Here is a 56,215-nt window from a genome sequence, read left to right as displayed (position 1 = left end):
CCCGTGGAACGAGCGGACCGAGGACTCCTACGACATCGCGGGGGCCCGCGAGATCCTGGACGCCGACCACGCCGGCCTCGACGACGTCAAGGAGCGGATCGTCGAGTACCTGGCCGTACGCAAGCGCAGGTCCGACCGGGGCCTGGGCGTCGTCGGCGGCCGCCGCTCCGGGGCCGTGCTGGCGCTGACCGGCCCTCCCGGGGTCGGCAAGACCTCGCTGGGCGAGTCCGTCGCGCGGGCGATGGGACGCCGGTTCGTCCGGGTCGCCCTGGGCGGCGTCCGGGACGAGGCGGAGATCCGTGGTCACCGGCGTACCTACGTGGGGGCCCTGCCCGGCCGGATCGTGCGGGCCATCCGCGAGGCCGGCTCGATGAACCCGGTGGTGCTGCTGGACGAGATCGACAAGGTCGGCGCGGACTACCGCGGCGACCCGACCGCGGCACTGCTGGAGGTGCTGGACCCGGCGCAGAACCACACCTTCCGGGACCACTACCTGGAGGTCGAGCTGGACCTGTCCGACGTGCTCTTCCTGGCCACCGCCAACGTCGTCGAGGCCATCCCCGGCCCGCTGCTGGACCGGATGGAGCTCGTCCAGCTGGACGGCTACACCGAGGACGAGAAGGTCACGATCGCCCGCGACCACCTGCTGCCCCGGCAGCTCGAGAAGGCGGGCCTGGAGCCGGCGGAGACCACGTTCTCCGACGACGCGCTGCGGCTGCTGGCGGGCGAGTACACCCGGGAGGCGGGCGTCCGGTCCCTGGAGCGGTCGATCGCCCGGGTGCTGCGCAAGGTCACCGCGAACGTGGCCCTGGAGCAGGACACCCTGCCGATCGCAATCGGCAAGGACGACCTGACCGGTTACCTGGGCAGGCCGCGGTTCACGCCGGAGATCTCGCTGAAGGAGTCCGAGCGGCGTACGGCGGTGCCGGGTGTCGCGACCGGGCTCGCGGTGACCGGGGCCGGGGGTGACGTGCTCTACGTCGAGGCCTCGCTGGCCGACCCGGAGACCGGCGACACCGGGGTGACGCTCACCGGGCAGCTCGGGGACGTCATGAAGGAGTCGGCCCGGATCGCGCTGTCGTACCTGCGGTCGCGCGGCGCCGAGCTGGAGCTGCCGGTCGGTGATCTGGCCAGCCGCGGCGTGCACATCCACGTGCCGGCGGGCGCCGTGCCCAAGGACGGCCCGTCCGCGGGCGTCACCATGATCACGGCGCTGGCGTCGCTGCTGTCGGGCCGGCCGGTCCGCGACGACGTCGCCATGACCGGGGAGGTCTCCCTCACCGGGCGGGTCCTGCCCATCGGCGGGGTCAAGCAGAAGCTGCTGGCCGCGCACCGGGCGGGCATCACGACCGTCCTCATCCCGAAGCGGAACGAGCCCGATCTGGACGACGTCCCGGCCGGGGTCCTCGGGGAGCTGACGGTGTTCGCGGTCAGCGATGTCCGTGAGGTCCTGGAGCTGGCGCTCGAGGCCGCCACGAACGAGGCCACGATCGCGGCCTGATCCCCGGAGCACGCTCACGTGAAGGGCCCCGGCGGCAACGTGACCGCCGGGGCCCTTCCGCGCGGTGACACCTGCCCGGGCACGGCCGAATAGTTCGTTGACCTTGGTTTACCCCGCCGTGACCTGCGGGTACTGAAGGTCATTGGGGGGTAACGTCCTGTGCCGGGTTGTGAACCTGCACGGGTACGGCCGAGGGCATTCGCGGCGCACCACATCGCCTCGTCGGCGTGTGGATCGCCCGCGGAACACCTCGGGTCCTCGGCCGTACCCCCACGCGCCACCCGCGCCCGGTCAGAGCCTCAGGCGCCAGGTCTGCCCGACGAGATCGTGGCCGAAGCTGTGATGCCGCTCCTCCTCGACCAGCTCGAACCCAGCCCGCTGGTAGATCCGCCGGGCGGCCGCCAGCACGTCGTTGGTCCACAGCACCATGTCCGTGTAGCCGGCCTCCCGGGCGAACCGGAGGCATTCGTCGACCAGGCGCCCGCCGACCCCCCTGCCACGCGCCTCTGGCTCCACGAGCAGCAGCCGCAGCCGGGCGGTCGTGTCGTCCTCGCGCATGCAGAACACGCCGCCCACGGGCTCCCCGTCGGCCTCGGCGATCCAGGCGCACTCCCGCTCGGGGTCGCGGTTCTCGAGATAGCCCGCGACGATCCGCGCCACCAGCGTCTCGTAGCTCCCGTCCCATCCGTACTCCCGGGCGTACAGCAGCGCGTTGCGCTGGATCACCCAGCCGTGGTCCCCGGGCCGTAGGGGGCGCAGCACACACGACTCCTCGTCCTTGCGGGAATCCGCGCCGGGCGCGCCGTCCAGGACCGCCTGGATCGTGTCCATGGCCGCGACGAGCCTGCGCCGCTGCTCCCCGGAACGGCCGGCCAGCAGGGCGCGGACCTCCTCGTCGGAGCGTTCGTCGAGCATCGCGTACGCGGCGCGGCCCTGCCCGGTGAGCCCGATGATCTGGCGCCGAGCGTCGGCCGCCGAGCGTTCCCGGGTGATCAGGCCGTCGGCCTCGAAGCGGCTCAGCATGCGGCTCAGGTAGCCGGCGTCCAGGCCGAGCGACCGGCGCAGCGCCAGCACCTCGGTGGTGTCCCGCTGGGCCAGTTCGAAGATCACTCGTGCTTCCGTCAGCGAGTACGGGGTCTGCACCAGTCCCTCGTGCAGGACACCGATCACGTTGGTGTAGAAGCGGTTGAAAGACCGGACCGTCGCGACGGAGTCGTTCATTGCTCACCTCGGCAGATTGTTTGACTGAGTCAAACATAATCCGCGCACGCCACGGCGGTCCACCGATTCGGCGGCATCGTTCAGATTGCGTCGTTCAAGCACCCTTCGCGAAGGATTGCATGATCACGAAGGGCGGCGTCGTTCGGGCGGGACCGGTCAGGTGAGAGCGGTCGGGCGGGACCGGGTGGGTCGGGCGAGGCCGGTCAGGCGGCGTGCTCGGGGGCGACGAGGGCCTTGGCGTCCCGGACGATGCGGCGTTCGACCACGAAGGTCATGAACGGCACGATGCCGGCGAGCACCATCGCCACCATCCGGCTCAGCGGCCAGCCCGTACGGCGCCACAGGTCGTAGGCCGTCACCAGGTAGACCATGTAGAGGGCGCCGTGCACGGGGGCGACGATCCCGGCCATGCCGGGGCTGTCGATGGGGGTGTACTTCAGGATCATGCCGACGACGAGCAGCACGAGAGCCACCCCGACCACGTTGGCCAGCACGCGGTAACGGTTCATGGCCGCTTCCACAGATACACCCCTTCGATCTGACGGTTTGATCGGCGAACGGTCGAGCAGGTTGAGGACCACTTTCGTGATCATGCAATCAATCGTCGAACGATTGCATGATCGCGGAGTGAGCGGGTCGTTAGCGGGTCAGGAACGGCCGCCTTCGGCGTGGAGCCGGGCGAGGTAGCGGTTGTAGGCCGCCAGATCGGGGTCGTCGCGCTCGTCCCGCTCGATGACCTCGGCGGCGGTGACGATCCCGGCCTCGTCGGCCTCCTTCGCCCGCTCGGCGGCCTCCTTCTTCTCCGGGTGCAGCTCGTCGTACATCATCTTGATCCACATGACGACCACGAAGATCGCGAAGAGCGGCCATTCGAAGGTGTAGCCCCAGCTCCGCCCGTTGCCCTCCAGGGCACGATGGAACTGCCACCAGCCGAACCACAGGAACGCGCCGAACAGCGTCGCCGCCACCGCATGGAGCCCCAGCCAGCCGGGGGTCAAGAACCGTCGCACGTCAACGAGCGTACCCCCGGCCCGGCGAACCCGGCGCCCGCCCCCGCGTCAGCGCGTTGCCGTGTGCACCCCGAGCATGCCGGTCACCGTGGCCGACCACGGATAACACTCCGCCCTGCGGCGGGCGCCGGCCCGGCGCCGGTCCTCCGGCCAGCCGAGCACCTCGGTGATCCCGTCCGCGAAGCCGGCGGCGGTGGCGGGGACGGCGACCCCGGCGCCGGGCACCAGCAGTTCGCCGGCGGCCCCACGGTCGGCGGCCACCACCGGGGTGCCGCAGGCCAGGGCCTCCAGCACCGCGAGCCCGAACGACTCGACCGGGCAGGTGGCCAGGGCCACGTCGGCCCTGCCCAGCAGCCGGGCGACGTCGACCCGGGCGCGTACGTGCCCGTGGAACTCGGCCCGCAGTCCCGCGCGGGCCGCCGCCCGCCGCAGCGCCGGGCCGAGCGGCCCCTCGCCCACCATGTCCAGCCTGACCTCCGTCCCGCGGCGCCGCAGTTCGACGGCCGCCGCCAGCGCCAGCTCCGGCCGCTTCTCCGCCGACAGCCGGCCGAGGTTGATCAGCCGTACCTCCCCCGCCGCCCGGCCGGGACCGGCCTCCGGCGGCGGGCGGAAGGTGCCGAGGTCCACGCCCAGCGGGACCCGGTGCAGCGCGGGGGCGCCGACCCGGGCGAACTCGGCGGCGGCGAACGCCGACGTGACCACGATCGCGTCGAACGCGCCCGCCAGCCTGCGGTTCCAGCAGTCGGCGGCCTGCCGGAGGACGCGCTCCACGGGCGGCCGGGGCACGAGGCCGGGCAGCCGGGGCGCCAGGATGGCGTCGAGCCGCTCGTGGGAGAACAGCACGGAGCGCACCCCGCGGCCGCGGGCCCAGCGGGCCGCCACCGCGAGGGTCGCCTTGTCCGACACCTCGACGACGTCCGGCTCGAGCCGGTCGAGCACCCGCAGCACCGGCCGGGGATCGAGGACGAAACGGTAGCCGGGCGCGATCGACGGGCCGGGGACGGTCACGACCGGTCCCGCCTCGGTCTGCCGCCGGGTGTACGACCGGCCGGGGACGACGAGCACCCGTTCGTGCCCGGCGGCGAGGTAGCCCCGGCCGAGCGCGTCGACTGCGGTGCGCAGGCCACCGGACACGGGGCTGTAGAGGTTCGCCAGTTGCACGATCCTCACGCGCTGATCATCTCCGGACCGCGACCGACGACCAGGGTCTCGTAGGTCACCGGCCTGCCGCCGGCCGCCAGGGCCAGCTCGATGGCCGCGTGGGCGGCCTCGCGCAGCCCGGCGTGGTCCAGGTCGGCGGGGTGCAGGGCGATCCGGAACGGCCTGCGCAGCCGGGACAGCGAACGCGCCGCGGCGATCATGAGCTGGGCGCCGGCCCGTTCCCCCGCCCCACCGGGCCGGTGCGACAGCGCGGGCATGCGGTGCACGGCCCCGGCACCGAGGTCGTGCACCGCCAGCTGGCTGGTCCAGTAGCGGAAACCGAGCTCGGCCAGGGCCCGCCGGGCGCCCGGCGAGGCGAGCCAGCCGGGCGGCGTGAAGCCGCTCACCCCGATGTCCACGCCCGCCAGCACCTCCAGGCCGGCGCGCAGCAGCCCCCGGGCCTGTTCCTCGGTGAGCGACCAGAACTCCCCCGCCCCGCGGGCCAGCACCTGGTCGACCGTCCGCCGCCACCGCGGGCCGCCCGGCACCCCCCGGTGCCGGAACCCGTGCAGCGACGGCTCGTGACCGCGGCCCACCGCGGCGTGCAGGTACGCCACGAGGGCGGGATCGTCCGGCAGCGCGGGGCCGCCGCCGAACGCCGCGGGGACGATCAGCAGCGTCGCCGGCACCTTCCTGTCGTCCAGATCGGTGATCCAGGTGGCGGTCTGCTCCGCGGTCGCGGGGGCGACATCGTGCACCGACACCACGAAGGGAAAGCTCACGCGGCCCGCCTCGCCACGGCCCCGAAGGCCGCCTCCTCGTAGTGACCGATCAGCTCGTCGCAGATCGTCTGCCAGGTGCGCCCGCGTACCGACCGGCGGGCCGCGAGACCCATCCGGAGCCGCAGCGGCTGGTCGGACGCCAGGGTCGCCACCGCCGCACGCAGCGCGCCGCCGTCCCCGGGGGTGAACAGCAGCCCGTTGTCGCCCGGCCGGACAAGGTCCAGCGGGCCGCCGGCGGCCGGGGCCACCACCGGCACGCCCGCCGACAGCGCCTCCTGAACGGCCTGGCAGAACGTCTCGTTGGCCCCGGTGTGCACGAACACGTCGAGGGACGCCATGATCTGCGACAGCCGCGCTCCCGTCTGCAGGCCGGTGAAGACCGCGCCGGGCAGCAGGCGGCGCAGCCGCTGTTCCTCGGGCCCGTCCCCGACCACCACCAGCCGGGTCCCCGGCAGATCGGCCAGCCGCGCCAGCAGCCGGGGGCTCTTCTCGGCGGCCAGGCGGCCGACATAGCCGATCAGCACCTCCCCGCCGGGAGCCCACTCGGCGCGCAGCGCCGCCGAGCGGTGCCGGGGATCGAAGCGGTCCTGGTCGACGCCGCGGGCCCACAGCTCGAGCCGCGGCAGGCCCCATCTCTCCAGCTCCCGCAGGGTGGGCATGGACGGGACCAGGGTGCGCTCGGCCTGCTCGTGGACGTGCCGCAGCCAGGACCAGATGACGCGGTCGGTGCCGCGGAAGCCGTACCGGCGGGCGAATCCGGCGATGTCGGTCTGGAACACCGCCACGGCCGGAATCCCGAGCCGCCGGGCGGCGGCGCCGCCGGAGGAGCCCAGCACCAGCGGGGACGCCAGGTGAACCACGTCGGGTGCGAAGTCGCGCAGCGCGTCCTCCACCCTGCGGCCCGGCATGCCGACGACGAAGGAACGGTAGAAGGGAAGTGCGGCACCCGGCACCAGCCGTACCGGGAAACCGGCGTAGCTGTCCGGGCCTGGGGCGGGAGCGACGACGATGGCATCGTGCCCGCGGGCGGCGAGGTGGTCCAGGACACGGCAGACCGAGTTGGTGACCCCGTTGATCCGGGGCAGGAACGACTCGGCCACGATTGCGACCTTCACGGCCGAGAGCGTGACGGGGCGGCGCTACGCCCCAGCCGCCTCCCGGTTCCGCGCAAGGGAACATCAAGCGAACGAGTCGGTTACCGACGAGTCGGCGGCCCCGGGAGTGCTCACCCGCACGATCCGCCCCACGGGTGACGGCCGGGCGGCCGGGCGGCGGCGCCCGCGAACCATCACCCGACCCTGTGATCACCAGGTCGAACGGCCCTAGAATTCGGCAGCATCCCGGCGATTCCGGGGAGCAACCGATATCCCCCGTGAACTTCCGGGAACCGGACAGGAGCCCATGGCGGTCACCGACGACAGACCAGAGACCTCCGTGGCACCCGGCGTCCAGCGCCGGATCATCCGGGTGCTCACCGCCACGCAGGTGCTCGGCGGCATCGGGGTGGCCACCGGCGTGGCCGTCAGCACACTGGCCGCCGCGTCGCTGTCCGGTTCGGACGCGATCGGCGGGCTCGCCCAGACCAGTGCCGTGCTGGGCGCCGCGCTCCTGGCCGTGCCCACGGCCCGGGCCGCCGCGCGCGGCGGCCGGCGGACGGCACTGATCTTCGCCTACGGCTGCGGAGTGCTCGGCGCCGTGATCACTACGATCGCCCTCGCCCTCGGGACCTGGCCGCTCATGCTCTTCGGCCTGCTGCTCTTCGGGGGCGGGAGCACCGCCAACCTGGCCGCCCGCTACTCCGCGACCGACCTGTCGCGGCCGGGGCACTCCGCCCGGGATCTGTCGATCGTCGTCTGGGCCACCACCATCGGGTCGGTGGCCGGCCCCAACCTGGCCGCGCCGGCCGGCCGGGTGGGCACCTGGTTCGGGCTGCCCGACCAGGCCGGGCCGTACGCGCTCGCGGCGCTCGCCTTCGGGCTCGCGGCACTCGGCATCCTGGCCGGCCTGCGGCCCGACCCGTTGCGCCTGGCCCAGAAGCTCCGGCCCGCGGGCGGCCCCGCCCCGGACCGCTCCCTCGGCGCGGCCTGGCGTACGCTGCGCGCCTCCCGCGGCGGCCGGGTCGCGGTGACCGCCATCGTCGTGAGCCACACCGCGATGGTCGCGCTGATGTCGATGACCCCGGTGCACCTCAACCACGGGGGCGCCACCGTGACGGTGGTCGGCATCGTGATCAGCCTGCACATCGCCGGCATGTTCGCCCTCTCCCCGCTGGTCGGCTGGCTGGCCGACCAGCTCGGGCACCTTCCCGTGCTGCTGCTCGGGACGGTGCAGCTGATCGCGGCGGCGGCCCTGGCCGGGACCGCCTCCGCCCACGACGTCGGGCAGCTCTCCGCCGGGCTGATCCTGCTCGGCACCGGCTGGTCGTGCGGGCTGGTCGCCGGATCCGCCCTGCTCACCGACTCCATCGCGGCGGAAGGACGGCCGTCCGTGCAGGGACTGTCGGACCTGCTGATGAACGGCGGCGGGGCCCTCGGCGGCGTGCTCGCGGGCGCGATCGTGGCAGTCTGGTCGTATGCGGTGCTGGCCGCCCTGATCGCCGTCTTCGTCATCCCGATGACGGTCGTCATCTTTCTCGCGAGGAACACCCGATGAACCACACGCTCGCCCTCGGCGCCCTCGACACCCCGGTCGGACCCCTGCTGGCCGGCGTCACCGAGGTCGGCGTCGCCTGGATGAACTTCGGGGACTCCCCCGCCGAGCGCGCCCGGGCGGCCGGCACGCTCGGGCTGCCGGTCGCCGGGGACCCCGGGCGTACGGCCCCGGTGCTGGCCCAGCTGGCGGACTACTTCGCCGGCCGGCTGGAGGAGTTCACCCTGCCGGTCGACTGGCGGCTGACCTCCCGGGTGCAGGGCCAGGTGCTCGGCACCCTGCACGAGACCGTGCCGTTCGGGCGGACGGTGACCTATGGGGAGCTGGGCGAGCGCAGCGGTGCCGCCGTGCCCGCCCGGGCCATCGGCCAGATCATGGGCTCCAATCCCGTCCCGGTGATCGTCCCCTGCCACCGGGTGGTGGCCACGAACGGCCTCGGCGGCTACAGCGGCGGTGCCGGGCTGGAGATCAAACGGTGGCTGCTGACCCTCGAGGGCGCCCTCCCGCCCACCCTCGACTGGGACCCCGCCCAGGGACCGGTCACCTGACGGGACCCGGCCGCGGAGACCCGGCCCCCCTGCTCGGCCCGCCGTGCCGGACGCCATCCGGCGCCCGGCTCATGCGTCGTTCAACGCCTCGTTCAACGCCTCGTTCACAGGGTCTTCGCGTCGTAGGAGACCCCGGTGAGCTCTTCGGAGACCTCCCACAGCTTGCGGGCGAGCTCGGGACGGTCGGCCCGCGGGGTGGTGCGGACCCTGGTGGGCAGGCCGCGCTGCTGGAACAGGCCACGTGGCCCGTAGGTCTCCCCGCCCCGGACCCGCGGCGCGGTCGCCCCGTACAGCGTGGGCAGCGCGCCCGCCGCGGCGGGCTGGCCGAACAGGGCGTTGCCGACTCCGAACGCCCGCTCCCGGAACTTCGATTCCAGCTCGCGCGGCGCGGCCTGCTGGAGGTTGGTCCTGGCGTAGCCGGGGTGGGCGGCGACGCTGGTCAGGCCGCCGACGCGCCGGTCGAGCTCCTTGGCGAAGAGCAGGTTGGCGAGTTTGGCTTGGCAGTAGGCCGGCCAGCGGCGGTACCGCCACTCCCCCTGGAGATCGTCGAATCGGAGGTGACCGCCCCAGGCGGCCATGCTGGTCACCGTGACCACCCGTGGATCCCGGCCCCGCAGCAGGGCGGCGAGCAGCAGGCCGGTGAGCGCGAAATGCCCGAGATGGTTGGTGCCGAACTGCATCTCGAAACCCTCGGCGGTGGTGCGCCGGGGCAGCGCCATCACCCCAGCGTTGTTGACCAGGAGGTCCAGCGGGGCCTCCTGCTCCGCGGCGAACGCCCGGATCGACTCGAGGGCGGCGAGGTCCAGCGACCCCAGCGTGACGGAGGCGCCGGGCACTTCGGCCCGGATCCGGTCGAGGGCCGCGCCGCCGCGTTCGGCGCTGCGGCAGGCCAGCACCACCTCGGCGCCGTGCCGGGCCAGTTCGAGCGCGGTGTGATAGCCGATGCCGCTGTTGGCACCGGTGACGATCGCGCGCCGCCCGGTCAGATCGGGGATGTCCGCCGCCGTCCAGCCCATGGAACCACCTCTTGAGTCAGACCATTGACCTCTGGCCACTCGTGTCAGCCAGTTGTGTCAGACCAGTTGTGTCAGACCGCTCATGCCAGACCTTTTGTGGCAGAACTCTCGTTGCGCCAGAACTTTCCTGTCGGACTTTTCCGTGTGACCACTCGCCCGGGACCGCTGGGCGTCAGGGCCCGCGCGTCAGAGCACTCCGTCAGACCAGTTGTGTCAGACCCGGTTGCGCCGGAACCGTCGTGCCGGACAACTCGGGTGGGAACGGTTGGATCAGAGCGGTCGTGCCGGAGCCGAGGTTCCGGACCCGACACCCCGGACCGGACACTCCGGACCAGGCTTTCCGGACCCGACTTCTCCCTGCCCCGCACCCCGGACCCGGTGCCCCAGACCTGATACCCCGGACCAGGCGCTCTGGACCCCATGACCGGTCCCACGCCTCGGATCCGGCGCACCGGGTCGCCCGGGACCGGTCACCGGGACCGGTGGCGCCGGGCCGCTCCATCGCCGCGCGCGGGTGATACGGCCCGCCGAGGGATCCGGCGGGCCGGGCGGGGTCAGGCGGAGGCGGGCAGGGTCTTCTCGATGGCTCCGACGAGGTCGTCGGAGTCGGGCTCGGTGCGGGGGTCGAAGCGGGCCGCGACGGTGCCGTCCGGGGCGATCAGGAACTTCTCGAAGTTCCAGCGGATGTCCCCGGTATGACCGGACACGTCGGGCGTGCCGACCAGCCCCTGGTAGAGGGGGTGCCGTTGCGGACCGTTCACGTCGACCTTTTCGGTCATCGGGAAGGTCACGCCGTAGGTGGCCGAGCAGAACTGGGCGATCTCGTCCGCGGTGCCCGGCTCCTGGCCCATGAACTGGTTGCAGGGAACGCCGAGAACGGTGAAGCCGCGCCCGGCATAGCTCTCCTGCAGGCGTTCCAGCCCGGCGTACTGAGGAGTGAGGCCGCACTTGGAGGCGACGTTCACCACCAGCACGGCCTTGCCTCGATACTGCCCGAGATCAGCGGAACCACCCTGCAGACCTTCGATCTCCACGTCATAGATAGACATGTGACCGATCTTAACGACATGGTCTCCACTCGCGGCCTGGGCCGGTATGGGATGACCGTAACTCAGGTTTAGGTGTGCACCTATGCCCCTAGGTGGTTCACGAACTGCGCCAGCGACGTACCGGCGTCAGCCAGCGCGCTGAAAGCGTTGTTGACCACGCCGGCAGCGTTTGTCGGTTGACTGAGCAGGTAGAAGACTACGAAAGCGATGGCCACGTAGCGGAGGTTCTTCTTCATCAGTCGCCGTCCCCTTGTTACGCAGTGACACACTGACCCTATTCAGTTGTGCCCATCTGATTCTGCCCTTAAAGAGAGTTTCATGTGACCACCAGTCCAACATGTGAGAGTGACAACAGAATAGCCCCGCGCCGGGGTGCGGCACGGGGCTAACCGACGGTGACGAAGTGACCGCCGTATCGCGGGCTTACGGGATGGAACTCACGAATTGCCCCAGGTGGTTCGCCGCTCCGCCGAGACCACCCAAGGTGCCGTGGACGACGCCGGCCGCCTCGCTCGGCCGGCTGATCATGAACCACAGCACGAAAGCGATGGACCCCCACTTGGCATACTTCTTCATCAGGATGCCCCTGCACTCTCGGTAGACGGTTGACTACCGAGAGTCATTCCCTGTTCCATGTCCCGGCGGCGTAGGCGCCGCGTAAAGACCGCGCCAACTCGGCCGCCGGATCAGCGCGTGACGACGTTCGCGGGCACCTTCGTGTCGGATTTGAGTGCACCGAACAGCTGTGCCGCCTTGGTGCGGTCCCAGACCAGGTACGAGCCCGCGGCGGGAGAGGAACCGAATCCGCCCACCGGCACCGTGGTGGTCACGCCGTCGCCGGAGTTGACCCCCTTCATCGACCACATCAAACCCACCAGATCGGACAGGTCGTCCCCCTCGTCGACGGAGAAGTTGTCGGTCGCGTGCAGGGCCATCGGGATGCTGCTGAACGGGTTGAGCAGCACGCCGGGGCTGGTCGCCTTGCTGATCAGGGCGCCGAAGAACTGCCGCTGGCGGGCGACCCGGTCCAGGTCGGCCCCCGCGGAGGCCCGGGTGCGGACATAGCCGAGCGCCTCGCCGCCGTTGAGCGTCTGGCAGCCCTTCTTGAGGTTCAGGCCGGCCTTGCGGTCCTTCATCGGCTGCTTGATGCACATCCGCACCCCGCCGACCGCGTCCACGACGCCCACGAAGCCGCCGAAGCCGATCTCCGCGTAGTGGTCGATGTGCACGCCGGTCGCCTGCTCGACCGTGCGCACGAGCAGCTGCGGCCCGCCGAACGCGAAGGCGGCGTTGAGCTTGTTGGACCCGTGCCCCGGGATCGGGACGTAGGAGTCACGCGGCAGGCTCACCAGGGTCGTACCGCCGGCGCCGGTGTGCATCAGCATCATCGAGTCGGTGCGGCGGCCGGCGGCGCTGCCGGTCGCGTAGTCCCGGCGCTGCTGCTTGGACAGGCCGGCGCGGCTGTCGGAGCCGACGATCAGCCAGTTGGTGCCCGGCGTGTCGGCCGGCCGGCCGGCGTAGTCGACCAGCGCCTTCTCGCGGTTGAGCCGGGAGTCTAGGTAGAAGTAGCCGCCGACGATCAAGACAGCCAGCACCACCACCACGCCGAGCAGCACCCGGGGCCAGCGGCGCCGCCGGCGCCGGGCCGGCTGCTGCGCGGATCCGGGCTGCCCGCCGCCCTGCCAGGGCGCCGCCGCCGGTGCCCCGGCCATGCGGTCCCCGCGCTCTGATTTGACCCACTGCTCCGATCGGCCGTCGTTCATGCAGCAAACATAGACAACCCAGCCATGTCCGCGCGTCGCTCCCGTGCATGACGTCAAGCCTCACCTCGTAGCCACACTGTGTGAGATTTGCCCTAAAGCCCGTCCTCCTCGCGGTGCACACTGCTGGAGGGGGACACACGAACCGGAGGGTCCGCATGGGCATGCACGGGGGGCTGTTCAGCCGGTGGCGCCGCGGGCGCGCTCGCAACCGCACTCCGCAGGAGGTCGAAGGGCCGAAGCTCGCCGAGCACCGATGGACCGCCCGCACGGGTGAGCTCGCCGAGACCGGCGTGGTCACGGTGGCCCGCCGATTGCCCGCCCTGATCGGCCAGGCGCTGCGGCTGGCCTGGCAGGCCAGCCGGGCCGACACCGCCGTCACCCTCTCGCTCAACCTGCTGGCCGGGATCTTCACCGCCTTCGGCCTGCTCGCCACCACCGGGGTGCTGAACGCGCTGTTCGCCGCCGGCCCGACTCCGGACCGGGTCCGTGCATCGCTGCCGTCGCTCATCCTGGTCGGGGTGGCCACCGCCCTGCGAGCCGGTCTCCAGGCGGCCGCCGGATGGGCCCAGTCACGGCTCGAACCCCAGGTCGACCGGCTGGTCGAGATCCGGCTGTTCGAGCTCTGCACCGCGGTGGAGCTGACCGCGCTGGACGACTCCGACTTCCTCGACGGCATGCAACGGGCCGAGGGACGCGGCATGCAGGCCGCTCCCGGCATGGTCAGCTACACGATCGACGTGCTCACCGGCGCGGTCGGCATGGTGGCCGCCGCGGGCGCGCTGGGCGTGCTGCACCCCCTGCTGCTCCCGCTGCTGCTGGCCACCGCCCTCCCGGAGGGCTGGGCCTCGGTCCGGGCCGCCCGGCTGCGCTACATGACGATGCTCACCCTGGTCTCCACCAGGCGGCGCAAATGGATCCTGTCCGATCTGATGACCCAGCGCCGGCACGCCGCCGAGGTGCGGTCGTTCACGGTCCGCGACTTCCTGCTGGACCAGTACGTCCGGCTGGCCGCGCGCGTACGGGACGCCGAACTCGACGTCGCCCGCCGCCAGATGCTCGCCCGGCTCTCCGGGGACGTGCTCAAGGGCGTGGCGACGGCGATCGTCTACATCTCCCTCGGCCTCCTGCTGTGGCGCGGCCAGGTCCCCCTCGCCGTGGCGGGCACCGCCGTGCTGGCCATCCGGACCGGCCAGACCTCGCTGGCCAACCTCGTGTACGCCATCAACCGCTGCTACGAGGAGGGCCTGTACTTCAGCGACTATCTCGGCTTCTGCGCCGAGGCCGAACGCCGGCTGCCCAGGGGCGACGGCGCCACGCCGGTGGGCGACCGCACAGCACCGGTGGACGACGGCGCGCCGGGAGCCGAGCGGGTGGCCGTGCCCGAGCCGCGCACCGAACAGGCGCCCGGCGAGCCCGTCCCGGAGGGCTTCGAGCGGATCACCGTCGACGACGTCACCTTCACCTATCCGGGGGCCGAGACGCCGTCGCTGATCGGGGTGTCGGTGGAGATCCGGCGGGGCGAGGTCGTCGCCCTGGTGGGAGAGAACGGCTCCGGCAAGACCACGCTCGCCAAGATCCTCGCGGGCCTCTACGACCCCGAGGGCGGCGAGGTGCGCTGGGACGAGACCTCCCTGTGGCGGGTCGACCCCGACCAGCTCCGGCGGCGGATCGCGGTCATCGCCCAGGACCACACGCACTGGCCGATGACGGCCCGGCAGAACATCTCGATGGGCCGGCCCGGCAGCGACCACGCGATCGAGCAGGCCGCCGTCGCCGCCGGCGCCGACCAGGTCATCGACGACCTGGCGCACGGCTACGACACCCTGCTGGACCGCCGCTTCGACGGCGGCGCGGAGCTGTCCGGCGGGCAGTGGCAGCGCCTGGCGGTGGCCCGCGGCTTCTACCGGGACGCTCCCCTGCTCATCTGCGACGAGCCCACCGCCGCGCTGGACGCCCGTGCCGAGCACTCCCTCTTCGAGCGCATCCGGGCGCACGCGGACGGCCGTACGGTGCTGCTCATCACCCACCGGCTGGCCAGTGTCCGGCACGCCGACCGGATCTACGTCCTCGACCACGGCCGGGTGATCGAACAGGGCGACCACGGCACGCTGATGGAGCTGGACGGCCTGTACGCGGAGCTCTACACACTGCAGGCCTCGGCGTACGCCCACGTTCCGGACTGATCAGGCGGATGTTCCGGATCGGTCGGCCGGAGCGCCGAGCAGGGCAGGGCGTTGAGTAGGGTCGGGGGCATGGCCGATGTCGATGATCTGGACGCCCTCTCCGCCAAGGAGCTGCACGACCGCGCGATCAAGCTCGCCGTGCACCGGGGGGACGTGAAGTTCCTGTGGCGGCTGATGAGCGAGATCCCGGCGGCCCGCGCGGCGACCGGCGACCTCGAGCGCAGCAACGCCGACCTGCTGCACATCTCCTCGCTGCTCAGCGACTTCGCACTGGCCGGTGACGGCGAGGTCGCCGAAGCGCTGCGCCCGATCTACGCCGGTTACCTGACCGAGCACTCCCGGCATCCCACCGCCTGATCGGTGGCGGCGGCCGGTACGGCCCGCCGCCACCGCTTCAGCAACCCGTACGACCCTGTACGGCCCGCCCGTACGGCCCCGTCCGCCGGCCGTACGGCCGCGCACGGCCGGGCGCGCCGCGTCAGGCGCGGTACGGCCGGAGCCGGCTCACAGGTAATGGCCGAGGGCCTCGTCGGGGTCGGGCATGGGGCCGCCCGCGGGCAGGTCGGCCGGGCGCAGCATCCGGATCTCCTCGACCGGGACGGGGGTGTCCGCCGACATGATCCGCTGTGCCTGGAGGGCCACGGCCCGGTCCAGGACGTTGCGCATCAGCCGGGCGTTGCCGAACGACGGCCCGCGCGGCGTGGCGCGCAGCAGCGCCCTAACCGAGTCCAGCACCCCGTCGGCGACGGTGAACCCGGCCTCGGCGGCCATGATCTCGAAGATGGTGACGAGCTCGTCGTCGGTGTAGTCGGGAAAGCGCAGCAGGTGCGGGAACCGGGAGGCCAGACCTGGGTTGAACTCGCGGAACCGCTGCATCTCGCGCTCGTACCCGGCCACGATGACGACCAGGTCGGCTCGCTGCTCCTCCATCAGCTTGAGCAGCTCGGCCACGGCCTCGTGCCCGTAGTCGCGGGCCGAGTCGGGCGGGGTGAGCGCGTAGGCCTCGTCGATGAACAGCACTCCGCCGAGCGCCCGGTCCACCGCGGCCCGCACCTTGGGCGCGGTCTGGCCGACGTACTCCCCGACCAGGTCGGCCCGGCCCACCTCGACCAGGTGTCCCGACGACAGCAGGCCCAGCCGGGCGTAGACCGCGGCGATGAGCCGGGCCATGGTGGTCTTGGCCGTGCCGGGGTTGCCGGTGAAGACCATGTGCCGGGTGGGGGCGGCGATGGGGATCCCGGCGTCGCGCCGCAGCTGCTCGGCCTTGACCTCGTTGACCAGCAGCTTCACCTCGTGCTTGACGGCCTCCAGGCCGACCAGCCGGTCGATCTCGGCGATCGGGTCGCCGGGCAGCTCGACCCGGCCGGCGGAGGTGAGGGCGTCGGGGATGTCCTCGACCAGCAGCTCGGACAGCGACTCGTCCTCGTCGACGATCCCGTCCTCGAGCACCCGGCGGGCCTGCATGGAGACGGCCCGGTCGAGGAGATTGATCATGAGTCTGGCGTTGGCGAAGGCGTTGCCGCGCGGAACGGCGTGCACCAGGGCGCGCACCTTGGCGAGCACGCCGTCGGCCAGCGCGAACCCGCCGTCGGCGGCCTTGGCGGCGAAGATGCTCACCAGGTCGTCCTCGGCGAGGTCCGCGAAGCGCACCACCTTGGGGAAGAACGCGGCCAGCTCGACCTCGCCCTTGAGCAGCCCGTTGATCTCGGCGTCCGGCCCGGTCAGCACCACCATCAGGTCCTCCGGGTACTGCTGCAGGGCGCCGAGCAGGACGTCGATCGCCTCCCGGTCGCGCGGCGAGTCGGTGGCCTTCAGGGTGTGCGCGTCGTCGATCAGCAGCACCCCGCCCTGGGCTCGCTCCACGGCCCTGCGCACCCGGGGGCCGCTCTCGCTGGCGTACTCGCCGACGAGGTCGGCCCGGTCCACCTCGACCAGGTGTCCCGACGACAGCACCCCCAGGTCGGCGTAGATGCGGCCGAGGATGCCCGCCACCTTCGTCTTGCCGGTCCCGCGCCGGCCGGTGAAGACCAGGTGGCGCGGCCGGGAGGCGACGGCCATGCCCGCCTCACGGCGCAGCCGGGCCGCCTTGGCCTCCGCGATGAGCAGCGCCACCTCCCGCTTGACCCCTTCGATGCCCGCGCACGCCGCCAGCTCGGCCAGCGGGTCGGTGTCGCCGGCACCGCCCGGGACGAGCCGCTGCGGCAGGTCCGCGACGATCACCTCGGGCAGGTCGGGGGCGGCGCCGCGGGAGCGGGCGGCGATCAGGCACTGCGCGGCCAGGAAGTCGGCCAGCCGGGCGTTGCGCAGGTTGAGCAGCGGGGGCGTCCGGGCCAGCAGCACTCCGGCGGCCCGCGCGACGTCCTTGGCGACCACGCCGCCCCGTGCGGCGATCATGCGCTGGAACAGCTCGGTGTAGTCGTCCTCGCCGAACTCGCGGGTCCGGGTGACCTGGAAGCCCTGCACCAGCGCCGGGTTGGCCTCGAAGAGGCGTTCCTGGCCGCCGGGCCGGCAGAGCGCGACCACGTGCAGCCGCGCGTTGCGGGCCATCAGGCGGCGCAGTTCCTCGGTCAGGGCGGGCCCGCAGCGGTCGGTGCCGAACAGCTTGTCGAGGTCGTCCACGACCAGCAGCAGCTTGCCGTCGACGCACTCGCGCACCCGCGCCTGGAACCAGAGCACGGCATCACTGACATGCAGGTTGGGGAACACCTGATCGGAGATCCACAGCGAGTCCCGGACCGTGCCCCGGTCCATGAGCGCCTGTTCGAGCAGCGCCACCGCGGTGCCCTTGCCGGTGCCCTCCGGTCCGGAGATGAGCAGCCGTACGGGCCGGTCCTGGGTGCCGAGGGCGGTACGGACCGCCGCGGCCAGCTCGGGCTGCCCGATCAGGGCGTCCGCCGGGCCCGGCGGCACCGCCGGATCGCGCCCCGCGGCCTGCTCCCCCGCCCCGGCGGTGCCGGCGCCGGACTCCGTGCCGGCGTCGGCACCGGTCTCGGCATCGGCCGAGGGGCGGGGCGAGCCGAACCGGGCCACCAGCGGGTTGACCACCGTGCGGCGCTGGAACAGCCTGCGCAGGTCGAGCTGGAACGCCCGGATCGGTATGCGGTGCTTCGGCGTGCTCAGGATGTCGGGCAGTCCCTGCACCGCTCCGGTGACGCGGAGCGCCATGTCCAGCCAGGCGCGGCAGGCGTCCGCCTCACCGGCGACCAGCCCGCGCGCCAGCCAGCCGCGGACGTCGTTCTGCCAGGTCTCGACCGCGTACGACGCGCGCAGCGCCCGCACCCGCTCCTGTACGGTCTCGTACCGCGCCAGCCCGAGGGTCACGGCCAGCTCGGCGGGGAGCACGGGCAGCTCGGCCTGCAGCATCAGCCGGGCCAGTGCCACGTCGATCGGGTCGCCGTCACCGGTGGCGGCGACCAGGCGCTCGTGCGCGGCGGTGAAGCCCGCGCACGCCCATTCCAGGTAGCCCAGCGCGCCGCTCAGCTCCGGCAGCACCTCCAGGGCCGGCTCGCCCGCGCCCGCCGCCCACAGCGTCTCCAGCTCGCCTACGGGCGCGGTCAGGTCCTGCTCGTGCAGCTCCGGATCGGCGGCCCGCAGCTCGTGCATCCCGAGCAGGGCCCGGCGCCGCTCCTCCAGCGGCTCAAGGCCCTCGAAGACCTCCAGGCACTCACGCGCCAGCTCCAGCATCACGGCCCGGCGCTCGCGATCGTCGCCCGCCGCCTCCGGCAGCCACATCCCCGGGGGCCGCAACCGGCCGCTCTGGGTGAAGAACGCCAGCGGGTCGCGCACCGCCGGCTCCGGCTTGGCCAGGAGGTCGGCGAGCAGCTCGTAGTCGACGTCCCCCCGCGAGCCCGCCCGGATGGACCCCGCGCCCAGCAGGAAGGTCAGCAGCGACCACATCTCCGCGCCCAGCACCGAGGTCGAGTCCGCGTAGAACGGGTTGGCCGCCCGGGTGAGCACGGCCGCCCTCGGGTCGCGGTCGAACGCCATCGCCCGTTCCCGCATCGCCTCGTACAGCCCGTCCGGAACCCGCCACGGGCCACGCGAGTAGACGTCCAGCACGGGTTCTTCGGTCAGCAGCATCTCGAGATGCTCCGGCAGCCGCGGCGCGCTCACCTGACAGCCCTTCGGGTCGGGGGGTTTCCTACGGGGAGATTCCATTGTCCGGCAAAACTCTAGGGGGCGCGGAGTGACGGGGCACCTCGCGTCCGGTGACGGCGGCTCCGGGCCGGCCCCCGCACGCCGTCGCATGCCCCGGCCTGCCCTGGCATACCGCCTTTCAAGCGATCTTTCAGACGCCCTTTCGCGCGATTTAGGGCAGAGAGCAACCGGTTTGTGGTCGTCCAGCGGTTGGCAGAAGTGGCTTCCTGCCGGATAGTTGATCCTTGAAAAGTCAATCGCCTGGGTCGTACGCCCAGACGTGGATCTTCATCGACCCGGAGGAGGAATCCCCGGTGCAGTACCTTCACGTATCCACCCGCTCGCAGCACGGCCACACGGTCGTCGACCTGCGTGGCGACCTTGATATCGCCAGCGTGGACGACCTGCGCGGGCAGCTTCGCTCGGTCCGCCAGACCCACGGGGACCACCTGATCCTCGATCTCACCGACCTGGATTTCATGGACTCCCAGGGCCTGTCCGTCCTCATCGGCTGCCACAAGGCCGTCTCGGCGGCGGGCGGAAGTCTCGCCCTCGTCGCCCCCAGGCCCATCGTGAAACGCACCCTGGAGATCACCGGCCTGAACCGCCGCTTCGCGATCTTCAACACCGTGGCGGAGGCCTCCGGCCAGCCCGCCGGCGCCTGACCCCGTCTCCCACCGGCCCGGCTCCGGCCGTCCGGGGCGTTCTCCGCCGTGCGCGGCGAGCGCCCGGGACGGCCGGAGCCGTTCTCCCGTGGTTCTCCCAGAATCGTTCTGTCCGGAGCCGCTCTCCTCGGAGCCGCGCTGTCCGGAGACGCGCTGCCCGGCCCGAGACCGCGTCCCAGGGCAGCGGCATGCTCAGGGCAGCGGCAGCAGGTCCGGCCTCTTGGGATGGCGGCCGTCGCCGGAGGACCGGCCCCGCACCCTGCGCTGGACCCACGGCAGCAGGTAGGTCCGGGCCCAGTGCAGATCCTCCCGGCGCAGCGTCAGCCAGTCGATCCGCTCGGCGGGCGGCCAGGGCTCGCGCCAGTCGTCGGTGACGGGCACGTCCAGCACCTGGCAGACCCGCAGCGCCAGCCGCCGGTGGCCCTCGGGCGAGAGGTGCAGGCGGTCCGCGCTCCAGGCCCGCGGGTCGTGCAGCGCGCCCTTGGGCCACAGGTCGACGACCCGGCAGCCGCGCCGGTCGGCGATGGCCCGCAGGTGCATGTTGTAGGTCGCCGCCTGGCCGCGGAACCGCTTGCCCCGGCCCAGGCCGCGCGGGTCGAAGCCGGTGAAGATCACCACCTCGGAGCCGGTGGCCCGCAGCCTGCGCACCGCGTCGTCGAACAGCACCGCCAGCGCGTCCGGGTCAGCGCCCGGACGGATCATGTCGTTGCCGCCACCGCAGATGGTGATCAGGTCGGGCCGCAGCTCGACGGCGCGCGGCACCTGGTCTGCCACGATCTGGTGCAGCAGCTTGCCGCGCACCGCCAGGTTCGCGTACCGCAGTCCCGGCCGGTTCGCCGCGAGATGCTCGGCCACCCGGTCGGCCCACCCGCGGTACTCACCGCGGGGGTCTCCCTCGGCGTACGGGTCGTCCATCCCCTCCGAGAAGCTGTCCCCGATCGCCACGTACGTGTTGATGTCATCCACTGAAACCCCAGAAACGGACTCGTGTTCAGTCACGTCTCACAATCATGCATTCTGCATGCATCCCTACGCGACCGTAGGGTATGCCGCTATGCCCGGCAGAGGCCGGCCGGGGCGGGAATCAGCGCATCGCCCCCAGATGAGCGCGCATCGCGTACTCCACGAGTGTGATGAGCGTCGCCTTGGTGGACTCCCGGGCACGGGCGTCGCACATGACGATCGGCACCTGCGGGCGGATGGCGAGCGCCTCCCGGATCTCCTCGGCGGCGTACCTGAACTCCCCGTGGAAGCCGTTGATCCCGACGACGAAGGGGATCCTGGACTCCTCGAAGTAGTCGACGGCGGCGAAGGAGTCCTCCAGCCGCCGGGTGTCGACCAGCACGACCGCGCCGATGGCCCCGCGGATCAGGTCGTCCCACATGAACCAGAAGCGGTGCTGTCCCGGCGTGCCGAACAGATAGAGGATCAGGTCGCTGTCGAGCGTGAGCCGGCCGAAGTCCATCGCGACCGTGGTCGTCGTCTTGTCCGGCACCGCCGTCAGGTCGTCGATGCCCGCGCTGGCCGCCGTCATGACCGCTTCGGTCGTGAGCGGCATGATCTCCGAGACCGACCCGACGAAGGTCGTCTTGCCGACGCCGAAGCCACCTCCGACGATGATCTTTACAGAGGTGAGCGCCGGACCCGGAGTGGTCGCGGGCGGTCCCCCCGACTGGGGGCTCGAAGCAAACTCAGAGCTTGCGAAGTCCACTGAGAACCCTTTCCAGCAGTCCTATGTCGGGCTGCCCGTCCACCGGGTTGGTCTGATGTAGGCGCAACAACCCCTCGTGCGCCATGTCGGCGATGAGGACTCGGGTGACGCCGAGCGGCAGCCGCAGCAGCGAGGAGATCTCCGCCACCGAGCGCCACTCCCTGCTCATGCCGATGATCGCCTTGTATTCGGGGGTGAGCGTCGACAGATCACGCGGGGGGTACGGAACGGCCGAGCACATCGCCTCGATCGCGATCTCGTTCCGGGGCCGGGTCCGCCCCCCGGTCATCGTGTACGGGCGTACCAGGAAGTTCCGTTCTCCTGACTCCGGTACGGCCTGACCGGAAGACGGGTCACGACGCGGCGCGCCATCGTGCTCCACCAGCGATGCCTCCCTCTACAATCCGCCCGTCGCTCAACGCGGCGGACCGGCGCCCAGTTCGGTCCGCAGGGCAGGGGTGAGTACTCGGCCGACGCGCTCCACCAGGAGGGTCATCTCGTAGGCCACCAGCCCGAGATCACACTCCGGCGAGGCCAGCACGGCGAAGACCGAGCCGCCCCGGACCGCCATCACCAGCAACAACCCGCGTTCCATCTCGACGACGGTCTGGCTGACCCCGCCCGCGTCGAAGATCTGTGCCGCTCCGTGCGTCAGGCTGGTGAGTCCTGAGGCGATGGCCGACAGCTGATCGGCACGGTCGGGCGGGAAGCCGTGGGAAAACGCCAGTGGGAGCCCGTCGGAGGACACCACTACCGCGTGCGCGACGTTGATGACCCGTTCGACGAAGTTCGTCACCAGCCAATTGAGATCCTGCCGGCTCGGCTCGCTCACACCGTGTCTCCTGTCTCTTCTCGTGGCTGGCCGCCATCTGCCTGAGTCTGAGCCCGCCCTCGGTTCACTCCTCGCTGCAACCCGGAGAACCTCGCGCGTACCGTCTCGGCCGAGGCCGGCGGTGCGGCCTGCGGGGGCGGACTCTGCGGGATGGATCCGGGCACCCGGTTCTTGCCCGGCACCCGCTTGGGCAGGCCGGAGGAGGTGTGTCCGCCGGCGACCGGCTGGCGGACCGCCTCGGCGGCCTGCCTGCCCTCGTCACCGGGCGACATCCACGACCCCTGAGCCGGGGTCTCCGGGATCTCACTGGGCTTGCGCCGCTGGAACCACTCCGACTCCATCGCCTCGAAGATCGGCGACCGCTCGGCGCGCCGGGACGCGGCCGCGGGGTCGGGAGGTCCCCAGCCCACCCCGGGCTCGGCGGCCTGAGCCGCCTCCCACGGAGGTGCCGCACCCGAGGGTGCCGGTCTCGACGGTGCCGGCCGCGAGGGTGCCTGCGGCGGCTGCGCCTGCTGAGACTGTGCCTGCTGAGGCTGGGCCTGTGGGGGCTGTGCCTGCGGAGGCTGCGAGGCCGGGCGGTTGGGAGGCGGCGTCTTCGGCTCGGAGGAGACGATGGGCTGCGGGCGGTGCGCCGGCGGCACAAAGGGTCCCCGGGGCGGGGTCTCCTGTGCGAACACCTGGCGCGTCGGGTGGTGCGGTGCCGGATCGGCCATCTCGCGGGGCGGGATCGCCCGCATCGGCCGCGCCATGTGGACGGGTCCCGCCGGCTGCGGCACCGCGGCGACGGGCGCCGCGATGGGCCGTGCCGCGGGTACGGATCGCCCGGGCGACACCGGCGTGGCCTCGTCGAACCTGCGCGGGGAGATCGACTGCGTGTCGCCGACCGCGATGGCCTGGGCCGGCAGCAGGGCGAAGGCGGTGAGCCCGCCCGAGAGCGCGGCGCGCAGCTCGACCCGGATGCCGTGCCGGGCGGCCAGCCGGCCGACCACGAACAGTCCCATGCGGCGGGCCGCCGAGACGTCGATGACGGGCGGGTTGGCCAGCCGCCAGTTGGCCGCCTGGAGCTCCTCGGAGGACATGCCCACCCCGTTGTCGGTGATCTGGAGCATAGCGCCGCCGCCGCTCAGCAGATGACCGGAGATGGTGACCTTGGTGTGCTCCGGCGAGAACACCGTCGCGTTCTCGACCAGCTCCGCGACGAGGTGCACCAGGTCGTTGACCACCGGGCCGCCGACCGCCACCTCGCCCTGGATCCGCAGGCCGACCCGCTCGTACTGCTCGACCTCCGACAGGGAGGCGCGCACCACGTCGATCAGCGGTACGGGCTGATTCCACCGGCGCACCTGGTCCTGGCCGCCGAGAACGAGCAGGTTCTCACAGTTGCGGCGCATGCGGGTGGCGAGGTGGTCGAGCCGGAAGAGGCTCGCCAGCCGGTCGTCGTCACGCTCACCCTGCTCCAGCTCGTCGATCAGGCGGAGCTGGCGTTCGATCAGCGACTGGCTGCGGCGGGAGAGGTTGACGAACATCGCGTTGATGTTGCCGCGCAGCACCGCCTCGTTGGCGGCCAGCCGTACGGCCTCGCGGTGCACCTCGTCGAAGGCCCGCGCCACTTCACCGATCTCGTCGGTGGAGGCGACGTCGATGGGATCGATCTCGATGCCGTCGGAGGCCACGTCGGGATCGCGCAGCCGGTCCACCAGACCGGGCAGCCGGTTGCTCGCCACGTCGAGCGCGCCGGTCCGCAGCCGGCGCAGCGGCCGCACCAGCGAGCGCGCCACGACCAGGGTCACCAGGAGGACAAGGAAGATGACCAGGAAGAGGAGCACACCGCCGATCAACGCGGCCTGGCGGGCGTCGGACTTCAGCGTGTCGCTCCGCGAGATGATCGCGTCGCTCAGCTGCCTCTCGGCGGTGCGCATCTTGTTGACCGTCGCGGCCGTGGAGGTCGACCACTGCACCGCGTCGTCGGCGGTCAGCGGGGCGACGGACAGCGTCTTGGATTCGCTCGCGAGACTGACGATCCGCTGCCGCAGGGTCTCCCCGAGGTCGATGTCGGAACCGCTCACCGTGTCCTCGAAGAACTGGCGCTGACTCGGGGTCGCCGCCGTCTGGAACGCGAGGATCTCGGTGTCCCGCTGAGCACGGGCCGCCTGGACCGCCTGGAGCTCGGTGGGTTCGAACCGGCCCGCGATCAGTACCGCGTGCAGGAATGCGCCCTCTCGCGAGGCCCGGTCCTTGGCCAGCGCCAGCGCCGCCTCGGCACGTGTCGTCGCCGACAGCACCGGGTCGAGGATGCCGTCGGCGACATCGTCGTTGAGGTCCAGCAGGGCCTGGATGAGCTCGGAGTACTTCTCGATACCGGCCTGCGGCGACAGCCAGGTCTGGGTCGTGACCGAGCGGAGGGCCTTCAGCCCGTCCAGCCGGTTCACGATGTCACGCACCTTGAGCCGCACGGCGGCCGAATAAGAGGAGTCGATCCCGGCCGCCGCGGCCCGGACCGTGGCGACGGCGTCGTTGACGGTCGCCTGCTGCTCCCTCATCTGCGCACCGACCCGCGAGGAGCGCCCGCGGGGATCGGGGTTGGTCGCGGCGTAGGCCGCGGACCGGTCCCGCTCGGTCTCCAGCTCGTGCACGAGGCCGTTCGTCTTTCCCGCCAGCTCGGCAAGCTGTTCGACACGCTGATAAACGGTCGCATCACTCACTGCCGAAGAAACGCGCAATGCCGCCAGCGACGCCGCCACCAGCGTGGGAACCGCGATGAGCGCGACAAGACGGGCCGCCACTCGCCAATTACGCAGGCCGAATCGCCGCCGTCGTGAATTGCGCGGAACGTCGTCGGAAGTGAGCGTCGGCGATGATTGGACCGGCTGCAGGTCACTCTCCATGGCTGTTCTCACTGCCCTCCGTTAACCCTCCACCAATGACCACAGACAGTGACCAAAGCGCTTCAACGTGCTCATATACCCCTTGTCCCAGGCGTCGGTATTGGAGCACACCACACACTAATGAGCCAACCCAATCAGGGAGATCCACCCTTTATTGCCTAGACATCCAGGTTTCAGGGGCTTTTGGGCGTTTTGTCCTGATTTTTCAAACATGCTGATTACGCTACGCTCCTCACTTCGCTGCCACTCAGGGACTTCCCTTCCCCTATATCCCAAGGAGTGTCCATGAGGTTTCCCCGCCTCCATCGAGCCTCGATCGCGGGCCTCGCGGCCCTCACCGCCATAGCGCTCACCGCAACGGCTTGCGGTGACGACGGCGGTTCCAAGAAATCGTCCTCGGGTCTGGAAAAGACCGAACTCAACGTCGGCATGCTCCCCGTGGCCGACGCCGCCCAGCTCAAGATCGCCATCGACCGCGGGCTGTTCAAGGCCCAGGGCCTCACCGTCAAGCCGCAGATCCTGCAGGGTGGGGCCGAGTCGGTCCCCAAGCTGAAGAGCGGGAACCTCGACTTCTCGTTCGGCGCCTACGTGCCCTTCTTCATGGCGCAGGCGGCCGGGGCCATCAATCTCCGCATCGTGGCCGACGCGTTCCAGTCCGCACCCGGAACCCACGTCATCCTGGTGGCCAAGGACTCCCCGATCCACTCCATCAAGGACCTGGCCGGTAAGAAGGTCGCAGTCAACGTCAAGCACAACCTCAGCTCGCTGATGGTGCAGGCCACCCTCCAGCCGAGCGGGATCAAGCTCGACGACGACAAGAACTTCGTCCCGGTGCCGTTCCCCCAGATGGAGGCGGCGCTGAAGAACCACAGCGTCGACGCCGTACAGGCCGTGGAGCCGTTCAACACCCAGCTGCAGAAGTCGATCGGGGCCCGCCTGATCACTGACCTGAGTCAGGGCCCGACGGTCAACTTCCCGGTCGCCGGCTTCGCCACGACGGACGAGTTCGCCAAGAAGAACCCGAAGACGGTCGCCGCCTTCCAGCGGGCCATCGCCGCGGCTCAGGCGCTGATCGCCGACCGTAAGGTCCTGGAGCAGGTCGTCCCGACCTACACCAAGATCGATGCCGCCACGGCGGCGACGCTGCACTACGGCGCCTACCCGACGTCGCTGAGCACCACCCGGCTCCAGCGGGTCGCCGACATCATGCAGCAGTACCAGTACCTCACCAAGCCCTTCGACGTGAAGCCGCTGGTGAGCACTGGATGAGATCCACCCGTGCCGTTCGCGGCGCGATCGGGATCATCGGGGCGGTCGCCGTCGCCGAGCTGGCCTCCCGGGTCGGCTTCGGTGACGCGACCGCCCTGCCCCCTGTCTCGACCGTGCTGATGCGTACCGGCGGCCTCCTCGGCGACACCGAATTCCTCGGCGACGTCGCCGCCACCCTCACCGCGTGGGCCGGCGGCATCCTGCTGGCGATCGCGCTGGCGGTCCCCGCCGGCCTGGGCCTCGGTTCGATCCCCTGGCTCGGAAACGCCAGCCGGGCGGTCGTGGAGTTCCTGCGGCCCATCCCGTCGGTGGCGCTGATCCCGCTCGCATTGATCATTTTCGCCTCGACCACGAACGCCAAGATCGCTCTGGTCACCTACGCGGCCGTCTGGCCCATTCTCGTCAACACGCTGTACGCCCTGCGCGACGTGGACCCCGTCGCCAAGGAGGCACTGCGCAGCTTCGGGTTCGGCTCGCTGTCGGTGCTGTGGCGGGTCACGCTGCCGAGCGCGGCCCCCTTCGTCGCCACCGGCGTCCGCGTCGCCACCTCGGTGGGTCTCATCGTCGTGATCAGCGCCGAGCTGTTCTCCGGCGGTGAGAGCGGGCTGGGCGCCTATCTCCTGAGCACCCAGAGCTCCGGTGGCCACACCGACCTGCTGCTCGCCGGAGCGGTCTGGGCCGGGCTGCTGGGCCTGGCCGTCAACGCGTTCCTGGTCTGGGCCGAGCGCCGGGCGTTCCGCTGGCACACCGCACGGACGGAGTCCCGGACATGACCCTGCGGCCCGTGTGGCGCTCCCTCACCCGGATCTCGGCACGCGGCTGGCTGGCCGTACTGCTCATCGTGGTCTGGGAGTTCGCCGCGCACGACGCCTCCGAGAGCTACTACCCGCCACCATCGAAGATCCTCTCGGCGATGCGGGACCTGTGGTTCTCCGGCCCGGCCTCCCACCTGTTCCTCAGTTCCAAGGCGTTCGACGACTTCGTCCCCAGCCTCAGCCACCTGTTCACCGGCTGGCTGCTCGCCTCCGTCGTGGGCATCGTGCTGGGCGTCGCGCTGGGGCGATCCCGTACCGCCTCCGACTACGTGGACCCGCTGCTGCAGCTCGGCCGCGCGATGCCCCCGCCCACGCTGATCCCCTTCTTCATCATCGTGTTCCATCTGGGCGCGACGATGCAGGTGGCCACGATCGTGTTCGGCGTGGTGTGGCCGGTCCTGCTGAACACCATCGACGGTGCCCGCTCGGTCGACCAGCTTCAGCTGGACACGGCGGAGGTCTTCGGCATCACAGGATGGCAACGGTTGTGGAGGGTGATCCTGCCCGCCGCGGCGCCCAAGATATTCGCCGGACTGCGGGTCAGCCTGTCGTTCGCCGTCATCCTCATGGTCGTCTCGGAACTGATCGGTGGCACCACCGGGATCGGCGCCGAGCTCCTCAGCGCCCAGCGCACCTTCGCGCTGCCGGAGATGTGGGCGGGCATCGTGCTGCTCGGCATCCTGGGCTACCTCCTCAACGAGGCCTTCCTGCTCGTCGAGGGCCGGCTGCTGGCGTGGCACGCCGGCGCCCGCAGGCTCGAGACCTGACGCGCGATGGCCCGACTTCTGGAAGGACGTGCTGTTGCCTGACGTTCTCATCGCCGGCGCCGGCATCGGCGGCCTGACCGCGGCCCTGAGCCTGCACCAGGCGGGACTGAGCGCCGTGGTGGTGGACTCCGCCGAGCGGCTCCGCCCGATCGGGGTGGGCATCAACCTCCTCCCGCACGCCGTACGGGAGCTGACCGAGCTGGGGCTCGGCGAGGAACTCGAGGCGATCGGGATCCCCACCTCGACGTTCGCGCACTTCGACCGGTTCGGCAACCGCATCTGGAGCGAACCGCGAGGGCTCGCGCTGGGATACCGGTGGCCGCAGTACTCGGTGCACCGCGGCGAGCTGCAGATGCTGCTGCTCGACACCGTGCGCGCCCGGCTCGGTGAGGACGCCGTACGGGCGGGGCTGGCCGTCGAGGACTTCACCGACCCGAGCGGCGACCCCGTCGGCGCGCGGTCCGTACCGGGGCCGGGCACCGGCGAGGTGCGGGTACGGCTGCGGCGGCGGGACGACGGGCAGACCGTCGTCATCACCGCCGGGGCCCTGGTGGGCGCCGACGGCATCAACTCGGCGGTACGGGCCCGGCTGCATCCCGGCGAGGGCCCTCCGCTGTGGAACGGTGTGCGCATGTGGCGGGGGGTCGCCGAGACCGCACCGTTCCTGGACGGCCGGACCCAGGTGGTCGCGGGCAGCAACGTCCTGGCCAAGTTCGTCGCCTACCCGATCTCCCAGCGGCTCGACGCCCAGGGCTGGGCACTGGTGAACTGGGTGGCCGAGGTGCGGGTGTCGGACGACGCCCGCACCGAGACCGCCGACTGGAACCGGCACGGCCGCCTCGACGAGGTGCTTCCGCACTTCGCCGACTGGCGGTTCGGCTGGCTGGACGTGCCCGCCCTGATCACCGAGACCGCCGAGATCCTGGAATACCCGATGGTCGACCGGGACCCGCTGCCGTGGTGGGGCCGCGGCCGGGTCAACCTGCTGGGCGACGCCGCGCATCCGATGTACCCGATCGGGTCCAACGGCGGCTCCCAGGCGATCATCGACGCCCGGGTCCTTGCGTACGAGCTCGCCAGGGCCGGCGACCTCGGCGAGGGCCTGGCGAGATACGAGGCCGCCCGCCGGGAGACCACGAACGCGATCGTGCTGGCCTGCCGCGACATGCCGGCCGACCGGGTCCTGCACACCGTGGCCGAGCGCGCGCCGCACGGGTTCGGCCGGATCGAGGACGTGCTGTCGGCCGACGAGCTCGCGACCATCGACGGCTCCTACCTCAAGACGACCGGGATCGACGCCCAGCGGCTGAACGCCCGTCCGTCCTGGAGCGCCCTGTCGGCCTCCTCGGCCACCACCTCCTCAGCCACCACCACGTCAGCCACCACACCGGAGAGCAACTCATGAACATCCGCATTACGAGCCGTGGACGAGATGACGGTCATGCTTGAGATCACAGGACTGGGACATTCCTACGGCGGTCACCCCGTGCTCGACGGGGTCGGCCTGAAGGTGGCCGAGGGGCAGCTGGTCAGCATCGTCGGGCCTTCCGGCTGCGGCAAGTCCACCCTGCTGCGCTGCATCGCCGGGCTGCTACGGCCCACCACCGGGCAGGTCGTGCTCAACGGCCGGCCGGTCGCCGGCGTGCCGGACGACCTGGCGGTGGTCTTCCAGGACTACAGCCGTTCGCTGCTGCCGTGGCTCACCGTCCGCGACAACGTCGCGCTCCCGCTGCGCCGCCGGGGCCTGGACCGTGCCGCCCGGTACGCCGCCGCCACGACCGCGCTGGCCGAGGTCGGGCTCGAAGGCGCCGACGGCAAGCACCCGTGGCAGCTGTCCGGCGGCATGCAGCAGCGGGTCGCCATCGCGCGGGCCCTGGCCTACCGGCCGGCGCTGCTGTTGATGGACGAGCCGTTCGGCTCGGTCGACGCCCAGACCCGCGAGGATCTGGAGGACCTGCTGCTGCGGGTACGGGCCGACCACCAGATGACCATCCTGCTCGTCACCCACGACATCGACGAGAGCGTCTACGTCGGCGACCGGGTCGCGGTGCTCAGCCGCTCCCCCGGCCGGATCCACGCCGACCTGCCGGTCCACCTGCCCGCCCCGCGGGACCAGATCGCCACCCGCGAGCACCCCGACTTCGTCCGGCTCCGTGCCGAGGTCGGCCGCCTGGTCCGCAACGTGCCCGCCCCGGCCCAGTCCCAGGCCCCGCACCGGACCTGACCCGCCGCCCGGTCGGGCCCTGTCCCACGACGGGGCCCAGCCGGGCATCGCGCGCCGTTCGCCTCCCCGTCCCCGATCGTTCACCGGCCGCCCATAGCGTCACCGGATGATCTCCGCACGCCTGCGTGGCTGGACCGTCGCGGCGGGAGCGGCCGGAAGCGTTCTCCTGGTCGCCCTGGTGGGGTTGAGCGGCCCTTCGGCCGCCGAGCCGTACATCGGCCCGCCCACCCCGGCGCCGCCCTGGTTCCGTCCGGTCCACCTGCCGGACCCGGCGGTCACCGTGATGCTGTGGACGGCGGCGGTCCTGGGGTGCGCCGCGGTGGTGGTGGGCCTGCGGCTGGTGCGGGCCGGGCGGCCGCCCAGTCCGGCCCGGCTGGTGGCCGGCGGCGCGCTCGCCGTCGCGGTGCTGGTCGTCGTGCCGCCGGTCGGCTCGACCGACCTCATGGACTACGCCGCCTACGGGCGGATCACCGACACGGGCCACAGCCCGTACACCACGACGCCCTACCGGCTGGCCCGGTCCGGCGACCCCGTCGCCCGGCTGTCCTCGCACGCCTGGCGGCACAAGACGTCGGTGTACGGACCCGCGGGGACGGCCGCCCAGTGGCTGGCGTCCCGGGCGGCCGGCGCGTCCGCCGCCCGTACGGTGTGGTGGCTGAAGCTGGAGAACGCGCTGGCGTTCCTCGTGGTGGCCCTGGCCCTGGACCGGTTGACGGCCGCGAACCGGGCGCGCCGGGCGCGGGCGCACCTGCTCTGGACGCTCAATCCGCTGATGCTGTGGGCCGTCGTCGCCGGCGGCCACATCGACGGCCTGTCGGCGGCGCTCGCGGTGGCGGGACTGTGGGCGCTGCGCGCGGCCGGGCGCAGACCTCTGGCCGCCGGGTTCTGCGGAGGGCTCCTGCTGGGCGCCGCGACCGCGGTGAAGGCACCGTTCGCGCTGCTGGCCGCCGGGGGCGCGTGGTCGTGGCGGCGCTCCCCCCGGACCCTTCTCATGGGAGCGGCCGGCATGCTCCTGGCGATAGTCCCCGGCTACCTGCTGGCCGGCGGCACGGCGATCGAGTCGGTGGTCGACCGGGGGCGGCGGATGTCCCGGTCGTCGCCGTGGCATCTGGGCTCCGAACTGGCCGGCGGCAGGCCCCCGGCCTGGGTGGTCACCTGGGGGGCTCTCCTCCTCGCCCTGGCCCTGGCCGCGGTGTTCGCCCGGGGGTTGCCGGCGGAACCCCCGGAGGTGCCGGGAGTACGCCTCGCACTCGCGTTCAGCCTGGCCTGGCTGATCAGCAGCCAGGTCTACTACCCGTGGTACGAGACGATGGTCTTCTCCCTGCTGGCCCTCATGCCCGCCTCCCGCGCGGACGTCCTGCTCGTCGTACGCGGCGGGATCGCGGCCCTGGGCAACATCCCCGGAGTCTCCGACCGGCTCCGTCCGGCCTGGCTGGACGGCCTGGTCACGCACGGCGTCCTGCCCTACCTGGTGCCGTCCGGCCTGCTGGCCGTGGGGCTGGCTCTCGTCGTGATGGCCGCGCGGAGGACCTGGACGCCCGACCTGCCCGGCCCGTCCGTCCTCGGCGCGCCCGGCCCGTCCGGCTCTGGTGCGCCCGGCACCGGCCCGTCCGGAGTGAACAGCCATGGGAGCCGTGCCGGCGCCCGAAGCTGACATCCAGGCGATGCGGGGCCGGCAGCGGCAGGGACACCGCCAACCCGCCGTGGTGGCGGGCGAAGAACTCACATCCCGGCGCGCCGGCTCGGGGCGGCGGCGAGCACCAGCGCCGGAGTGAGCCGCTCGCCGACCACGTCGACCGGCAGCGACGTACTCTGACCACGCAGCTCCCGCACCGGAAGGGAACTCATGCTTGCGATCACGCTGGCGCTGGGAGCAGCCCTGGGCTGGGGAGTCTCGGATTTCCTCGGCGGGTTGAAGGGCCGCTCGGTGCCGCTCGTCCTCGTGCTGCTGATCTCGCAGGCGACCGCCCTCGGTCTGCTCACGGTCATCGTCCTCATCCGTGGTGCCGGCCCCCCGGACACCGAATCCCTCATCTGGGCGGTCGTGGCAGGGCTCAGCGAGGTGGTGGGCATCGCCGCCCTCTACCGCGGGCTGGCCATCGGGACGATGAGCATCGTCGCACCGGCAGCGGCCACCGCTCCCATCGTCCCGCTCGTGGTGGGCCTGCTGGCCGCCCAGGTCCCCGGACCCCTCCAGACCGCCGGCATCACCCTCGCCATCATCGGCATCGTCATCACCGCCAGGCGACCCGGCACCGCCACCGCGCCCCAAGTAGGCCCCAGCATCGTCTACGGGCTGCTCGCCGCGCTCGGCTTCGGGCTCTTCTTCACGGCCATGGACACCGCCAGCGACGGCGACATCGGCTGGGCCCTGCTCCTGGCCCGCCTCGCTTCGGTGGCCGTGATGGCGACCGTCGCCCTGGTACGGCGGCCCGGACCGGCGGTCCGCAGAACCGAGCTTCCCACGATCGCCGTGATCGGCGCGCTCATCGTCGCGGCCGACTCGATGTACGCCACCGCCTCGACACTGGGCCTGCTCGGCATCGTCGCCGTACTCGCCTCCCTCCACACCATCGTCACCATCGCCCTCGCCCGGATCGTCCTGAAGGAACACCTCCACCTGCTCCAGCGATTCGGCGTGGCCATCACGCTCACCGCGATCGTGGCCATCTCCGCCGGCTGAGAGATGGCGCCCCTGTCACCGCCTCGTGGGAGCCCGCCTCCGGCACTGGAGCGCCCGGCACTGCCCGTCCGGAGTGAACAGCCATGGGAGGCCTGGTGAACGGTCGTCGACACCCGGCCTCACCGGCCCGTCCACGACCTAGCGTGGTCTGTTTCCGGGGCGAGCCCCGTACGACGGAAGCGGGGCTGGGATGACCGACGGTTCGGCCGACCTCGAGCGTGAGCGGGCCCGGGGCCACCGGCTGGCCGCCGAGAACGCGCTCCTGCGGCGGCGGCTGGACGAGGCGGCCACCAGGGCGACCCGGCGGGACCGGCGGATCGAGCACCTCACCGCCCGGCTCGCCGAGGCCACCACCCGGGCGGACGACCTCGCCGAGCAGGCCGCCGAGCAGCGTTACCGGCGCGACCTCACCGCCTGGGAGCTGGAGTCGGTGCGGGCGGGCCGCTGGCACCGCCTTGGCGAGGCGCTGAGCACGGCCAGGGCGGGCCGGGCACGGGGCGTCCTCGCGTCGCCGCGCATGATCCGCCGGGCGCTGCGGGGGCGCTCCCGGCCCGCGGCGCCGCGCCGTACCGAGACCGTGCGGTCCGCCCCGATCGGGCCGGCGGACACGACCGTGACCGAGGCACCGGCCGTGGTCCCGCCGGAGGGCCCGGTCGGCCGCCCGGATCTCACCGTCGCGGGCATCCTGGGCGACCTCACCCGGACGGCCCTGCGGTACGAGTGGCGCCAGCTGTGCGACTTCGGGCCCGAAGACTGGCGGGACGTACTCGGGCAGGACCATCCTGACCTGCTGTTCGTCGAGTCGGGCCGCGACGACGGCCGCTGGGCGAACCACCTGGTCGGCCCGGAGGCACCCGGCCAGGAGCTTCGCGACCTGATCGGCTGGTGCCGCGAGCACGCCGTACCCACCGTGTTCTGGCATCACGACCAGGACGTCGACGCCTTCACCGGGACGGCACGGCTGTTCGACCAGGTGTTCACCGCCGACGCCGGAGCGGTGTCCCGCTGGCGTACGGTCCTCGGCCACGACCGGGTCCAGGCACTGGGGCACGCCGTGCAGCCGCGCCTGCACCACCCCGTCCGGATTCCCGAACAGGGGATGGACGACGTCGTCTTCGCCGGGGAACCCGCCGAGGGGCTGGCGACGGTGGTCCGGCCCGCGCTGCGCTTCGGGGTGCACCTCTACGGCGAGGCCGGGTCCGCGTCGGCGTTCCCGAAGCCGTACCTGCCGCACGTGGTCGGCACCCTGCCGTACGACGCCCTGCTCGCCGCGCAGAAGCGATACAAGATCGCACTCACCACCGCGGACGCACCCGCCGGGCGGGCCCTCGAACTGGCGGCCTCGGGGATCCCCGTGCTGTCCGGCCCGGATCCGGCCGTCACGGAGGCGTTCGGCGGCCTGCTGCCCACCGTGACCACGGCCGGCGAGACCGCCGCCCTGCTGCGCACGCTGCTGGACAGCCCCGAGCTACGCGACCGGCAGGCCCATCTGGCGATGCGGAAGGTGTTCGCCGAGCACACCTACGCTCGCCGGGTGGACACCGTGCTGAACACCGTGGGTCTTCCCGTCCACGGCCGTACGCCACCGATCTCGGTCGTGATGCCGACCTGCCGCCCCGGGCAGATAGCCCACTCCATCGAGCAGGTCGCCCGGCAGTTGTGGCGGCCGCTCCAGCTCGTCCTGGTCCTGCACGGCCTGGACCTCGACGCGGAGGTGATCGCCGACAAGGCCCGGGGAGCCGGCATCGACGACGTCGTCGTGCTGATCGCCGATCGTGCGCTCTCCCTCGGGGCCTGCCTCAACCTCGGACTGGACGCGGCGGACGGCGAGCTGATCGGCAAGATGGACGACGACGAACTCTACGGGCCGCACTACCTGTCGGACCTGATGACGGCGTTCGGCTACACCGAGGCCGAGGTCACCGGCAAGCTCGCGCACTACGTCCACCTGCGTTCCACCGGCGCCACCGTGCTGCGCTGCGCCGACCAGGAGCACCGCTACGTCAACGTACTGCGCGGCGGGGCCTTCCTGGCCCGGGGCGATCTGCTGCGCGGGTACCGTTTCGAGGACGTCTCCCGCGGCGAGGACACCCGGCTCTTCCGCGCCCTCGAAGCCGACGGCGTCAAGTGCTACTCGGCCGACCGGTACTCCTTCGTCACCATGCGCAGCGCCGACCCGGCAGACCACACCTGGCAGGTCACCGACCGCGACCTGATGCGCGACGCCACCCTGGCCTTCTACGGCCCGCCCGCCGACCACGTACTCCTGTGACGTCCTCCCGTCCCGGGACGGCCTCCGCCATGCCGCACCTTCCACACGCCGACCCGCCACCCTCCAACCCGCCACCCTCCAACCCGGCGCCGTCCATGTCATACATTCCGCCACCCGATCCGCCGCCGGACCCGGCACCGTCGGACCCGGCACCGTCGAACCGCACACCGCCGGAGTCCGCGCCGCCGGGATCGAACTCGCCCGGAAAGAACCCGCCCCGAACGGACCGTGCGTCCCGGTCACGTGAGCGTGCGATCGTGGCCCTGCCCGCGCTGGTGACCTTCGCGGTGGCCCTCTGGAAGATCGACGGACCGTCCTACTGGCGGGACGAGTCGGTCAGCGTGGTGCTCGGGCACGGGTCCTTCGCGCAGCTCCGCGACTTCCTGCGCGACGCCGACGCCGTACACGGGCTCTACTACCTGTTCCTGCACGCGGTGACCCTCTTCGGAACCGGGGAGACCGTGACCCGGCTGCCCTCGGCCGTGGGCGCGGCACTGGCGGCGGGCGGGATCGCGGTACTCGGCCGCCGCTGGCACTCACCCGCCGCGGGCCTGTACGGCGGGCTCGTCTACGCCCTGCTGCCGATCGTGAGTCGCTACGCCCAGGAGGCCCGGCAGTACACACTGGTCAGCGCGGGTGCCGTACTGACCACGTACCTGCTGGTGCGGGCTCTGGAACAGCCCCGCCTCCGGTGGTTCGGCTGGTACGGAACCGCGGTGGCCCTGCTCGGCTGGCTGCACCTCTACTCGTTGTTCCTGCTCTCGGCCCACGCCGTGACCCTGCTGATCGTCATCAGGCTGATCGTCCCCAGGCGGCGGGGGCTCCGCCCGCTGTCCGGCTGGATCGTCGCGGTCACGGGCGCGCTGGCGGCCGTCGTCCCCCTGGTACTGATCGCCCGGGCACAGGCGGCCCAGGTCTCCTGGCTGGAGCGGCCCGGCCCCTCCGTGGTGCTGGACTTGGGCACGCTCGTCACCGGCGGCGAGCCGGCTCTGCTGATCGTGACGGCACTGGCCATGGCGGGCGTCGCAGCCCTGGTCCGCGCGGGCGGATCGGGCGCGGCCGTCGCGGTGCCGTGGCTGGTCATGCCCCTCGCCACGGCGTTCGCCGTCTCCCAGGTCCATCCGGTCTACCACCCGCGCTACGTCCTGTACTGCGTGTGCGCGTTCGCCCTGCTCGCGGGAGCGGGGCTCGCCGCCCTCGCCGGTGCCCTCCCGGACCGGCTGCGCCACGCCCGCCCGGTGGCCGCCCTGGCCGTGCTGGCACTGCTGGCCGTACTGGTGGCCCCGGTCCAGTCGGACATCCGCGAGCCGGGCAGCCGCCCGGACGACCTGCGCTCCTTCGCCCACGTGCTCCGGCGGCAGGGCCGCCCCGGCGACGCGGTGCTGTACATCCCGGCGTACCGCGCCGCCTTCGTGACCGTGTACGCCGACGCCTTCCGCAACCTCGACGTCCAGGCCTTCCAGCGGCACGGGACCGATCTGTCCCCGGAGCCCTTCCGCACGGCACTCGGCGCGCACCGGCGCATCTGGGTCGTCGAGATCCCGCCGCCGCACAGCGCCTACCGCACCCCGGCGCCGCTGGCCAACCTGGCGGCCGTGCGCGCGGACCGCCGGTTCGCCCACGCCGGCCACTGGACGTTCGGCAGCATACGTCTGACCCTGCTGACCCGGAGGCCGTAGCGGCTCCGGGTGCCCGAACCGTCCACCCGGGCCCGGTCCCGGTGCCCAGCAGCGGAAACGCTCGGCTCCGAGACGACCTTGCCGGTTTCGAAGGCGGCTTCGGCTCACGGAGCGCCTGGTTGCCGGTGGTCGCCTGTGATCAGGCGCGGGGACGGGCCCGTGGTCCGTCGGGTGCTCCAGGGCGGGAGGATCTTCAGGACGATGCGGCCTCGATCGTCCCTGGTCTGGGCGACCTGGTCCTGGTGGCCCTCGATCCACCTGTTGTGCCATCCGCACAGTGGGGCGAGCCGGTCGATGTCGGTGGGAGCACCGAGTTTCCAGCCTCCGTCGAGGTGATGGATCTCGCACAGGTGAGCGGGTATCCGGCAGCCGACGATGCTGCAGGTCTCGTATTGGGCGAGCAGGACACGGCGCTGCGCGGACGTGGCGAATCGTGTGGTGCGTCCCAGATAGAGGGGTATGCCGTTCCGGCCGAGGATCAGGCTGCTGACGCCCCCATTGAGTGCGAGACGGCAAGCGTCACCGGGTGAAATCGGAGTGCCGTCCAGTAGCCGTGCCGGTCTTCGCCGGCCCGTGGAAGGACTGGTCGTGCCCCGTACACCCGGCACACCGGTGTGCCCTGGCCCATCGCCGTCCCTCGCCCTGTCGGCCTCATTCCGGCTGCTAAGGGCCTCGCGGGCCTCTTCGGCATCAGAGCCGACGTCAGTGCCCGCCCCGGAACTGGACGCGGCCTCACTGCCGGTGCCCGTGCCCGTGCCCGTGCCCGTGCTGGTGCTGGTGCCGGTGCCGGTGCTGGTACCGGTGTCCGTGCCGGCGCGTGGGGCGTGGGTGAAGGGGCCGGGGTCGCCGGTGGCCGCCGCATAGGCGGCCAGATCGATGATGACGGTCACTCCCGCACCACGGTTGCCTTCGGTGATGACGGAGAACAGGGCGTCAGCGGTGCGCTGGGCGAGGTCACGGTCGTCACCCCGGGCCCGGGGCCTGGCGAGGGGCCCGATGATCTGGTCGAAGGCGGCGGTGTGCTCGGGATCGCACCAGCCCTTGAACCACGACCCGCCGTCCAGCGACTTCGACCTCGTCATCCAGGAGCGGGCGAACCCCCGCTTGGAGTCAGCGGGCTCGGGCTCCCTGCCCAGCCGTTCGCCGACCAGGTCGGTGATCCTCTCTCCTGCCTTGGCGACCTGGGTGACGGTGCACCCGTCCTCGACCATGCCCAGCAGGATGTCCTCGGCCACCTGAGCGTCGGCGTCGTCCAGCCGGGAACTCGCGGAGCAGATGGAGGAGGCGAACCCGAACGACAGTCCACGGCCTGACAGCAGTTTCCGCACCCGCTCCAGCCGGGGCAACTGCCGCGCCACCGTCACCCGCTCGGCGGCCCTCCGGTGCAGCATGCCCCTCCGCTCCCGCAGCCACGACGCCACCGACGGGAACCCGAAATGACCGTGGGCGTCCACCCTTGGAAGAACATCTGTCTCACCAGCCACACGATCGAACATATGAGCGACTAAGTTCCATCTACGCGGCTACATACAGCACCACATCGCCTACCTAAAGTGGTCGACGATGAAGGTGCGTCGACTCCCCCGACCCGCGATCTGCCCTCGCACCGGAGCAGTAGTGTGATCGCGATTCATACCGGCTCACGGAGGTGCGCGTTGGGCGCCTGGGACTACGGCCCCTTTGACAACGACGGTGCGATGGACCTCTTCGGTGAGCTCGTGACCGGCTCGGCGGCCGACCGGGAGCGTCGCCTGGTCAGCGCCATGCAGGAGGTCGTGGGGTCCGACGAGTACGTGGAGAACCCGGAGGTCCAGGCGGCGGTCGCCGCCGCCGCGCTGATCGCCGTATGTCTGGAGGAGAGCCTGCCGCTCCCCAGCTACCGGGAGGAATGGCTCGCACAGCCCCTGGAGATCACTCCGGAGCTCCGCGAACTGGCGGCGCGTACGTTCGCGCGGGCCTTCTCCGCGACGGACAACGAGTGGTACGACCTGTGGGACGAGGCCGGAGCGCTCGACAAGGTGGAGGCGATCCTCGAGCCTTATCGCCGAGCCGTCTCGGCCACCTGAACCCTCCCGTAGCAAGACCCGCGAACCAGCGGAACGGCCGGCGAGCGGACCAACGGAACGAGCCGACCAGCGAACCGGCGCCGACCACGGCACACAACAGCGGCTACTTGGCGTCGGCGTAGGAATCGACTACGGCGATCTCCAGGGGAAAGACGACGGGGGTGCGGCCGAACAGGACCCGGGCCGCCTCCTCCCCCGCTTCCCGGATGGCGGCCGTGACGGCGTCGGCCCGGTTTTCCGGTGCGTGCACGATGACCTCGTCGTGCTGGAAGAACACCAGCTGGGCGCCGCCCGGGATCTCGTGCAGGCGGCGGCGGAGGGTGGCGAGCAGGACCAGTGCCCATTCGGCGGCGGTGGCCTGGACGACGAAGTTACGGGTGAAGCGCCCCCGGCTGCGCATGGCCGCGGCGCCGCGCGCCGAGTCGCCGGAGACGAGCTCCCGCCAGCCCTCGGGCGGCGGCGGGCAGGTGCGGCCCAGCCGCGAGCGGACGAGCCGTCCGGCCTCGCCCTCGCGGGCCGCGTTCTCGACATAGCCGTACGCGGCCGGGAACCGCTGGCGCAGGACTCCCAGCAGTTGTACGGCCTCGCCGGTGCCACCGCCGTACATCGCGGACAGCAGGGCGATCTTCGCCTTGTCGCGCGCGCTCGGGACGGACACCTCCGGGCCGGCCGGTGCGCCATCGGGGACCGCTCCCCGTGCGGGCACCACCGGCCGGACTCGGACGGGGCTGTCGAAGGCGGCCGCGAGGGCGGCGTAGAGGTCGCCCTGCGCGGCGGCGGTGGTGAAGGCCCGGTCTCCGGCGAGCGCCGCGAGCACCCGGGGCTCGAGCTGGGCGGCGTCGGCGACCACCAGCTTCCAGCCCGGGTCGGCGACGACCGCCTTGCGCAGCACCTTCGGAATCTGCAGCGCGCCGCCGCCGTTGGTGGCCCATCGGCCGGACACGACTCCGCCCACGACGTATTCCGGACGGAACCGGCCGTCCCGGACCCAGGTGTCCAGCCACGTCCAGCCGTGCGCGGTGTAGAGACGGGCCAGCTCCTTGTATTCCAGCAGCACCGGCACCGCCGGATGGGCGATCTCGCGCAGCACGTGCGCGCGGGTGGAGGGCACGGTGAACCCCTCGGCGGCGAGCGCCTTGACGATCTGCCCCGGGGAGTCGGGATTGACGGGGCGGCCGAACGCCTCGGTGATGCGGTCGGCCAGCGCCTGCAGCTTGCGGGGCCGCATCGCGCCGCCGGGCTGGGCGGCGGAACGGCCATGGGTGGGCCGGGGGCCGAGCAGCTCGGTGAACAGGGCGTCGTGCACGTCGGCCCGCCAGGGCAGGCCGTCGTGGCTCAGCTCGGCGGCGATCAGGCCGCCGGCCGACTCGGCGGCGGCCAGCAGCGGCAGCCGGTCGGCATGCTCGGTCGCCGCCATCCGGGCCAGCTGACCGGCGTGCACCGCGATGATGGCCTCGACGTCCTCACCGGTGTCCTCGTCGTCGCCGGGCGAGTCGTCGAACAGCGACGGCTGGCCGGAACCTGCGCTCGCCGCCGGGGCGTCCGCGGGTACGGGCTCGCCGCGGAGCCTGGCCGCCGCCGCCCGAAGTGAACGCGGCTCGCCGTAGCGCCCGTCATAGGCCAGCAGCAGCGGCTCGACGAGCTCCAGGTCATGGCAGCGCGCCACCCGCAGCCCCGCCGCGAGCAGCCGGGGATAGACGGCGCCGGCCGCCGACCACACCCAGCGCGGGGCGGCGGAACGCTCATGGGCCGCCATGGCGGCGAGCAGGTCGTCACACGGCTCGGGCGGCCCGGCGGGCACACCGTCGTCACCGAGCGGGACCAGAGTCCCCCCGCCACCCGGCTTCACCGCCACGGCCATCCGCACGACCACCATTGTCCGCCCCACCACTGACAACCCCTGTCAGCCGGGTGACCATCTGCCGAGACGGGACACCGCCGCGCTTCCGTACCGGAACCGAACCAGAACCGCCCCGGACCGGCACCGGCGGGCACCGTACGGAACCTGGGTCACGACGTGGCGGCGGTCACCGAGGTCAGGGAGATGACGATCTCGTCCTCCAGGGGCGGGGCGAGCTCGTGCTCCCGGCAGCCGGTGGCGGCGTAGCAGCGGATCCGCAGTTCGGCCGCGCTGACGTCCAGGCGCAGGAAGTTCTTGAAGAACGGCGGCACGTCGGAGTCGGAGGCCGACGAGAACAGCCGGTGGTAGGCCTTGCGGACGGGCAGCCGGAACCAGCCGGGGCCGGCCCCCGGCACGCCCAGCAGCGAGGCGACCAGCCGGGCCCGCAGCGACGGGCGTACCCCTTTGTTCTCGGGCCGGGTGGGCTCCATGCCGAGCCGTTCGGCGACGGCGGCGGCCGCCTGCTCCGGGGTGAGTTCGAAGAACCGGCGCAGCCGCAGGCGCCGCCCGTACAGCCGGCTGTAGAACGCCAGCGAGTCACCGCGCAGCGGGTAGCACTTGAAGGCGTCCTCGCCGATCAGCGTCGTCTTGGGGATCGTGTGGGTGGCGTGCATGAAGGCGCCGCTGCCGCCGGACACGAGGTACTGGATGGTGCGGTCCGCGACCTTCACCGGATAGCGCTGGTAGTTGTGGATGTCCCCGCCGATCGCGGCCACGTAGTTGCACGCCGGGTCGGCGACGATGTCGTCCACGAACCCGCCGCCCTCGATCGGGCCCGGATGGTGCTCGTCGTCGACGTAGAGCGGCTTGCCGGTGATCAGGAGCTTGGGCTTGGGGCCGGCCGAGACCTGTCGCAGCCATTCGGCCTGGTCGCGGTCGATGTCGCCGGTGATGCCGGTGTCGATGCCGACGATCCGCAGCGCCGGGGTGTCCATCGCCCAGTACGGCCCGGGCTGCGTCGCGTGCTGCGGAGGGTCGTCCCGTAGCAGTTCGCCGGCGGCCAGCGCGGCCTCGTCGGCCTTCTCCGGGGCCCGCCAGAGCCGCCGGGCCAGCCAGGAGAACCTGCCCTTCCACGGCCCCGGCAGCAGCGGCTCGGCAGGGCCGGCGCAGAAGACCCGCATGAAGCCGCCGAGCCCGTCGTACCAGTCGTGGTTGCCGGGCACCGCGAAGATCGGCCCCGGGTAGCCCTGGTAGGCGCGGAAGAACTTGTCCGGGTAGTCGTTGACGCTGCCGACCGGGTAGATGACGTCGCTCGCGATGAGCATGAACTCGGTGCCGGCACCGATCTTCAACGCGCCGGGGACGACGGCGTACTGCGACTTGTCGCCCTCACCGGTGTCGCCCAGCAGCAGGAAGGAGTAGCTCTCGTCCGACCGGTGCATGGTGAACGACGGGTCGGCACCGCGGGTGAGCTGGCCGGCCACCCAGCGGCGCCGTACGTCGTCGCTGGGGTCGCCGAACCAGCGCGCGATGATGTCGTTGCGGGACTTCCAGAGCACCGACGGCCTCAGCCAGGAGAAATGCGGGGTCTCGGCCGGCAGGAGCTCGACGAAGGTGCCGGGCTGGGCGCAGTCCCAGCCCGCACCCGCGGACGACTGACGGGAGCTCGCCCGCGAACCGCCCGGGGTTTGTGGTCGCATGTCTCCCGACCATTCCCCATCCACAGGTGATCACGCAACATAATGAGGGACATGGTTCAGACAGCGAGCGTGGGGCGGCGGATGGCCGCGGAGCTGATCGATGGGGTGGTGGCGATCGCGCTCACCAGCCCGGTCACCGTGACCGCGATCATGAAGCACCGCCGGGCGAACCGGAGCGTGCGGCCGCCGGGTCCCACCCCGGGCACCCGGATCGGCGCGGCCGCGATCGTCTTCGGGTACGAGATGGTCAGTCGCGCCTGCTGGGGCCGGACACTCGGCGAGCGCGCCGTCGGGGTCACCGTGGTCGCCGCCGGCGGGACGACCAGCGTGATCAAGGACGGCACGATCAGCTGGGCGGCCGCGGGCAAGCTGGCGGCCGTACGGGTCGTACCGGCGATCATCCCCGCACTGGGCGCCGCGCTCTACGCGGCCGACACCTTCTCCCCCATCTGGGACCGGGATCGGCGTGCCGTGTCGGACCGGGTGACCGGCACCGTCGTCGTCGACTCCTGAGACCGGCGCCCGGCCCCGGTCACGACCGGTGCCGGGGGGCGCGGTACTCCCCGGTCATCGGGAAGGTCTGCTGTGGCGGGGGCCACGGCGGGGCCGGCGCGGGCGCAGCGGCGGGGTCCGGCTCGGGGTAGGCGTACGGCGCCGCCGCGGGCGCGGTGGCCGGGTCCGGCTCGGGGTAGGTGTAGGGGTTCGGCTCCGCGGGCGCCGGCGGTCGTCCCGCGGGCTCGTCGTCCGCGGGCGCCGCGTGTGCCGCGTGCCGCCGGCCGCGCGGCTGCGGCACCGGGACGCCCTGGGAGAGCGTCTCCATGAGCACCGGCACGTCTCTGGCCGCCAGCCGGAAGGTGCCCGTACAGGCGCCGCCGTTCCAGATGCTCAGCACCATGACCTCGGCGTCCGGGTGCCAGCTGAGACGCAGCACCCGGTCTTCACCTCGGTCATCGAAGAAGACCTCGCCCACCCGGGGCAGCGGAGTCGCACCTGCCATGCCGCCCATAGTGACCCTCGTCAGCCGACGTTGTCCACACGGGGCCCGTTTCCAGATCCGTTCCGTACGTCAGGGTGGTGACGGACCGGCGAGGATCTACTCGACTCCGAAGGTGGCGTGGTCTCCGGTGTCGACGATCTCCCTGCCGAGCGGCAGCAGCGACACCGGGATGAGCTTGAAGTTGGCGATGCCGAACGGGATACCGAGGATCGTCAGGCACAGGGCGATCCCGGTGAACAGATGACCGAGCGCCAGCCACCACCCGGCGAAGACCAGCCAGATGGCGTTGCCCACGCAGGAGCCGGCCCCGGCGCTGGGCTTCTTGACCACCGTCTTGCCGAACGGCCACAGGGCGAACACGGCGATGCGGAAGGACGCCAGGCCGAAGGGGATCGTGATGATCAGGATGCAGCAGATGATCCCGGCGAGGACGTAGCCGAGCGCCATCCAGAATCCGGCGAGAACCAGCCAGATCACGTTGAGCAGTGTGCGCATCGCCCTACGGTAGCCAGGACGGCGGGCCCGCGGCGAACCTGGGCGGACCCCGCCCCGGCGCGGCGGAAGATGCGGCGGGACGGGGCCGGTACCGGAGCGACGGCTAGGAGCGCTGCCGGACGCGCGTGACGGTGGTGACGGCGGGGTACGGCCGCGCGTCGCGCACGCCCTCCACGTAGGTGACGCGGGCGATGTTCACCAGCGTGCCGGACCGCGGCGCCCTGACCGTGATGCCCATCGTCAGCGACGCGCCGGGCCTCAGCGGGGGCAGCACGAGCTGTCCGAACCGGCCGTCGGCCTCACCGCCCACCCCGTCGGGCAGCCGGGCGCCGGTGCGGACGGTGCCCTCCGGCAGCAGGACGCGGACGACGACCGACGAGGGGGTCGCGGTCCCCTGGTTGGTCACGCGCAGCGTGTAGGCGAAGGAGTCGCCGGAGCGCACCACCGGCGGCGCGGTGACGGTCAGTCGCACGTCGGCGGCCGGTGCCGCGGTGGGAGCGGACGTGTGGTGCGTGCCATGGCGTGTGCCGTGGTGATCCGCCGCCGCGGGCACCTCCGACCCCAGTACGGACGTGCCCGCGGCAGCGGCCGCGGAGTGAGCGGACGGCGCGCGCTGCCCTGTCGCGGCCGTCTTGACGGCCATGCTCCCAGGCGGATCGTCGCCTGGGTCGGCCACCCCCATGGCCGCCGGCGTGACGATCGCAAAACCCCCGAGCGCGACAAGTGCGCTGCGCATTCTCGTCCTGGCCCCTCCGCTTCTCCCTGGTCGGTGACGGACCCCCCGGACCGCCACCGACGCTACGCCCGCTACTTCAGGGCGTAACAGGAAAACTATCCGCCTATCTGTAATGACCTGGCAAAGCGCAATGAAGTTCGCGGAATAGGACAGAGTGTCGTCCGTCACATCAGTACGTTGAGCGCTCCCGGCACGATCCGGGCGGTGACGGGGAGCCGCTCGTCGACCTCTCCGTCCGCGCCCCAGGGCAGATCCCGGTCGGCCTCGATCCTGACCTCCCGGCCACGCAGCACCTCCACCTCGGGGCGCCGTACGTGCGTGCCGTCCTCGAGTTCGCGCATCACCGCGAAGAACAGCCGCCGGGGCGCGTGCCGGACGATCACGATGTCGAGCAGCCCGTCGTCGACCCGCGCGGCCGGGGCGACGTGCCGGCCGGAGCCGTAGAAACCCGAGTTGGCCGCCACCACGGTGTAGGCGGGCCGGTCGTACGGCTCCCCGTCCACGGTGATCCGGTACTCGACCGGCCGCCAGGAGGCGACGGCCCGGACCGCCCCGAAGGTGTAGGAGGCCCTCCCGCGCAGCAGCCGGCTGCGGTTGGCGTTGCGGTTGGCGACGGCGTCCACCCCCGCGTAGACACTGCCCAGCACCACCGTCCCGCGGATCCGGACCGGGGAGGCCCCCTCTGCGGCCCGCTCTCCGGACGGCTCCGCGCCGGAATCCCCGGACGGCTCAGCGCCCGTGACCGCGTCGATGACGTCCACCGGCCGCGGTTCGGCGTGCAGCAGTACCTCCGCCAGCCCCGCGGGGTCGGCCGGCAGCCCGAGCTGGCGGGCGAAGTCGTTGCCCCGCCCGGCGGGCACGATGCCGAAGGTCGCGCCGGTGCCCGCGAGCGCCCCGCCGACGCAGCCGATCATGCCGTCACCGCCCACGCCGAGCACCACACCGCCCTGCGCGGCCGTACGGTGGGCGATCTCCCGCGCGTGGGCCAGCCCGCGGCTGTACTCCACCTCCAGCCCGGCACCGGCCTCGCGCAGCAGCCGGGCCAGCGGGATCAGGGCCGCGGCGCCGCCCCCGGTGCCGGCGGACGGGTTGACGACCGCGGTGAACTGTCGCATCGAGGGACTCACTTCCCGGGTCCGGAGGAGGCCGGTCCAGGTGAGGCCGGTCCAGGTGAGGCCGGTCCAGGTGAGGCCGGTACGGAGGAGACGGGGACGCCGGGCCCGCCGGGGATGAGCACGCCCGGGTTCAGGATCCCCTCGGGGTCGAGGCGGTCCTTGACCGCGCGGAGGACGTCCATGCCGAGCGGGCCGATCTCCCGGGCGTACCAGTCGCGGTGGTCGGTGCCCACCCCGTGGTGGTGACTGATCGTGCCGCCCGCGGCGATGATCGCGTCGCTCGCCGCGTGCTTGGCCCGCGCCCAGTGTTCCAGCACCGGGTCTCCCTGCGCCGCCACCACGGTGAAGTAGAGCGACGCCCCGGTCGGGTAGACGTGCGAGATGTGGCACATCACCAGCGGAGGGGTGCCCGCGCCGGCCAGCGTGGTCGTGAGGGCGTCCCGTACGGCGTCGTACAGGGCCGGGAGCCGGGACCAGAAGGTCGCCGTCTCCAGGGTCTCGGCGAAGGCCCCGGCGTCCAGCAGCGCGTCCCGCAGGTACGGCGCGTCGAAACGGCCGTGCGCCCAGCCCTCCCCCGGCTCCGTGCCGAGGAGCTCTCCCCCGGCCCGGGCCAGCGCCTCTCCGGCCCTGGCCCGGCGGTCCGCCACGTCGGCCGAGGTGCCCTCGAAGCCCACGATCGACAGGCAGCCCGCGGACCGCCGCGCGCCGATGGCCTCGGGGTCGGCGAGGCCGACCATGGTCTCGGTCTCGTCGGACAGGCGGAGCACCGTGGGCAGCGGGCCGTCCTGGGCGAGGCCCCTGAGCGCCGCCGCCCCGGCCTCGAAGGACGGGAAGCGCCAGCCCTCGTAGACCTTGACGGCCGGCACCGGGTGCACCCGGACGGTGACCGAGGTGATCACGCCGAAGGCGCCCTCGGAGCCCAGCACCAGTTGCCGCAGGTCGGGCCCGGCCGCGGACTTGGGCGCGCGGCCGAGCTCCAGCGTGCCCTGCGGGGTGGCGGCGGTGAGCGCGACCACCATCTCGTCGAACCGGCCGTAACCCGCCGAGGCCTGGCCGCTGGACCGGGCCGCGGCGAACCCGCCGATGGTGGCCCATTCGAAGGACTGCGGGAAGTGCCCGAGCGTGAAGCCCCGCTCGTTGAGCAGTGCCTCGGCCCGGGGTGCGGGCAGGCCCGCCTGCAGGGTCGCCGTGCGCGACACCGGGTCGAGGCCGACCAGCCGGTCGAGGCGGCCCAGGTCGAGGGCGACGAACGGGCCCGTGGTCCGCGGTGCGAGGCCGCCCACCACCGAGGTCCCGCCGCCGAAGGGCACCACGGCGACGCCGTGCTCGGCGCAGGCCCGCAGCACCGCCATCACCTCGTCGTGGTCGCCGGGCAGCACCACCGCGTCGGGGGCGTCGGACGTCTCACCGGTACGGATGCGCAGCAGGTCGGGGGTGGACTTGCCCCGGGTGTGCCGGATCCGGCTCTCGTCGTCGGTCCGCAGGAAGGGGGGTGCCTCCCCCGGCACCAGCCCGCCGGACACCGCCCGGGCGAGCGCCTCGCGCGCCGCGGGACTCAGCCGGGACGCGGCGACGGCGATCTGGTCGAGGGCCACCGGCGGCAGCTCGGACGGCTTGACCCCCAGCAGCTCGCGCAGCAGCCCGACCACCGGCTCGGGCAGCGGCGTCGCCCTGGCGGGATCCCCCCAGCCGCTCCACAGCATCTCCACCCAAGCACCCCTCTCCGCCCGTCACGCCAGGAGTGGTCGTCGCGGGCGTCCCGCGCCGGCTCACCCTGTTATGGCTTACACTGTGACATATGACGTCGAATCGTCACAACCAGCCGGAGCTGGATCCGGGGCCTCGCCAGGGTGTCGACAACGACGCCGTACTCGATGCCGCACGCGACTGTGTGCTTGCCGTCGGCGTCCGCCGGACGACCCTGACCGACGTCGCCCGGCGCGCCGGGGTGTCCCGGATGACGCTCTACCGGCGCTGGCCGGACGTGCGCACCCTGGTCGGCGACCTGATGACCCGCGAGTGGGTGGCCGTCGCCACCTCCGTCCCGCGGAGCGCCCAGGGCGACCCCGACGTGCGCACCCAGCTGGTCGACAGCCTGGTCACCGGCGTCCGGGCGTTCCGCGCGCACCCGCTCCTCCGCAAGATCGTCGAGGTCGATCCCGAGTTGCTGCTCCCCTACGTGCTCGACCGCGTGGGCGCCAGCCAGGAGGCCTTTCTGGAGCTCTTCGAGACGGCGTTGCGGAACGGGCACGCCGACGGGTCGATCCGCCCGGACCACGCCGTCCGGCAGGCACGCGCCCTGCTCCTGGTGGTCCAGTCCTTCGCGCTGTCACTGCACACCATGACCACCGGCACCGATCCCGAGCTGAGCGCCGAGGCCTTCGACCAGGAGCTGCGGCACATCCTGGACAGGACCCTCGCGCCATGACGGCCGCCCCGGGGAACGCCGAGAGCAGCGCCAGGAGCAGGGACGCCCGGAGCGGTGCCGACCGGAATGCCGACCGGAATGCCGACAGAAACGTCGGCGGGAAGCCAGGAGGAACGTCATGAGCATGCCCGCGGCGGAAGGCGGCTCCTCGCTCAACGCGGCCCGGCGGGACCGTGAGCTCGCCGAGCTGGCGGACGGCGCGCTCGTGGACGTGCTGGTCGTGGGCCTGGGCGCCACCGGTGCCGGAGCGGCCCTCGACGCCGCCTCCCGCGGCCTGTCGGTGGCGGCCATCGACGCGCACGACCTGGCCTTCGGCACCTCCCGCTGGAGCTCGAAGCTGATCCACGGCGGACTGCGCTATCTGGCCTCCGGCCAGCTCGACATCGCCCACGAGAGCGCGGTCGAGCGGGGCGTGCTGATGGAGCGCACCGCCCCCCATCTGGTGCGGGCACTGCCGTTCGTGCTGCCCCTCAACCCGCTGACGTCCGCCCGGCAGGGCACCATGGCCCGGATCGGGTTCACCGCCGGCGACCTGCTGCGGCTGTCCGTGGGCACCCGGCGCGGCACGCTGCCCGGCCCGCGGCGGCTGTCGGCGGCGCGGACGATGCGCCTCGCCCCGGTGCTGCGCGGCGACGGGCTGCGCGGCGGACTGCTGTCCTGGGACGGCCAGCTCAGCGACGACGCCCGGCTGGTGACCGCGATCGCCCGCACGGCCGCCGCGCACGGGGCCCGGGTCCTGACCCGCTGCCGGGCGCTCGCCCTCGGCGGCGGTACGCGGGTGCGCCCCGGCGCCCCCATGGAGGCCCTCGTCCGCGACGAGCGGACCGGCCGGGAGTTCACCGTGCGGGCCCGCGCGGTGATCAACGCCGCGGGGGTCTGGGCAGGTGGGCTGGTCGACGGCGTACGGCTGCGGCCCTCGCTCGGCACGCATCTGGTGCTCCGGGCGGAGACCTTCGGCGGGGGCCTGTCCACCGGGCTGCACCTGCCGATCCCCGGCGAGAGCAACCGGTTCGTGCTGGTGCTGCCGCAGGGGGACGGCCGCGTGTACGTGGGACTGACCGACGAGCCGGTCGACGGCCCCATCCCGGAGGTGCCGCAGGCGCCCGAGGCCGACATCGGCTTCCTGCTCGACATCCTCGGCTCCGCGCTGGAGGTCCCGGTGCGCCGGGACGAGGTGGCCGGCGCCTACGCCGGGCTGCGCCCCCTCCTCGACACCGGTGGCGGCTCCACCTCCGGGCGCACCGCCGACCTGTCCCGGCGGCACGCGGTGCTGACCTCCGCCGACGGGGTGCTCACCATCGTCGGCGGCAAGCTCACCACGTACCGGCGGATGGCCCAGGACGCGGTCGACGCCGTCGTGGCGGCCCGGGGCCTGCCCGCAGGCCCGTGCCGGACCGGGCGGCTGCCGCTGGTGGGCGCGGCCTCCCGCCGGACGCTCACCGGGCTGCGGGCACCACGCCGGCTGATCGAGCGGTACGGGACCGAGGCGCCGCGGCTCCTGGAGCTGGCCCGGCAGGATCCGGCGCTGCTGGAGCCGGTGGTCGCGGGGCTGCCGGTGACCGGCGCGGAGCTGGCCTGGGCGGTGCGGCACGAGGGCGCCCTGGACGAGTCCGACCTGCTGGACCGGCGTACCCGGATCGGACTGGTCGCCGCCGACCGGGCGGCCGCGCTGCCCGCCGCCCGCCGGATACTGGCGGACCCGCCCGGCGCCTGAGCCGTCCCGCGCGGGATGGCACACGTGGGGTCGCCGGGGTATGAGGTGCCTCACTTTTACTGGCCCCCCAATATCAACTTAGGTTAGTCTCACCTAATCTCAAGAAACAGGCAGGGCGGACGGCTGGAGCGACCGGAGAGGTGGGGTGCGTGAGCAAGCCGGCACACTCCAAGCGGTGCGAGCACTGCCCCGGCAGTCACACCGGTCAGCTGCCGTGCCTGGCCACCGCCACCACCAAGGCCCGCGGCTGGCTGCTCCTCGAGCATCCCGGCCCGTGGGGCGAGCGCATCGAGAAGATGGACCTTCCCGCACCGATGGCCTCGGCGGTCGCCGAGGCCGGGCGCGCGGGCGTACGCCCCCAGCTCATCCGGCGGGCCGGCCGGCGGCGGGTCACCCCGCCGCTCCAGGTGTACACCGGCTGGTCCCAGGGCTCGGACGTCTGGGTCGAGGGCCGGGAGCTGCACGATCCGGCCGAACTGGCCGGCCTGGACCTGGCGGCGGTGGCCGCGGGTGTCCGGCCGGGCTTCGGCGAGCCGGTCACCGGCCCGCTCCTGCTCGTGTGCACCCACGGCCGCCGCAACGCCTGCTGTGCTCGCACCGGGGCGCCGCTGGCCCGGGAGCTGCACGCCCGCTTCGGCGACCTCGTCTGGGAGACCACTCATCTGGGCGGGGACCGATACGCGGCGAACCTGGCGTGTCTGCCGCATGGGCTCTATTACGGCAACCTCGGCGGGGCCGAGGCGATCCATGCCGTCGAGTCCTACCTGCGCGGCGAGGTGGCCCTCGAACGGCTCCGCGGCCGGGCGGGACTGCCCGAGCCGGCCCAGGCGCTCGAGCACCACGTGCGGGAGCGGACCGGTCTCCTGGGGGTCGACGCGGTCGGCGTGGAATCGGTCACCGGCGGCGCCCGGGGGGTCACGGTGGTCGTGAAGGCCGGCGGGGACCGCTACCAGGCGTCCGTCGAGCTGTCCGAGGCCGACGGCGGCTGCGGCGCCGAGTGCAACGAGAACGTCAGGTCATACCGAATCCGGGATATGACCCTTCTCAACGAGGCTGCCCTCGTGTAACCTCTCCGAGGCCCCATTCGTGGGTTTCACGCCGCGCCAACTCCATCTTAGGGGAACAGAGCGGCACTTCCAGACGTTGGAACTTTCGGCGCTTCCAAGCACGTCCAGCGTCCATGTCCGAAATTGCTCAGCACAATCAACGAGGTGAGTGTTCCATGGCTCAGGTACGTCGGCAGGCCAATCTTCCCCGTCCCAGCTGGGGCTGGCAGGACGCCGCCGCGTGCCAGGGGGAAGACCTCGTACTTTTCTTCGGCCCCGACGGTGAACGGCAGCCAGAGCGCGATATTCGCGAGCGCAAGGCCAAGCAGGTCTGCATGGGATGTCCCGTGCGGACCGACTGCCTTAACTACGCTGTCTCCCGGCCCGAGAAGTACGGCACATGGGGCGGCCTGAACGAGGACGAGCGCGCTTCGGAGCGCCGCCGCCGGATGCGCCGCGCCAACGCCGCCTGACACGCAGAGGTAACCCCCTGGACGACAACAACCCCAGGCGAAGAACGTACGGCCCCGCAGCTTGGTCTGCGGGGCCGTTTGCGTGCACACCTACGGGCTCGCCGTCGCCTGGGCCAGCAGTGTGACCACGTTCGCGTCGGTGAGCTGTCCGAAGTCCCGATACCAGTATCCCACCGCCCGGAAGGTGCTCGGCGCGGCGACCACCACGAGATCGTCCGCACCGTCGGGGGGCCCGCCGGACAGGGCGTGCATGGCCTGGACGGCCGCGACCGGCACCGCGAGCACCAGCCGGGACGGCCGCCGCCGCCGTACGGCCCGTAACGCCGCCCGCGCCGTGCCCCCGGTGGCCAGCCCGTCGTCCACGACGACGACGGCACGGCCGCGCAGCGCCGGGAGCGGCCGGTCCCCCCGGTAGGCGGCGACCCGGCGGGCCAGCTCGGCCCGCTCACCGCGCACGGTCTCGGCGAGATCGTCCGCGGAGAGGCCGAGCCGGTCCAGCAACCCCTGGTCGAGGACCGGCTCTCCGCCCTCGGCGATCGCGCCCACGCCCAGCTCGGGCTGGGGCGGGTACCCGATCTTCCGGGTGACCAGGACCTCCAGCGGCGCCGGCCGGTCGGCCGTACCGAGCCGCCGGGCGACCTCCAGGCCGACCGGGACGCCGCCCCGGGGCAGTGCCAGGACGATCGGCCGGTCCAGCTCCAGTGACACCAGCCGCTCGCCGAGCTCCCGGCCGGCCTCGGCACGGTCGGCGAAGGGCAGCCGGACCTGGCCCCTCCGCGCCGATCTGCGGCTCCATGCCACCAGCACCACTTCCTCTGGTCTGGTCCTACCCCCTCAGGGCGCTATGCCGCCTTCCTCCCGAGATGTGCTCACGGACGATTCCGGCCGGATCGCCGCATCTCCTTACTGATGATCTTCCAGTGGCGGGTCTGCTCGGCCCGCAGGCGCGCATCCGTACGGCCCGCCATCCAGGCCGCCTCCTTGCGGAGCTTGTGCCAGCTGTCCAGCCGCCGGCGCGGCAGCTCACCGGCCTCGATGGCGGCCGCCACGGCACAGCCGGGCTCGCCCTGGTGCCCGCAGTCGGTGAACCGGCAGTCCGCCGCCAGCTCCTCGATGTCGGTGAAGGCCTGGGCCAGCCCCTGGTCCGCGTCGTACAGGCCGATCCGGCGCACGCCCGGCGTGTCGATCACCAGGCCGCCGCCCGGCAGGACGAGCAGTTCGCGGTGGGTGGTCGTGTGCCGGCCGCGGCCGTCGGCAGTACGGACCTCCTGGGTGTCCATGAGCTCGGCACCGGCCAGTGCGTTGACGAGCGTGGACTTGCCCGCGCCGGAGCGGCCCAGGAGCACGGCCGTCCGGCCCGCCGGGAGCCGCAGGGCCTCCAGCCCCTCGCCGGTCAGCGCGGAGACGGCGTGCACCTCGGCGCCCGGAGCCGCCGTACGGACCTCGGTCAGCAGCGCGGGCAGGTCGGGAGCGAGATCGGCCTTGGTGATGACGACGACCGGGGTCGCTCCGCTCTCCCAGGCCAGCGCCAGCAGCCGCTCGATCCGGCTCATGTTCGAGGCGGCGAACCCGGCCGACGTCGTGGCCGGCTCGGAGACGTAGGCGAGGTCGACGTTGGCCGCCAGGACCTGGCCCTGGGAATCGCCGGACATGCCCGCCCGCGAACCCCGGCCCACCCCGCCGCGGACGAACGCCGTCCGCCTGGGCAGCACGGCGGCGAGCTCGACGGCGCCGCCGGGAAGGGCATCGAGCGACATGCCGGGAGAGGCACCGGAGGGAATATGGAGGGCGGCCCAGTCGCCCACGCAGGGCAGGGCCACCGGATCCGCGGCGGACGCCCGGCGGATCTCCGCCGACCAGGTGGCCCGGAGCTCGCCGGCCGCGGTGAGGACGTCGCAGACGCCCCGGTCCACCCGGGAGATCCGGCCGGGCAGCCGGCCGGCGTACGGCTCGAACGCGGCCGCGAAACCCGCGTCCCAGCCGAGGTCGCGTAGGGACGCCCGACGCAGGGCCCGGTGACGGGGAGACGGCTGGTCTGGAGACGGGTCGTGCAGGGACGGGTCGTGCAGGGACGGGTCGTCCGGGAGGCCGGACGGGTCACCGGAAGAGCCGGGCGAGCCGGCGGGAGAAGCTTCGGAGGCCAACGGAGGCACCCTTCGAACACGGGTGCCCGGTCGCCTGGAACAGGCGTCAGATCAGGCGGGCACCCTGGAGGACGGGACGGTGAGCGCGCACGGCCATGACAGCCATCCAGGCTCACCTCCTCCGGCAAAGGGCCACGTCTCTCGCGGCCTCCTCAGATTAGCCGCGGCCGCGGCCGGCCTCCACCTCTTTTTCCCCGCCTCCACGGGCTCGGCCCCGCGGCCCCGGCCGCTCTCCGCCGGAACCCGGGTCCCGTGGGGCCGGGTCAGGCCTCTGGCAGGCTCGAGACGCCGGTCAGCCAGCGCAGGGGGTTGTCGTGCACGATGGTCCACAACGTGGCCTCATCGACGCCGTGGTAGCGCAGGGCGGGCAGGAAGGTACGGAAGAGGTAGCCGTAGCCGGTGCCGCCGTACTCCGCGAGATGGTCCATCCGGGAGACCCCGCCGGAGAGCAGCACCCGGTCGGCGTGCCCGGCCTCGATGAGTGCCAGCACCCGGCTCAGCCGCCCGTCCTCGTCGGCCTTCGCCGGGTTCCCGGGGGTGGTGGCGCGGCCCAGCATGCCGAAGGACACGTACGCCCCGGACTCGACGATCTTGCGGTGCACCGCCACGTCCTCGCTGAGGTCCTGGCCGCCGACGGCGATCCAGTCGGTGGGCAGGCCCTCGCCGACCAGGATCTCCAGCTGTGCCAGGCCGGCCTGGCCGTGCGTGGCGACCGCGAGCCCCGACTGCAGCGCGGCCCGCGCCGCGGCGCGCAGGCACCGTTCCTCGGCCTCGGTCGGCGTGCTCCCCCAGGTGCCGATCTCTCCGATCACCCCGGGCAGGATGTAGGTGCCGTCCATGCCGAACCCGATCTCGGCCAGCAGCCGCTGGGTGATCCGGTCGACGTCGCCGTTGCGGACGAAGTCGGGGTGGAAGGGCTCGGCGAGCATGCCGGTCGCGGCGACCACGGCGACGTCGCTGCGGGCGCTCATCCGGGCCAGCGTGGAGGCGTCACGTCCCACCGCGCAGCCGGTAAGGTCGATCACCAGGCTCAGGCCGTGCTCGTCGCGGAGGTCGATCAGCTCGTTGGTGACCTTGGACTCCTCGTCCAGCCACCGGCGCGGATCCGACGGCATCCGGACCGGCCAGCGCAGATCGATCTGCAGGTGCTCATGGGCCAGCACCGGCCCGTCGATGGCGGAGACCGGCACGGTCTCCGTGACGGTGCGCAGTTGCCCGGGCTCTGGACGTGGGGTCATGCTTCGGGAGATTACGTCACGTTTAGGACGCAAGAACATAAACAGGGCAGAAATTTTACCCAATGACCTGCATGAACGCCGGTGGGCGGAGCACAGGAGAGGCCCTTCAGTGACCCTGCTGGTGACTTTCCTGCGCGGCGGCCGCCTCGGTGTCGGCCCGCACCGCCCGGGCCCGGGCGGTGCCCGCGCTCGGCCACAGCTTGTCGATCTCGGCGTTCAGCGCCGCGCCGATGAGGACGGCCAGCGCCGCCACGTACAGCCAGGCCAGCAGCGCGATCGGCGCGGACAGCGACCCGTACGCCGAGACCCCCGACAGCGAACCGGCCAGGTAGATGCGCAGCAGGACGCTGCCGACGATCCAGATGATCATCGCAAGGACCGCCCCCGGCACCTCGCGCCACCAGGCCGTACGGACCGGAACGCTGACGTGGTAGAGCACCGCGAGCAGCAGGATCGACAGCGCGACGACGGTCGGCCAGTAGAGCAACTGGACGTAGTGCGCCGTCGACGGGAGGGCCTGCCGCACCAGCGCGGGGCCCGCGACCAGCAGCGGGATCACCATGAGCATCCCGACCAGTCCGCCGAGGTAGAGCAGGAACGCGCGCAGCCGGGTCCTGATCACCCCGCGGATGCCGGACAGGCCGTAGGCGATGGTGATCGTGTCGACGTAGACGTTCATCGCCCGCGAGCCCGCCCACAGTGAGATCAGGAAGCTGACCGAGACGATCTCGACGCGCTGCCCCTTGATCACGTCATCGATCAGGGGGACGACGACCGACGAGACGGTGTCCGGGGTCAGGATGGTCGAGGACTTGTCGATCACCCACTCGCGCATCTCGGTGACCGTCGGCTCGCCCAGCGCGCCGCTGAAGTGCCCCATCGTGCCGATCAGCCCGAGCACCAGCGACGGCAGCGAGACCAGGGCGAAGAACGCGGCCTCCGCGGCCAGCCCGGTCACCCGGTAGCGGAAGGCCGCGACCGAAGTGCTGCACACGAGCCGCCAGAGGGTCACCCGGACGCCCGCCGGCGTGCGCTCGGAGACGGCGGGCTCGGCTACCCGACCGGAGGCATCGGAGACGGTCGTCACGGGCATCTACCGTAGGGCCTTGGCTGTCCGGAGCACGTCGCATCGCCCATTTCTCGGATCACCGGCGGGCCTGTCTCTTACCGGGAGGCTTCGCGCACCCGTGCCCTAGTGAGTTGGAGGCAAACGCGGCGGACATGGTTCGGCCATTCGCCACGCCGTATCGCCGGATCCACGTGATGGATATCACACGCCTCTGTTTCAGTGAAAGCCATGGTAAATGGTGCCGGGTGGGGGTTCTGGGGCGGGATCGGCTGGGGAGACTCCTGGTTCGGACGCGGCGGCCTCCGCGGCTCGCGGCGTAGACCTTGACCTGACCGTACGCCGTCCACGCACGT

At 72.3% G+C, this 56,215-nt stretch carries 51 protein-coding genes (1 of these 51 cut by a window edge); 21 read left to right on the top strand and 30 right to left on the bottom strand.

The window, feature by feature from the left end:
* Positions 1–1,501: the 3' portion of an endopeptidase La gene (gene lon, locus ACRYCC_RS19775; RefSeq protein ID WP_433814113.1), read on the top strand. Its footprint begins 890 nt before the window's first position; only the last 1,501 of its 2,391 coding nucleotides appear in the window; its start codon lies off the left edge, out of view; the stop codon is at positions 1,499–1,501.
* A gap of 291 nt (positions 1,502–1,792) precedes the next feature.
* On the opposite strand, the gene ACRYCC_RS19770 is transcribed toward lon, so the two are convergent.
* From ACRYCC_RS19770 to ACRYCC_RS19745, 6 genes are all read right to left on the bottom strand, one after another.
* On the bottom strand, positions 1,793–2,722 hold the full coding sequence (locus tag ACRYCC_RS19770; RefSeq protein ID WP_433814111.1) for a bifunctional helix-turn-helix transcriptional regulator/GNAT family N-acetyltransferase: 930 nt from the start codon (positions 2,720–2,722) through the stop codon (positions 1,793–1,795).
* Positions 2,723–2,925: 203 nt separating this feature from the next.
* Positions 2,926–3,231 carry a DUF3817 domain-containing protein gene (locus ACRYCC_RS19765; RefSeq protein WP_433814109.1) on the bottom strand — a complete coding sequence of 102 codons (306 nt, stop codon included), beginning with the start codon at positions 3,229–3,231 and terminating at the stop codon, positions 2,926–2,928.
* 138 nt (positions 3,232–3,369) lie between these two features.
* A complete protein-coding gene (locus tag ACRYCC_RS19760) occupies positions 3,370–3,732 on the bottom strand; it encodes a hypothetical protein (RefSeq protein ID WP_433814107.1) in 363 nt (120 codons plus the stop codon).
* 48 nt (positions 3,733–3,780) lie between these two features.
* Entirely contained in the window at positions 3,781–4,902 is a 1,122-nt protein-coding gene (locus ACRYCC_RS19755) for a glycosyltransferase (protein WP_433814106.1), read from the bottom strand.
* Positions 4,899–5,654, bottom strand: a complete 756-nt coding sequence (locus tag ACRYCC_RS19750; protein ID WP_433814104.1) for a DUF2334 domain-containing protein — start codon at positions 5,652–5,654, stop codon at positions 4,899–4,901. The genes ACRYCC_RS19755 and ACRYCC_RS19750 overlap by 4 nt, the downstream gene beginning before the upstream one ends.
* On the bottom strand, positions 5,651–6,769 hold the full coding sequence (locus tag ACRYCC_RS19745) for a glycosyltransferase family 4 protein (protein ID WP_433814103.1): 1,119 nt from the start codon (positions 6,767–6,769) through the stop codon (positions 5,651–5,653). Before ACRYCC_RS19745 ends, ACRYCC_RS19750 begins: the two co-directional genes overlap by 4 nt.
* Before the next feature lie 286 nt (positions 6,770–7,055).
* Here ACRYCC_RS19745 and ACRYCC_RS19740 point away from each other — a divergent pair, with 286 nt between their 5' ends.
* Both ACRYCC_RS19740 and ACRYCC_RS19735 read left to right on the top strand, forming a co-directional pair.
* Positions 7,056–8,306 carry an MFS transporter gene (locus ACRYCC_RS19740; RefSeq protein WP_433814101.1) on the top strand — a complete coding sequence of 417 codons (1,251 nt, stop codon included), beginning with the start codon at positions 7,056–7,058 and terminating at the stop codon, positions 8,304–8,306.
* The gene (locus ACRYCC_RS19735; protein ID WP_433814099.1) at positions 8,303–8,851 is read left to right on the top strand and encodes a methylated-DNA--[protein]-cysteine S-methyltransferase; all 549 of its coding nucleotides are present in this window, start codon (positions 8,303–8,305) and stop codon (positions 8,849–8,851) included. Before ACRYCC_RS19740 ends, ACRYCC_RS19735 begins: the two co-directional genes overlap by 4 nt.
* Before the next feature lie 104 nt (positions 8,852–8,955).
* Here the strand turns inward: ACRYCC_RS19735 and ACRYCC_RS19730 are convergent, their stop codons facing one another.
* The 5 genes from ACRYCC_RS19730 to ACRYCC_RS19710 all read right to left on the bottom strand — a co-directional run bounded on the left by ACRYCC_RS19730 (position 8,956) and on the right by ACRYCC_RS19710 (position 12,679).
* Positions 8,956–9,867 carry an oxidoreductase gene (locus tag ACRYCC_RS19730; protein ID WP_433814097.1) on the bottom strand — a complete coding sequence of 304 codons (912 nt, stop codon included), beginning with the start codon at positions 9,865–9,867 and terminating at the stop codon, positions 8,956–8,958.
* A gap of 554 nt (positions 9,868–10,421) precedes the next feature.
* A complete protein-coding gene (locus ACRYCC_RS19725; RefSeq protein ID WP_433814096.1) occupies positions 10,422–10,916 on the bottom strand; it encodes a glutathione peroxidase in 495 nt (164 codons plus the stop codon).
* An 80-nt stretch (positions 10,917–10,996) separates the two neighbouring features.
* Positions 10,997–11,152, bottom strand: coding sequence for a hypothetical protein (locus tag ACRYCC_RS19720; protein ID WP_433814094.1), 156 nt, complete (start codon positions 11,150–11,152; stop codon positions 10,997–10,999).
* Positions 11,153–11,339: 187 nt separating this feature from the next.
* Complete coding sequence (locus ACRYCC_RS19715; RefSeq protein WP_433814092.1) at positions 11,340–11,492, bottom strand: hypothetical protein; 153 nt, start codon at positions 11,490–11,492, stop codon at positions 11,340–11,342.
* A 110-nt stretch (positions 11,493–11,602) separates the two neighbouring features.
* A complete protein-coding gene (locus ACRYCC_RS19710; protein WP_433814090.1) occupies positions 11,603–12,679 on the bottom strand; it encodes an LCP family protein in 1,077 nt (358 codons plus the stop codon).
* Between the two features lie 155 nt (positions 12,680–12,834).
* On the opposite strand from ACRYCC_RS19710, the gene ACRYCC_RS19705 reads away from it, so the two are divergent.
* Positions 12,835–14,862 carry an ABC transporter ATP-binding protein gene (locus ACRYCC_RS19705; RefSeq protein WP_433814089.1) on the top strand — a complete coding sequence of 676 codons (2,028 nt, stop codon included), beginning with the start codon at positions 12,835–12,837 and terminating at the stop codon, positions 14,860–14,862.
* Positions 14,863–14,931: 69 nt separating this feature from the next.
* Entirely contained in the window at positions 14,932–15,219 is a 288-nt protein-coding gene (locus ACRYCC_RS19700) for a hypothetical protein (protein WP_433814087.1), read from the top strand.
* Positions 15,220–15,366: 147 nt separating this feature from the next.
* Here ACRYCC_RS19700 and ACRYCC_RS19695 read toward each other — a convergent pair whose 3' ends face one another.
* Positions 15,367–18,975, bottom strand: a complete 3,609-nt coding sequence (locus ACRYCC_RS19695) for an AAA family ATPase (protein ID WP_433814085.1) — start codon at positions 18,973–18,975, stop codon at positions 15,367–15,369.
* Positions 18,976–19,244: 269 nt separating this feature from the next.
* Here ACRYCC_RS19695 and ACRYCC_RS19690 point away from each other — a divergent pair, with 269 nt between their 5' ends.
* Positions 19,245–19,664, top strand: coding sequence for an STAS domain-containing protein (locus tag ACRYCC_RS19690; protein WP_433814083.1), 420 nt, complete (start codon positions 19,245–19,247; stop codon positions 19,662–19,664).
* Between the two features lie 192 nt (positions 19,665–19,856).
* On the opposite strand, the gene ACRYCC_RS19685 is transcribed toward ACRYCC_RS19690, so the two are convergent.
* From ACRYCC_RS19685 to ACRYCC_RS19665, 5 genes are all read right to left on the bottom strand, one after another.
* Positions 19,857–20,630 carry an SGNH/GDSL hydrolase family protein gene (locus ACRYCC_RS19685; RefSeq protein WP_433814081.1) on the bottom strand — a complete coding sequence of 258 codons (774 nt, stop codon included), beginning with the start codon at positions 20,628–20,630 and terminating at the stop codon, positions 19,857–19,859.
* Between the two features lie 118 nt (positions 20,631–20,748).
* On the bottom strand, positions 20,749–21,285 hold the full coding sequence (locus ACRYCC_RS19680; RefSeq protein WP_433815019.1) for a GTP-binding protein: 537 nt from the start codon (positions 21,283–21,285) through the stop codon (positions 20,749–20,751).
* A gap of 70 nt (positions 21,286–21,355) precedes the next feature.
* Entirely contained in the window at positions 21,356–21,664 is a 309-nt protein-coding gene (locus ACRYCC_RS19675) for a DUF742 domain-containing protein (RefSeq protein ID WP_433814079.1), read from the bottom strand.
* A 126-nt stretch (positions 21,665–21,790) separates the two neighbouring features.
* Positions 21,791–22,207 carry a roadblock/LC7 domain-containing protein gene (locus tag ACRYCC_RS19670; RefSeq protein ID WP_433814077.1) on the bottom strand — a complete coding sequence of 139 codons (417 nt, stop codon included), beginning with the start codon at positions 22,205–22,207 and terminating at the stop codon, positions 21,791–21,793.
* A complete protein-coding gene (locus tag ACRYCC_RS19665; RefSeq protein ID WP_433814076.1) occupies positions 22,204–24,840 on the bottom strand; it encodes a sensor histidine kinase in 2,637 nt (878 codons plus the stop codon). The genes ACRYCC_RS19670 and ACRYCC_RS19665 overlap by 4 nt, the downstream gene beginning before the upstream one ends.
* A gap of 537 nt (positions 24,841–25,377) precedes the next feature.
* Here ACRYCC_RS19665 and ACRYCC_RS19660 point away from each other — a divergent pair.
* From ACRYCC_RS19660 to ACRYCC_RS19635, 6 genes are all read left to right on the top strand, one after another.
* On the top strand, positions 25,378–26,361 hold the full coding sequence (locus ACRYCC_RS19660; RefSeq protein ID WP_433814074.1) for an ABC transporter substrate-binding protein: 984 nt from the start codon (positions 25,378–25,380) through the stop codon (positions 26,359–26,361).
* Positions 26,358–27,134: an ABC transporter permease gene (locus tag ACRYCC_RS19655; RefSeq protein WP_433814072.1), complete on the top strand. Its 777-nt coding sequence runs from the start codon at positions 26,358–26,360 to the stop codon at positions 27,132–27,134. Before ACRYCC_RS19660 ends, ACRYCC_RS19655 begins: the two co-directional genes overlap by 4 nt.
* Positions 27,131–27,943, top strand: coding sequence for an ABC transporter permease (locus ACRYCC_RS19650; protein WP_433814070.1), 813 nt, complete (start codon positions 27,131–27,133; stop codon positions 27,941–27,943). Before ACRYCC_RS19655 ends, ACRYCC_RS19650 begins: the two co-directional genes overlap by 4 nt.
* 34 nt (positions 27,944–27,977) lie before the next feature.
* Positions 27,978–29,348 carry a flavin-dependent oxidoreductase gene (locus tag ACRYCC_RS19645; protein WP_433814068.1) on the top strand — a complete coding sequence of 457 codons (1,371 nt, stop codon included), beginning with the start codon at positions 27,978–27,980 and terminating at the stop codon, positions 29,346–29,348.
* A 36-nt stretch (positions 29,349–29,384) separates the two neighbouring features.
* The gene (locus tag ACRYCC_RS19640; protein ID WP_433814067.1) at positions 29,385–30,167 is read left to right on the top strand and encodes an ABC transporter ATP-binding protein; all 783 of its coding nucleotides are present in this window, start codon (positions 29,385–29,387) and stop codon (positions 30,165–30,167) included.
* 106 nt (positions 30,168–30,273) lie between these two features.
* Positions 30,274–31,821, top strand: coding sequence for an MptA/MptB family glycosyltransferase (locus ACRYCC_RS19635; RefSeq protein WP_433814065.1), 1,548 nt, complete (start codon positions 30,274–30,276; stop codon positions 31,819–31,821).
* Positions 31,822–31,889: 68 nt separating this feature from the next.
* Here ACRYCC_RS19635 and ACRYCC_RS19630 read toward each other — a convergent pair whose 3' ends face one another.
* Positions 31,890–32,015: a hypothetical protein gene (locus ACRYCC_RS19630; RefSeq protein WP_433814063.1), complete on the bottom strand. Its 126-nt coding sequence runs from the start codon at positions 32,013–32,015 to the stop codon at positions 31,890–31,892.
* Between ACRYCC_RS19630 and ACRYCC_RS19625 the strand changes: the two genes are divergently transcribed.
* The 3 genes from ACRYCC_RS19625 (at position 32,014) to ACRYCC_RS19615 (ending at position 36,801) form a co-directional block, all read left to right on the top strand.
* Positions 32,014–32,850: an EamA family transporter gene (locus ACRYCC_RS19625; protein WP_433814061.1), complete on the top strand. Its 837-nt coding sequence runs from the start codon at positions 32,014–32,016 to the stop codon at positions 32,848–32,850. The genes ACRYCC_RS19630 and ACRYCC_RS19625 overlap by 2 nt on opposite strands.
* A gap of 190 nt (positions 32,851–33,040) precedes the next feature.
* Positions 33,041–35,122, top strand: coding sequence for a glycosyltransferase family protein (locus ACRYCC_RS19620; RefSeq protein ID WP_433814059.1), 2,082 nt, complete (start codon positions 33,041–33,043; stop codon positions 35,120–35,122).
* Between the two features lie 257 nt (positions 35,123–35,379).
* Positions 35,380–36,801, top strand: a complete 1,422-nt coding sequence (locus ACRYCC_RS19615) for a glycosyltransferase family 39 protein (RefSeq protein ID WP_433814058.1) — start codon at positions 35,380–35,382, stop codon at positions 36,799–36,801.
* A 104-nt stretch (positions 36,802–36,905) separates the two neighbouring features.
* Here the strand turns inward: ACRYCC_RS19615 and ACRYCC_RS19610 are convergent, their stop codons facing one another.
* Positions 36,906–38,297, bottom strand: coding sequence for a DUF222 domain-containing protein (locus tag ACRYCC_RS19610; RefSeq protein ID WP_433814056.1), 1,392 nt, complete (start codon positions 38,295–38,297; stop codon positions 36,906–36,908).
* Between the two features lie 159 nt (positions 38,298–38,456).
* Here ACRYCC_RS19610 and ACRYCC_RS19605 point away from each other — a divergent pair, with 159 nt between their 5' ends.
* A complete protein-coding gene (locus ACRYCC_RS19605; protein WP_433814051.1) occupies positions 38,457–38,867 on the top strand; it encodes a DUF4259 domain-containing protein in 411 nt (136 codons plus the stop codon).
* A gap of 103 nt (positions 38,868–38,970) precedes the next feature.
* Here ACRYCC_RS19605 and ACRYCC_RS19600 read toward each other — a convergent pair whose 3' ends face one another.
* Both ACRYCC_RS19600 and ACRYCC_RS19595 read right to left on the bottom strand, forming a co-directional pair.
* Positions 38,971–40,728 carry a bifunctional 3'-5' exonuclease/DNA polymerase gene (locus ACRYCC_RS19600; RefSeq protein WP_433815017.1) on the bottom strand — a complete coding sequence of 586 codons (1,758 nt, stop codon included), beginning with the start codon at positions 40,726–40,728 and terminating at the stop codon, positions 38,971–38,973.
* Positions 40,729–40,877: 149 nt separating this feature from the next.
* Positions 40,878–42,407: a metallophosphoesterase family protein gene (locus ACRYCC_RS19595; RefSeq protein ID WP_433814049.1), complete on the bottom strand. Its 1,530-nt coding sequence runs from the start codon at positions 42,405–42,407 to the stop codon at positions 40,878–40,880.
* A gap of 51 nt (positions 42,408–42,458) precedes the next feature.
* Here ACRYCC_RS19595 and ACRYCC_RS19590 point away from each other — a divergent pair, with 51 nt between their 5' ends.
* Positions 42,459–42,920, top strand: coding sequence for an RDD family protein (locus ACRYCC_RS19590; RefSeq protein ID WP_433814047.1), 462 nt, complete (start codon positions 42,459–42,461; stop codon positions 42,918–42,920).
* A gap of 19 nt (positions 42,921–42,939) precedes the next feature.
* Here the strand turns inward: ACRYCC_RS19590 and ACRYCC_RS19585 are convergent, their stop codons facing one another.
* The 5 genes from ACRYCC_RS19585 to ACRYCC_RS19565 form a co-directional block, all read right to left on the bottom strand.
* Positions 42,940–43,404: a hypothetical protein gene (locus tag ACRYCC_RS19585; protein WP_433814045.1), complete on the bottom strand. Its 465-nt coding sequence runs from the start codon at positions 43,402–43,404 to the stop codon at positions 42,940–42,942.
* Between the two features lie 96 nt (positions 43,405–43,500).
* Complete coding sequence (locus ACRYCC_RS19580; protein WP_433814044.1) at positions 43,501–43,899, bottom strand: YccF domain-containing protein; 399 nt, start codon at positions 43,897–43,899, stop codon at positions 43,501–43,503.
* Positions 43,900–44,002: 103 nt separating this feature from the next.
* Entirely contained in the window at positions 44,003–44,635 is a 633-nt protein-coding gene (locus ACRYCC_RS19575; RefSeq protein ID WP_433814042.1) for a hypothetical protein, read from the bottom strand.
* Positions 44,636–44,799: 164 nt separating this feature from the next.
* Positions 44,800–45,750: a diacylglycerol kinase family protein gene (locus ACRYCC_RS19570; protein ID WP_433814040.1), complete on the bottom strand. Its 951-nt coding sequence runs from the start codon at positions 45,748–45,750 to the stop codon at positions 44,800–44,802.
* Positions 45,751–45,758: 8 nt separating this feature from the next.
* The gene (locus tag ACRYCC_RS19565; protein WP_433815015.1) at positions 45,759–47,453 is read right to left on the bottom strand and encodes an FAD-binding oxidoreductase; all 1,695 of its coding nucleotides are present in this window, start codon (positions 47,451–47,453) and stop codon (positions 45,759–45,761) included.
* 95 nt (positions 47,454–47,548) lie between these two features.
* Between ACRYCC_RS19565 and ACRYCC_RS19560 the strand changes: the two genes are divergently transcribed.
* The 4 genes from ACRYCC_RS19560 to ACRYCC_RS19545 all read left to right on the top strand — a co-directional run bounded on the left by ACRYCC_RS19560 (position 47,549) and on the right by ACRYCC_RS19545 (position 51,411).
* Positions 47,549–48,178, top strand: a complete 630-nt coding sequence (locus ACRYCC_RS19560; RefSeq protein WP_433814038.1) for a TetR/AcrR family transcriptional regulator — start codon at positions 47,549–47,551, stop codon at positions 48,176–48,178.
* Between the two features lie 124 nt (positions 48,179–48,302).
* A complete protein-coding gene (locus ACRYCC_RS19555) occupies positions 48,303–49,892 on the top strand; it encodes a glycerol-3-phosphate dehydrogenase/oxidase (RefSeq protein WP_433815013.1) in 1,590 nt (529 codons plus the stop codon).
* Between the two features lie 149 nt (positions 49,893–50,041).
* Positions 50,042–50,959: a ferredoxin family protein gene (locus ACRYCC_RS19550; protein WP_433814036.1), complete on the top strand. Its 918-nt coding sequence runs from the start codon at positions 50,042–50,044 to the stop codon at positions 50,957–50,959.
* Between the two features lie 155 nt (positions 50,960–51,114).
* Positions 51,115–51,411 (top strand): WhiB family transcriptional regulator, encoded by a 297-nt coding sequence (locus ACRYCC_RS19545; RefSeq protein ID WP_433814034.1) that lies wholly within the window; start codon positions 51,115–51,117, stop codon positions 51,409–51,411.
* A gap of 90 nt (positions 51,412–51,501) precedes the next feature.
* Here ACRYCC_RS19545 and ACRYCC_RS19540 read toward each other — a convergent pair whose 3' ends face one another.
* The 4 genes from ACRYCC_RS19540 to ACRYCC_RS19525 form a co-directional block, all read right to left on the bottom strand.
* Complete coding sequence (locus ACRYCC_RS19540; protein WP_433814033.1) at positions 51,502–52,218, bottom strand: phosphoribosyltransferase; 717 nt, start codon at positions 52,216–52,218, stop codon at positions 51,502–51,504.
* A 62-nt stretch (positions 52,219–52,280) separates the two neighbouring features.
* Positions 52,281–53,555, bottom strand: coding sequence for a ribosome small subunit-dependent GTPase A (rsgA, locus tag ACRYCC_RS19535; RefSeq protein ID WP_433814031.1), 1,275 nt, complete (start codon positions 53,553–53,555; stop codon positions 52,281–52,283).
* A gap of 263 nt (positions 53,556–53,818) precedes the next feature.
* Positions 53,819–54,793 (bottom strand): phosphotriesterase family protein, encoded by a 975-nt coding sequence (locus ACRYCC_RS19530; RefSeq protein WP_433814029.1) that lies wholly within the window; start codon positions 54,791–54,793, stop codon positions 53,819–53,821.
* Positions 54,794–54,899: 106 nt separating this feature from the next.
* Positions 54,900–55,886 (bottom strand): YihY/virulence factor BrkB family protein, encoded by a 987-nt coding sequence (locus ACRYCC_RS19525; RefSeq protein WP_433814028.1) that lies wholly within the window; start codon positions 55,884–55,886, stop codon positions 54,900–54,902.
* Positions 55,887–56,215: the final 329 nt, after the last annotated feature.

The sequence above is a fragment of the Actinomadura scrupuli genome (assembly GCF_050971785.1).
Classification (GTDB): Bacteria; Actinomycetota; Actinomycetes; order Streptosporangiales; family Streptosporangiaceae; genus Actinomadura_E; species Actinomadura_E scrupuli.
Note: the sequence above shows the minus strand (reverse complement) of the source record. Positions and strands in the feature narration are given on the sequence as shown.

Excerpts from the sequence above, each read along its gene's own strand:
- ACRYCC_RS19555 (WP_433815013.1), top strand. The coding sequence starts at position 48,303 with ATGCCCGCGGCGGAAGGCGGCTCCTCGCTCAACGCGGCCCGGCGGGAC.
- ACRYCC_RS19530 (WP_433814029.1), bottom strand. The coding sequence starts at position 54,793 with ATGACCCCACGTCCAGAGCCCGGGCAACTGCGCACCGTCACGGAGACC.
- ACRYCC_RS19770 (WP_433814111.1), bottom strand. The coding sequence starts at position 2,722 with ATGAACGACTCCGTCGCGACGGTCCGGTCTTTCAACCGCTTCTACACC.
- ACRYCC_RS19730 (WP_433814097.1), bottom strand. The coding sequence starts at position 9,867 with ATGGGCTGGACGGCGGCGGACATCCCCGATCTGACCGGGCGGCGCGCG.
- ACRYCC_RS19575 (WP_433814042.1), bottom strand. The coding sequence starts at position 44,635 with ATGCGCAGCGCACTTGTCGCGCTCGGGGGTTTTGCGATCGTCACGCCG.
- ACRYCC_RS19640 (WP_433814067.1), top strand. The coding sequence starts at position 29,385 with ATGCTTGAGATCACAGGACTGGGACATTCCTACGGCGGTCACCCCGTG.
- ACRYCC_RS19660 (WP_433814074.1), top strand. The coding sequence starts at position 25,378 with ATGAGGTTTCCCCGCCTCCATCGAGCCTCGATCGCGGGCCTCGCGGCC.
- ACRYCC_RS19675 (WP_433814079.1), bottom strand. The coding sequence starts at position 21,664 with ATGACCGGGGGGCGGACCCGGCCCCGGAACGAGATCGCGATCGAGGCG.
- ACRYCC_RS19570 (WP_433814040.1), bottom strand. The coding sequence starts at position 45,750 with ATGCGACAGTTCACCGCGGTCGTCAACCCGTCCGCCGGCACCGGGGGC.
- ACRYCC_RS19725 (WP_433814096.1), bottom strand. The coding sequence starts at position 10,916 with ATGTCTATCTATGACGTGGAGATCGAAGGTCTGCAGGGTGGTTCCGCT.
- ACRYCC_RS19610 (WP_433814056.1), bottom strand. The coding sequence starts at position 38,297 with ATGTTCGATCGTGTGGCTGGTGAGACAGATGTTCTTCCAAGGGTGGAC.
- ACRYCC_RS19715 (WP_433814092.1), bottom strand. The coding sequence starts at position 11,492 with ATGAAGAAGTATGCCAAGTGGGGGTCCATCGCTTTCGTGCTGTGGTTC.
- ACRYCC_RS19595 (WP_433814049.1), bottom strand. The coding sequence starts at position 42,407 with ATGCGACCACAAACCCCGGGCGGTTCGCGGGCGAGCTCCCGTCAGTCG.
- ACRYCC_RS19635 (WP_433814065.1), top strand. The coding sequence starts at position 30,274 with ATGATCTCCGCACGCCTGCGTGGCTGGACCGTCGCGGCGGGAGCGGCC.
- ACRYCC_RS19585 (WP_433814045.1), bottom strand. The coding sequence starts at position 43,404 with ATGGCAGGTGCGACTCCGCTGCCCCGGGTGGGCGAGGTCTTCTTCGAT.
- ACRYCC_RS19765 (WP_433814109.1), bottom strand. The coding sequence starts at position 3,231 with ATGAACCGTTACCGCGTGCTGGCCAACGTGGTCGGGGTGGCTCTCGTG.
- ACRYCC_RS19600 (WP_433815017.1), bottom strand. The coding sequence starts at position 40,728 with ATGGCCGTGGCGGTGAAGCCGGGTGGCGGGGGGACTCTGGTCCCGCTC.
- ACRYCC_RS19560 (WP_433814038.1), top strand. The coding sequence starts at position 47,549 with ATGACGTCGAATCGTCACAACCAGCCGGAGCTGGATCCGGGGCCTCGC.
- ACRYCC_RS19705 (WP_433814089.1), top strand. The coding sequence starts at position 12,835 with ATGGGCATGCACGGGGGGCTGTTCAGCCGGTGGCGCCGCGGGCGCGCT.
- ACRYCC_RS19590 (WP_433814047.1), top strand. The coding sequence starts at position 42,459 with ATGGTTCAGACAGCGAGCGTGGGGCGGCGGATGGCCGCGGAGCTGATC.
- ACRYCC_RS19655 (WP_433814072.1), top strand. The coding sequence starts at position 26,358 with ATGAGATCCACCCGTGCCGTTCGCGGCGCGATCGGGATCATCGGGGCG.
- ACRYCC_RS19630 (WP_433814063.1), bottom strand. The coding sequence starts at position 32,015 with ATGAGTTCCCTTCCGGTGCGGGAGCTGCGTGGTCAGAGTACGTCGCTG.
- ACRYCC_RS19720 (WP_433814094.1), bottom strand. The coding sequence starts at position 11,152 with ATGAAGAAGAACCTCCGCTACGTGGCCATCGCTTTCGTAGTCTTCTAC.
- ACRYCC_RS19700 (WP_433814087.1), top strand. The coding sequence starts at position 14,932 with ATGGCCGATGTCGATGATCTGGACGCCCTCTCCGCCAAGGAGCTGCAC.
- ACRYCC_RS19565 (WP_433815015.1), bottom strand. The coding sequence starts at position 47,453 with ATGCTGTGGAGCGGCTGGGGGGATCCCGCCAGGGCGACGCCGCTGCCC.
- ACRYCC_RS19710 (WP_433814090.1), bottom strand. The coding sequence starts at position 12,679 with ATGAACGACGGCCGATCGGAGCAGTGGGTCAAATCAGAGCGCGGGGAC.
- ACRYCC_RS19740 (WP_433814101.1), top strand. The coding sequence starts at position 7,056 with ATGGCGGTCACCGACGACAGACCAGAGACCTCCGTGGCACCCGGCGTC.
- ACRYCC_RS19625 (WP_433814061.1), top strand. The coding sequence starts at position 32,014 with ATGCTTGCGATCACGCTGGCGCTGGGAGCAGCCCTGGGCTGGGGAGTC.
- ACRYCC_RS19580 (WP_433814044.1), bottom strand. The coding sequence starts at position 43,899 with ATGCGCACACTGCTCAACGTGATCTGGCTGGTTCTCGCCGGATTCTGG.
- ACRYCC_RS19620 (WP_433814059.1), top strand. The coding sequence starts at position 33,041 with ATGACCGACGGTTCGGCCGACCTCGAGCGTGAGCGGGCCCGGGGCCAC.
- ACRYCC_RS19735 (WP_433814099.1), top strand. The coding sequence starts at position 8,303 with ATGAACCACACGCTCGCCCTCGGCGCCCTCGACACCCCGGTCGGACCC.
- ACRYCC_RS19650 (WP_433814070.1), top strand. The coding sequence starts at position 27,131 with ATGACCCTGCGGCCCGTGTGGCGCTCCCTCACCCGGATCTCGGCACGC.
- ACRYCC_RS19545 (WP_433814034.1), top strand. The coding sequence starts at position 51,115 with ATGGCTCAGGTACGTCGGCAGGCCAATCTTCCCCGTCCCAGCTGGGGC.
- ACRYCC_RS19525 (WP_433814028.1), bottom strand. The coding sequence starts at position 55,886 with ATGCCCGTGACGACCGTCTCCGATGCCTCCGGTCGGGTAGCCGAGCCC.